General features: G+C 56.8%; 59 protein-coding genes (1 of these 59 running past the window's edge). 26 read left to right on the forward strand and 33 right to left on the reverse strand.

Going from position 1 to position 55,910, the window contains the following annotated elements:
- Positions 1-80: 80 nt before the first annotated feature.
- From rimM to DHN10_RS17845, 7 genes are all read right to left on the reverse strand, one after another.
- Positions 81-584, reverse strand: a complete 504-nt coding sequence (gene rimM / locus DHN10_RS17820) for a ribosome maturation factor RimM (protein ID WP_108813861.1) — start codon at positions 582-584, stop codon at positions 81-83.
- Entirely contained in the window at positions 581-730 is a 150-nt protein-coding gene (locus tag DHN10_RS19930) for a hypothetical protein (protein WP_199910718.1), read from the reverse strand. The genes rimM and DHN10_RS19930 overlap by 4 nt, the downstream gene beginning before the upstream one ends.
- A gap of 62 nt (positions 731-792) precedes the next feature.
- Positions 793-1,197, reverse strand: coding sequence for a 30S ribosomal protein S16 (rpsP, locus tag DHN10_RS17825; RefSeq protein WP_108816711.1), 405 nt, complete (start codon positions 1,195-1,197; stop codon positions 793-795).
- A gap of 39 nt (positions 1,198-1,236) precedes the next feature.
- A complete protein-coding gene (locus tag DHN10_RS17830; protein ID WP_108816712.1) occupies positions 1,237-1,533 on the reverse strand; it encodes a chorismate mutase in 297 nt (98 codons plus the stop codon).
- Positions 1,534-1,564: 31 nt separating this feature from the next.
- Positions 1,565-2,113 (reverse strand): GNAT family N-acetyltransferase, encoded by a 549-nt coding sequence (locus tag DHN10_RS17835; RefSeq protein WP_108816713.1) that lies wholly within the window; start codon positions 2,111-2,113, stop codon positions 1,565-1,567.
- 3 nt (positions 2,114-2,116) lie between these two features.
- Positions 2,117-3,616, reverse strand: coding sequence for a signal recognition particle protein (gene ffh, locus DHN10_RS17840; protein WP_108816714.1), 1,500 nt, complete (start codon positions 3,614-3,616; stop codon positions 2,117-2,119).
- 325 nt (positions 3,617-3,941) lie between these two features.
- Positions 3,942-4,481, reverse strand: a complete 540-nt coding sequence (locus DHN10_RS17845; RefSeq protein ID WP_108816715.1) for an FMN-dependent NADH-azoreductase — start codon at positions 4,479-4,481, stop codon at positions 3,942-3,944.
- A gap of 104 nt (positions 4,482-4,585) precedes the next feature.
- Here DHN10_RS17845 and DHN10_RS17850 point away from each other — a divergent pair, with 104 nt between their 5' ends.
- Together DHN10_RS17850 and DHN10_RS17855 are read left to right on the forward strand one after the other, a co-directional pair.
- On the forward strand, positions 4,586-5,464 hold the full coding sequence (locus DHN10_RS17850) for a LysR family transcriptional regulator (RefSeq protein WP_108816716.1): 879 nt from the start codon (positions 4,586-4,588) through the stop codon (positions 5,462-5,464).
- Positions 5,464-6,342: a DMT family transporter gene (locus tag DHN10_RS17855; RefSeq protein WP_108816717.1), complete on the forward strand. Its 879-nt coding sequence runs from the start codon at positions 5,464-5,466 to the stop codon at positions 6,340-6,342. Before DHN10_RS17850 ends, DHN10_RS17855 begins: the two co-directional genes overlap by 1 nt.
- 23 nt (positions 6,343-6,365) lie before the next feature.
- Here the strand turns inward: DHN10_RS17855 and DHN10_RS17860 are convergent, their stop codons facing one another.
- On the reverse strand, positions 6,366-6,689 hold the full coding sequence (locus DHN10_RS17860; protein WP_108816718.1) for an ArsR/SmtB family transcription factor: 324 nt from the start codon (positions 6,687-6,689) through the stop codon (positions 6,366-6,368).
- Positions 6,690-6,896: 207 nt separating this feature from the next.
- Here DHN10_RS17860 and DHN10_RS17865 point away from each other — a divergent pair, with 207 nt between their 5' ends.
- The 6 genes from DHN10_RS17865 to DHN10_RS17890 all read left to right on the forward strand — a co-directional run bounded on the left by DHN10_RS17865 (position 6,897) and on the right by DHN10_RS17890 (position 10,306).
- Positions 6,897-7,229 (forward strand): AtpZ/AtpI family protein, encoded by a 333-nt coding sequence (locus tag DHN10_RS17865; RefSeq protein WP_108816719.1) that lies wholly within the window; start codon positions 6,897-6,899, stop codon positions 7,227-7,229.
- A complete protein-coding gene (locus DHN10_RS17870) occupies positions 7,222-7,971 on the forward strand; it encodes a F0F1 ATP synthase subunit A (protein ID WP_108816720.1) in 750 nt (249 codons plus the stop codon). The genes DHN10_RS17865 and DHN10_RS17870 overlap by 8 nt, the downstream gene beginning before the upstream one ends.
- A gap of 55 nt (positions 7,972-8,026) precedes the next feature.
- Positions 8,027-8,251 carry a F0F1 ATP synthase subunit C gene (locus DHN10_RS17875; protein WP_008233394.1) on the forward strand — a complete coding sequence of 75 codons (225 nt, stop codon included), beginning with the start codon at positions 8,027-8,029 and terminating at the stop codon, positions 8,249-8,251.
- An 81-nt stretch (positions 8,252-8,332) separates the two neighbouring features.
- Positions 8,333-8,881: a F0F1 ATP synthase subunit B' gene (locus DHN10_RS17880; protein ID WP_108816721.1), complete on the forward strand. Its 549-nt coding sequence runs from the start codon at positions 8,333-8,335 to the stop codon at positions 8,879-8,881.
- Between the two features lie 3 nt (positions 8,882-8,884).
- Positions 8,885-9,445, forward strand: coding sequence for a F0F1 ATP synthase subunit B (locus DHN10_RS17885; RefSeq protein WP_108816722.1), 561 nt, complete (start codon positions 8,885-8,887; stop codon positions 9,443-9,445).
- A 120-nt stretch (positions 9,446-9,565) separates the two neighbouring features.
- Positions 9,566-10,306 (forward strand): CPBP family intramembrane glutamic endopeptidase, encoded by a 741-nt coding sequence (locus tag DHN10_RS17890; RefSeq protein WP_108816723.1) that lies wholly within the window; start codon positions 9,566-9,568, stop codon positions 10,304-10,306.
- Here the strand turns inward: DHN10_RS17890 and DHN10_RS17895 are convergent.
- The 3 genes from DHN10_RS17895 to DHN10_RS17905 form a co-directional block, all read right to left on the reverse strand.
- The gene (locus tag DHN10_RS17895) at positions 10,303-11,070 is read right to left on the reverse strand and encodes a FadR/GntR family transcriptional regulator (protein ID WP_108816724.1); all 768 of its coding nucleotides are present in this window, start codon (positions 11,068-11,070) and stop codon (positions 10,303-10,305) included. The two genes, DHN10_RS17890 and DHN10_RS17895, sit on opposite strands and share 4 nt — an antisense overlap.
- A gap of 109 nt (positions 11,071-11,179) precedes the next feature.
- The gene (locus DHN10_RS17900; RefSeq protein ID WP_199910719.1) at positions 11,180-11,836 is read right to left on the reverse strand and encodes an OmpA family protein; all 657 of its coding nucleotides are present in this window, start codon (positions 11,834-11,836) and stop codon (positions 11,180-11,182) included.
- 115 nt (positions 11,837-11,951) lie between these two features.
- Positions 11,952-12,800: a methylated-DNA--[protein]-cysteine S-methyltransferase gene (locus tag DHN10_RS17905; protein ID WP_108816726.1), complete on the reverse strand. Its 849-nt coding sequence runs from the start codon at positions 12,798-12,800 to the stop codon at positions 11,952-11,954.
- A gap of 95 nt (positions 12,801-12,895) precedes the next feature.
- Here DHN10_RS17905 and nth point away from each other — a divergent pair, with 95 nt between their 5' ends.
- Both nth and DHN10_RS17915 read left to right on the forward strand, forming a co-directional pair.
- The gene (gene nth, locus DHN10_RS17910) at positions 12,896-13,540 is read left to right on the forward strand and encodes an endonuclease III (RefSeq protein ID WP_108816727.1); all 645 of its coding nucleotides are present in this window, start codon (positions 12,896-12,898) and stop codon (positions 13,538-13,540) included.
- Positions 13,537-14,526 (forward strand): adenosine kinase, encoded by a 990-nt coding sequence (locus DHN10_RS17915; protein ID WP_108816728.1) that lies wholly within the window; start codon positions 13,537-13,539, stop codon positions 14,524-14,526. The genes nth and DHN10_RS17915 overlap by 4 nt, the downstream gene beginning before the upstream one ends.
- On the opposite strand, the gene DHN10_RS17920 is transcribed toward DHN10_RS17915, so the two are convergent.
- Both DHN10_RS17920 and DHN10_RS17925 read right to left on the reverse strand, forming a co-directional pair.
- Positions 14,492-15,211 (reverse strand): hypothetical protein, encoded by a 720-nt coding sequence (locus DHN10_RS17920; protein WP_108816729.1) that lies wholly within the window; start codon positions 15,209-15,211, stop codon positions 14,492-14,494. The genes DHN10_RS17915 and DHN10_RS17920 overlap by 35 nt on opposite strands.
- Positions 15,212-15,334: 123 nt before the next feature.
- On the reverse strand, positions 15,335-16,132 hold the full coding sequence (locus tag DHN10_RS17925; RefSeq protein ID WP_108816730.1) for a sulfotransferase family protein: 798 nt from the start codon (positions 16,130-16,132) through the stop codon (positions 15,335-15,337).
- A gap of 139 nt (positions 16,133-16,271) precedes the next feature.
- Here DHN10_RS17925 and DHN10_RS17930 point away from each other — a divergent pair, with 139 nt between their 5' ends.
- Complete coding sequence (locus tag DHN10_RS17930; RefSeq protein WP_108816731.1) at positions 16,272-17,849, forward strand: DUF5928 domain-containing protein; 1,578 nt, start codon at positions 16,272-16,274, stop codon at positions 17,847-17,849.
- Between the two features lie 8 nt (positions 17,850-17,857).
- A complete protein-coding gene (locus DHN10_RS17935; RefSeq protein ID WP_108816732.1) occupies positions 17,858-18,220 on the forward strand; it encodes an HIT domain-containing protein in 363 nt (120 codons plus the stop codon).
- Here the strand turns inward: DHN10_RS17935 and DHN10_RS17940 are convergent.
- Positions 18,217-19,146 (reverse strand): ABC transporter ATP-binding protein, encoded by a 930-nt coding sequence (locus DHN10_RS17940; protein ID WP_108816733.1) that lies wholly within the window; start codon positions 19,144-19,146, stop codon positions 18,217-18,219. The genes DHN10_RS17935 and DHN10_RS17940 overlap by 4 nt on opposite strands.
- Before the next feature lie 86 nt (positions 19,147-19,232).
- Between DHN10_RS17940 and DHN10_RS17945 the strand changes: the two genes are divergently transcribed.
- From DHN10_RS17945 to polA, 3 genes are all read left to right on the forward strand, one after another.
- Positions 19,233-19,412, forward strand: coding sequence for a zinc-finger domain-containing protein (locus DHN10_RS17945; RefSeq protein WP_108816814.1), 180 nt, complete (start codon positions 19,233-19,235; stop codon positions 19,410-19,412).
- A gap of 93 nt (positions 19,413-19,505) precedes the next feature.
- Positions 19,506-20,417 (forward strand): pirin family protein, encoded by a 912-nt coding sequence (locus DHN10_RS17950; protein WP_108816734.1) that lies wholly within the window; start codon positions 19,506-19,508, stop codon positions 20,415-20,417.
- 53 nt (positions 20,418-20,470) lie between these two features.
- Positions 20,471-23,266 carry a DNA polymerase I gene (polA, locus tag DHN10_RS17955; RefSeq protein ID WP_108816735.1) on the forward strand — a complete coding sequence of 932 codons (2,796 nt, stop codon included), beginning with the start codon at positions 20,471-20,473 and terminating at the stop codon, positions 23,264-23,266.
- 5 nt (positions 23,267-23,271) lie between these two features.
- Here polA and DHN10_RS17960 read toward each other — a convergent pair whose 3' ends face one another.
- From DHN10_RS17960 to DHN10_RS17975, 4 genes are read right to left on the reverse strand one after another with little or no spacing between them, the layout of a single operon-like run.
- Complete coding sequence (locus DHN10_RS17960; RefSeq protein ID WP_108816736.1) at positions 23,272-23,835, reverse strand: sarcosine oxidase subunit gamma; 564 nt, start codon at positions 23,833-23,835, stop codon at positions 23,272-23,274.
- A complete protein-coding gene (locus tag DHN10_RS17965; RefSeq protein WP_108816737.1) occupies positions 23,828-26,764 on the reverse strand; it encodes a sarcosine oxidase subunit alpha family protein in 2,937 nt (978 codons plus the stop codon). Before DHN10_RS17965 ends, DHN10_RS17960 begins: the two co-directional genes overlap by 8 nt.
- Positions 26,761-27,048 (reverse strand): sarcosine oxidase subunit delta, encoded by a 288-nt coding sequence (locus DHN10_RS17970; RefSeq protein WP_108816738.1) that lies wholly within the window; start codon positions 27,046-27,048, stop codon positions 26,761-26,763. Before DHN10_RS17970 ends, DHN10_RS17965 begins: the two co-directional genes overlap by 4 nt.
- Complete coding sequence (locus tag DHN10_RS17975) at positions 27,048-28,298, reverse strand: sarcosine oxidase subunit beta family protein (protein WP_108816739.1); 1,251 nt, start codon at positions 28,296-28,298, stop codon at positions 27,048-27,050. Before DHN10_RS17975 ends, DHN10_RS17970 begins: the two co-directional genes overlap by 1 nt.
- A gap of 255 nt (positions 28,299-28,553) precedes the next feature.
- Between DHN10_RS17975 and DHN10_RS17980 the strand changes: the two genes are divergently transcribed.
- The 3 genes from DHN10_RS17980 (at position 28,554) to DHN10_RS17990 (ending at position 32,563) form a co-directional block, all read left to right on the forward strand.
- Positions 28,554-29,495, forward strand: a complete 942-nt coding sequence (locus tag DHN10_RS17980) for an ABC transporter substrate-binding protein (RefSeq protein WP_108816740.1) — start codon at positions 28,554-28,556, stop codon at positions 29,493-29,495.
- Between the two features lie 75 nt (positions 29,496-29,570).
- Positions 29,571-30,593, forward strand: a complete 1,023-nt coding sequence (locus DHN10_RS17985) for a quaternary amine ABC transporter ATP-binding protein (RefSeq protein ID WP_108816741.1) — start codon at positions 29,571-29,573, stop codon at positions 30,591-30,593.
- Positions 30,590-32,563, forward strand: coding sequence for an ABC transporter permease (locus DHN10_RS17990; RefSeq protein WP_108816742.1), 1,974 nt, complete (start codon positions 30,590-30,592; stop codon positions 32,561-32,563). Before DHN10_RS17985 ends, DHN10_RS17990 begins: the two co-directional genes overlap by 4 nt.
- 1 nt (position 32,564) lies before the next feature.
- Here DHN10_RS17990 and DHN10_RS17995 read toward each other — a convergent pair whose 3' ends face one another.
- The 11 genes from DHN10_RS17995 to DHN10_RS19935 form a co-directional block, all read right to left on the reverse strand.
- Complete coding sequence (locus tag DHN10_RS17995) at positions 32,565-33,668, reverse strand: alpha-hydroxy acid oxidase (RefSeq protein WP_108816743.1); 1,104 nt, start codon at positions 33,666-33,668, stop codon at positions 32,565-32,567.
- A 1-nt stretch (position 33,669) separates the two neighbouring features.
- Positions 33,670-34,224, reverse strand: a complete 555-nt coding sequence (comE, locus tag DHN10_RS18000; protein ID WP_108816744.1) for a sulfopyruvate decarboxylase subunit beta — start codon at positions 34,222-34,224, stop codon at positions 33,670-33,672.
- Entirely contained in the window at positions 34,221-34,727 is a 507-nt protein-coding gene (locus DHN10_RS18005) for a sulfopyruvate decarboxylase subunit alpha (protein WP_108816745.1), read from the reverse strand. The genes comE and DHN10_RS18005 overlap by 4 nt, the downstream gene beginning before the upstream one ends.
- A 51-nt stretch (positions 34,728-34,778) precedes the next feature.
- Complete coding sequence (locus DHN10_RS18010) at positions 34,779-35,192, reverse strand: universal stress protein (RefSeq protein ID WP_108816746.1); 414 nt, start codon at positions 35,190-35,192, stop codon at positions 34,779-34,781.
- 30 nt (positions 35,193-35,222) lie between these two features.
- On the reverse strand, positions 35,223-36,203 hold the full coding sequence (locus DHN10_RS18015) for an alcohol dehydrogenase catalytic domain-containing protein (RefSeq protein WP_108816747.1): 981 nt from the start codon (positions 36,201-36,203) through the stop codon (positions 35,223-35,225).
- Positions 36,200-36,961 (reverse strand): SDR family NAD(P)-dependent oxidoreductase, encoded by a 762-nt coding sequence (locus DHN10_RS18020; protein WP_108816748.1) that lies wholly within the window; start codon positions 36,959-36,961, stop codon positions 36,200-36,202. The genes DHN10_RS18015 and DHN10_RS18020 overlap by 4 nt, the downstream gene beginning before the upstream one ends.
- Positions 36,954-38,261: a histidinol dehydrogenase gene (gene hisD, locus DHN10_RS18025; RefSeq protein WP_108816815.1), complete on the reverse strand. Its 1,308-nt coding sequence runs from the start codon at positions 38,259-38,261 to the stop codon at positions 36,954-36,956. The genes DHN10_RS18020 and hisD overlap by 8 nt, the downstream gene beginning before the upstream one ends.
- A 12-nt stretch (positions 38,262-38,273) precedes the next feature.
- Positions 38,274-39,602 (reverse strand): TRAP transporter large permease, encoded by a 1,329-nt coding sequence (locus DHN10_RS18030; protein ID WP_108816749.1) that lies wholly within the window; start codon positions 39,600-39,602, stop codon positions 38,274-38,276.
- 11 nt (positions 39,603-39,613) lie between these two features.
- Positions 39,614-40,126 (reverse strand): TRAP transporter small permease, encoded by a 513-nt coding sequence (locus DHN10_RS18035; protein ID WP_108816750.1) that lies wholly within the window; start codon positions 40,124-40,126, stop codon positions 39,614-39,616.
- 110 nt (positions 40,127-40,236) lie between these two features.
- The gene (locus DHN10_RS18040) at positions 40,237-41,385 is read right to left on the reverse strand and encodes a TRAP transporter substrate-binding protein (RefSeq protein ID WP_108816751.1); all 1,149 of its coding nucleotides are present in this window, start codon (positions 41,383-41,385) and stop codon (positions 40,237-40,239) included.
- 33 nt (positions 41,386-41,418) lie between these two features.
- A complete protein-coding gene (locus tag DHN10_RS19935) occupies positions 41,419-41,592 on the reverse strand; it encodes a hypothetical protein (RefSeq protein WP_199910720.1) in 174 nt (57 codons plus the stop codon).
- A 155-nt stretch (positions 41,593-41,747) separates the two neighbouring features.
- Between DHN10_RS19935 and DHN10_RS18045 the strand changes: the two genes are divergently transcribed.
- From DHN10_RS18045 to DHN10_RS18070, 6 genes are all read left to right on the forward strand, one after another.
- On the forward strand, positions 41,748-42,764 hold the full coding sequence (locus DHN10_RS18045; RefSeq protein ID WP_108816816.1) for a LacI family DNA-binding transcriptional regulator: 1,017 nt from the start codon (positions 41,748-41,750) through the stop codon (positions 42,762-42,764).
- 309 nt (positions 42,765-43,073) lie between these two features.
- Complete coding sequence (locus DHN10_RS18050; RefSeq protein ID WP_108816752.1) at positions 43,074-43,976, forward strand: LysR family transcriptional regulator; 903 nt, start codon at positions 43,074-43,076, stop codon at positions 43,974-43,976.
- Between the two features lie 65 nt (positions 43,977-44,041).
- On the forward strand, positions 44,042-44,932 hold the full coding sequence (locus DHN10_RS18055) for an NAD(P)-dependent oxidoreductase (protein ID WP_108816753.1): 891 nt from the start codon (positions 44,042-44,044) through the stop codon (positions 44,930-44,932).
- Positions 44,929-46,434: an aldehyde dehydrogenase family protein gene (locus DHN10_RS18060; RefSeq protein ID WP_108816754.1), complete on the forward strand. Its 1,506-nt coding sequence runs from the start codon at positions 44,929-44,931 to the stop codon at positions 46,432-46,434. Before DHN10_RS18055 ends, DHN10_RS18060 begins: the two co-directional genes overlap by 4 nt.
- Complete coding sequence (locus DHN10_RS18065; RefSeq protein ID WP_108816755.1) at positions 46,424-47,146, forward strand: serine O-acetyltransferase; 723 nt, start codon at positions 46,424-46,426, stop codon at positions 47,144-47,146. Before DHN10_RS18060 ends, DHN10_RS18065 begins: the two co-directional genes overlap by 11 nt.
- The gene (locus DHN10_RS18070) at positions 47,143-48,024 is read left to right on the forward strand and encodes a VOC family protein (RefSeq protein WP_108816756.1); all 882 of its coding nucleotides are present in this window, start codon (positions 47,143-47,145) and stop codon (positions 48,022-48,024) included. Before DHN10_RS18065 ends, DHN10_RS18070 begins: the two co-directional genes overlap by 4 nt.
- A gap of 175 nt (positions 48,025-48,199) precedes the next feature.
- On the opposite strand, the gene DHN10_RS18075 is transcribed toward DHN10_RS18070, so the two are convergent.
- Together DHN10_RS18075 and DHN10_RS18080 are read right to left on the reverse strand one after the other, a co-directional pair.
- Entirely contained in the window at positions 48,200-50,575 is a 2,376-nt protein-coding gene (locus DHN10_RS18075) for a 1-deoxy-D-xylulose-5-phosphate synthase N-terminal domain-containing protein (RefSeq protein ID WP_108816757.1), read from the reverse strand.
- 11 nt (positions 50,576-50,586) lie between these two features.
- Positions 50,587-51,792, reverse strand: a complete 1,206-nt coding sequence (locus DHN10_RS18080; RefSeq protein WP_108816758.1) for a methionine gamma-lyase — start codon at positions 51,790-51,792, stop codon at positions 50,587-50,589.
- Positions 51,793-51,905: 113 nt separating this feature from the next.
- Here DHN10_RS18080 and DHN10_RS18085 point away from each other — a divergent pair, with 113 nt between their 5' ends.
- Positions 51,906-52,364 carry an Lrp/AsnC family transcriptional regulator gene (locus DHN10_RS18085; protein ID WP_108816817.1) on the forward strand — a complete coding sequence of 153 codons (459 nt, stop codon included), beginning with the start codon at positions 51,906-51,908 and terminating at the stop codon, positions 52,362-52,364.
- A gap of 18 nt (positions 52,365-52,382) precedes the next feature.
- Here DHN10_RS18085 and DHN10_RS18090 read toward each other — a convergent pair whose 3' ends face one another.
- Complete coding sequence (locus DHN10_RS18090; RefSeq protein WP_108816759.1) at positions 52,383-53,945, reverse strand: ABC transporter transmembrane domain-containing protein; 1,563 nt, start codon at positions 53,943-53,945, stop codon at positions 52,383-52,385.
- A complete protein-coding gene (locus DHN10_RS18095) occupies positions 53,942-55,027 on the reverse strand; it encodes a hypothetical protein (protein WP_159087072.1) in 1,086 nt (361 codons plus the stop codon). Before DHN10_RS18095 ends, DHN10_RS18090 begins: the two co-directional genes overlap by 4 nt.
- 545 nt (positions 55,028-55,572) lie before the next feature.
- Here DHN10_RS18095 and DHN10_RS18100 point away from each other — a divergent pair.
- A protein-coding gene (locus tag DHN10_RS18100; protein ID WP_108816761.1) for a DUF4956 domain-containing protein crosses the window boundary here: on the forward strand, positions 55,573-55,910 show its 5' portion. Its footprint extends 238 nt past the window's final position; 338 of the gene's 576 nt are visible here — the first part of the coding sequence; it begins with the start codon at positions 55,573-55,575; the stop codon falls past the right edge of the window.

The raw sequence follows: 55,910 nt of genomic DNA on the forward strand, positions 1-55,910 counted from the left end.
CGGCAGCGTCAGATGTGGWTAAGAGACAGGTTTCAGCGTAGGGCGGACGGCGATGCGGCCTGCGGATCTTGGTGGCTTGCTCAAAACAACCCCTCTGGTGGGTCGGCAATAATGCGCCCGCTGGTCAGATCAACGGTGGGCACTGCGGCTTGGGTGAAGGGCAGCAGAACGGTGTCAGACGCGCCGGGCACGATAACTTCGAGCAGGTCACCCGCGCCATGGTCCATAACGTTCTTGACGGTGCCGAGCGTTGCGCCACCGGCATCCAGCACGGTGAGGCCGATCAGATCGTTGTAATAGTATTCGTCGTCGGGCAGCGAAGGCATAATACTGCGATCCGCATAGAGGTTCACATTGCGCAGGGCGTCAGCGTCCTCTTTGGTCACAACGCCATCAAAGCGCGCGGTAAAACCGTTCTTTAACTGACCTGTCAGAACCACCTGCGCAAAGGCCCGCCCATCTTCGGCATAAAGCGGGGTGTACTCTGCAATTGCTTGGGGGTCGGCACAATAGGACTTCAGGCGCACTTCGCCCTGAACGCCAAATGCGCCTGAAATAGCACCAACAATGACACGATCATTCATTCGCTCAAATCCACTCCGACGCAGATGTTTTCAACCCAGAGACCGCCACCATTCTGACAGGTATCCTTGCGGCCTTCACGTTCAAACAGCATGCCTGCAACAAAGGCAAACATCACCAGAATGAGGGTGCGCAGCAAGCGGAACATGGATTCAGTCCCAAAGGGAAGGGGGTGTTGCCCCAGCAGGTGCCGGGGCAACGATCAGAGGTTTACTCTTCTGCTGCAGCTTCTTCTGCAGGTGCTTCCTCAGCAGGTGCGTTTGCAGCTTCTTCAGCGGCAGCAGCCTTGGCAGCTTTTTCTTCAGCACGTGCCTGAGCAGCCTTGCCCGGTGTACCCTTCTTGGGGTTGCTGCGGTCTTTCTTGGGCAGTTCGCCTGCGGCTTCCAGCATGCGGGAGATACGATCAGTTGGCTGCGCGCCTTCGCCCAACCAGTATTTCACGCGCTCCATGTTCATTTTTACGCGCTCTTCGCTGTCTTTGGGCAGCATGGGGTTATATGTGCCCAGCTTTTCGATGAAGCGGCCATCGCGTGGCATGCGGCTGTCAGCAGCCACGATTGCATAAAATGGACGTTTCTTTGAGCCGCCACGGGCCAAACGGATTTTCATAGCCATCAGATTTTCTCCTTAAAGATGGGGTCGAGGGCAGCGCCCTCAGGATTGGTGTTGTTTGTGGTGTTGGATGACTTCCTGAATGATGAAATTCAGGAATTTCTTGGCAAATTCCGGGTCCAGATTGGCTCGGGTTGCAAGGTCGGTGAGCCGTGCGATCTGGCTTTCTTCACGCGCGGGGTCGGATGGGGGCAGATCGTGTTCGGCTTTCAGCCGTCCGACCGCCTGTGTGTGTTTGAACCGCTCGCCCAACGTATAGACGAGGATGGCATCAAGCCGGTCAATGCTTTCGCGGTGTCCTTTAAGGATCTCTGCGGCGCGAGTCGTTGTGTCGGTCATGAGACATTCCTTCGTGCGAAAGTTAGGGCGGTCATGTGATGGCCCCCGCGGCTTGTGCCACAGCGCGGCTGTCATCGTAGCTGAGATGCCGGAACACGATGCACTTTTCGCCGTCGATCACATCGCGATGTTCTTCAACAGCACCCAGACGCGTCGCAAGTGCGATTGAACGGGTGTTTTGTGGCGAAATAAGCGAAATGAGCGGTGGCAATCCCAATGTCCGCCCGGCCCAGTCCCGCACGGCGCAGGCGGCTTCAAACGCATAGGAACGTCCTTCGAAACCGTCAAACATATGCCACGCCATTTCCGGCTGCGGCCATTCGATGTGGTTGAGGATGCCAACGCGGCCTGTTGCGATCCCTGTCTTACGCTCTGTCACTGTGAAAAAACCGTAACCGTGCCACTGCCAATGTCCGATACCGGCAATGAACCCGCGCCATGCATCGCGCTCTGACGCGGGGCCACCCACGGCCTCCATCCGCTCAGACCGGGTGACCCATGCGGTAAAAGCCGCAAGGTCCCGTTTCTGAGGGCCACGCAGCTCGAGCCGCGCAGTGGTGAGGGTGGGTGCGGGTGTCATCGGTTACTTCTTCTTCCCAAAACCAGAGAGGCCGGGGGGAAGTTGTGCTCCGCCACCCAAACCGGGCAGGCCGGCGGGCATCTTGCCTTGCAACGCTTTGGCGGCTTCGGCCATCGCTTTGGGGTCGTTCATATCAGGCATGCCTTCGGGCATGCCGCCGCCTTTGCCAAACATGCCTTTCATGGCCTGTTTCAGCATTCCGCCTTTGCCCATCTTCTTCATCATATCGGCCATCTGGCGGTGCTGCTTGACCAGCTTATTCAGCTCAGACACTTCCAGCCCTGCACCTTTCGCGATCCGCTTCTTGCGGCTCGCTGCAAGCAGATCAGGATTGGCGCGTTCTTTCTTCGTCATCGAACTGATCAGCGCGATCTGGCGCTTGAGGATACTGTCATCCATCCCAGCCGCTGCCATCTGTTTTCCCATCTTGGCCGCACCAGGCATCATGCCCATCATGCCTTCCATGCCGCCCATCTTCATCATCTGCTCAAGCTGCATCTTTAGATCGTTCATATTGAAACGACCCTTCTGGAAGCGCTTCATCATGCGTTCGGCTTGTTCAGCCTCGATGGTTTCCTGCGCCTTTTCGACCAGTGCGACGATGTCGCCCATGCCAAGGATACGGCCTGCGATGCGTTCAGGTTCGAACGTCTCAATCGCGTCCATCTTTTCGCCAAGGCCCACAAAACGGATCGGCTTGCCAGTAACCGCGCGCATGGAAAGCGCCGCACCACCGCGCCCGTCACCGTCCATCCGGGTAAGCACCACGCCGGAAACGCCGATCTTGTCGTCGAATTCTTGGGCGACGTTCACCGCGTCCTGACCGGTCAGGCCGTCAACGACCAACAGTGTTTCGCGGGGGTTGGCCACGTCACGCACGGCAGCGGCCTGCGCGATCAGTTCCTGATCAATGTGCAAACGCCCGGCAGTATCAAGCATATATACATCATAGCCACCGAGGCTCGCCTGCGTCTTTGCGCGCTTGGCGATTTTTACAGGGTCTTCGCCCGGCACAATCGGCAACGTGTCCACGCCAATCTGCCCACCCAAAATTGCCAACTGCTCCATCGCGGCAGGGCGGTTGGTGTCAAGCGAGGCCATCAGGACGCGCTTGCCCTCTTTTTCCTTCAGGCGCTTGGCGAGTTTGGCTGTCGTTGTCGTTTTACCCGACCCCTGCAGACCCACCATCAGGATCGGGGCAGGCGGATTGTCGATTTTCAGTGCGCCGGGGTCTTCGTCACCGGTTAGCACATGTTGCAACTCATCATGGACAATTTTGACGACTTGCTGGCCGGGTTTCACCGATCTGGTGACAGCCTGACCTGTGGCCTTTTCCTGTACCGCCTTGATGAAATCGCGCGCGACGGGCAGTGAAACGTCAGCTTCAAGCAGAGCGACGCGGACCTCGCGCAGGGCGGTCTTAACATCGTCTTCAGACAGCGCACCCTGCTTGCTGAGCTTGTCAAAGACGCCTGACAGGCGTTCGGATAGATTTTCAAACATCGGCCAAGGCCCTCGTTTCGTTTCGGTTGCTTTGCATATAGTCATATGCGCCGCAAAAAGCAGTAGCGCCCCCGTGGGCGCGACGCGCTGACGGAGGGCGATCCCCTGATAAACGGGGACCGGAAAGCTGATGCTATCCGGGTGTTATGGGGCGTTTATGCTTATGGTGCGGGTGAGTCAACTCTGACACAGCCATTGAGCGCGGCATTCAGGCCAATGCTGAGAATAACAAGCAGAAGGCCTGATAAGTAGCGCCAGCACCCATGTCCTACGCTGCGGCCCGTCATTAGTACCAGCATGTGCCAGCAGGGCGGGCCGACCCAGATCAAGCCTCGTTTTCAGCCAGAACTTCCTTGGCCCCGTGCACCGTGATGTCATCGATCCCGATGAATCTCAGAACCTGTTCCAAATGCGGCGTGGCAAAATCCATGGGCGCGCCAACCGGCACGCCGCCTGAGGCCACAGCGACGATCGCGCGTTTACCCTCTAACAGGCCAACGGGCCCGTTTTCAGTGTAGGCAAACGTCACCTTTGGGCGGGCGATCAGATCAACCCAAGCCTTCAGCGCGGCAGGCATCCCGAAGTTATACATCGGCATCCCGACTAAAATAACGTCGGCGGCCCCAATCTCTGCTATCAACGCGTCTGAACGGGCCAGCACGGCACGGTTTTCATCTGTCAAAGCATCTTGTGGGATCAACCGGGTGGTAATCCACGCCTCATCCACATGGGGCAGGTCGGTTTCGGCAAGGTCGCGAGTGATCACGCGGGATGGCGCGAGCGTCTGAAGAAGTTTGGCTGTCGCCGCACGGCTGACAGAGCCGTTGCGCGTACCAGAGGCATTGATGTGAAGGACCGTTGTCATGTGAAAGCTTCGTTTGTTGCGTTGATTTTCAACTAAGGTCTTGCGCTGGCGAACGATATGGCCGAATTTCAACAGGATATGTTTACCAGCGCACAGGATTGCAGATGGATAACTGGGACGAGATCAGAACAGCCTTTCAAGTCGCACGAATGGGTACGGTCAGTGGGGCGGCAGAGCAGTTGGGCGTTCACCATGCAACCGTGATCCGCCATATTGATGCGCTGGAGCAGCGCCTCGGTGCAAAACTGTTTCAGCGCCACGCGCGCGGGTATACCGCTACCGAAGCGGGGACCGACCTGCTTCAGGTGGCGCAAGCGACGGATGATCAATTTACCCAATTGGCGGGTCGGATCAAAGGGCAGGGCGAAGGTGTCTCGGGTGATTTGGTGGTTACCTCGCTGGCGATGGCGTCGGGCCTGCTGACGCCAATCCTTGTGGCGTTTCAGGCCGAACACCCAGAGGTGCATGTACGCTACCGCACTGGTGACCGACTTTTCCGGTTGGAGTATGGCGAGGCGCATGTCGCGATCCGGGCAGGCACCATGCCGGAAGAACCAGACAATGTGGTGCAGCCATTCATGCAGCAGCAGATGGCCTTGGTGGCGTCGCAAGACTATCTGGCGCGGCACGGCCTGCCCAAAGATGAGGCGGATCTGAAGAACCATGTCTTTGTCACCCACGACAATGACAAAAGCCGCGCACCCTTTGCCCGCTGGCTACGCGAAACGGTGACAGATGACCGACTAGCCTATCGGGCGACGGATAATCGGAACATGCAGGATGCCATTGTGGCCGGTGCCGGGATCGGATTTGTGGCGGCGCAGGCACTGAAATCTCACCCCGAATTGCAAGAGGTGATTTCGCGTCGCGAGGAATGGGCCGCACCTTTGTGGATTGTGACCCATGTGGATTTGCATCGCACGACCAAGGTGCAGACCTTCCTGCGTTTCCTCAAGGACCGCATCAAGACATTGGAGTGCTAATGTCACCCCATCGCGCCGGGCATCTGGCGATGTTCGCCTTTTCGATGCTGGTTGCGGGGTCTTTCGCACTGGGATCATTGGCGGCGAATGAGATTGCCCCAACGGTGCTGAATGTGGTGCGGTTTTGGACGGCAACGGCGATCATGGGCGCTGTGGCGATGGCGACGGGTGGGCTGCCGCGCAGTGCAGCAGCGGCGCCTTGGCGGTACTTCGTACTAGCGGCCTTTTTTGTCACCTACTTTGTGCTGATGTTTGAAGGGCTCAAGACCGCGCCCCCCGTCAGTGCCGCTGCGGTCTTTACGCTCACACCGATCCTGTCTGGGATTTTTGGGTATCTCCTGCTGCGTCAGGTTATGACACCGCGTATTGCCTTGGCGTTGGTCATCGGAGCCATGGGTGCGATCTGGGTCATTTTCCGTGCTGACGTCGCGGCGATCCTGCGGTTCGAAATTGGCCGCGGTGAGTTGATCTATTTCTGGGGTTGTGCTGCCCATGCCGTCTATACCCCGTTGGTGCGCAAGCTGAACCGGGGCGAGGGCGCGATTGTGTTCAGTTTTGGCGTATTGCTGGCCGGGTCCATTCTACTGACGCTTTGGGGTGGGGCAGCGGCGATGGCGACAGATTGGGCCAATCTGCCAACAATTGTTTGGCTCACAATCCTGTACACTGCGGTCTTTGCCAGCGCGGCGACCTTTGCGCTGTTGCAGTTTGCGGCGTTGCGCCTGCCGAGTTCAAAGGTGATGGCCTACACTTACCTGACGCCGTCTTGGGTAATTGTGTGGGAGTTGGCCTTGGGTGGAACCGCACCGCCCGCATTGGTTCTGGCTGGGTTGGTCCTGACGGTGTTGGCTTTGGTTATGCTGCTGCGTGAAGAATAGGGTAAGGTGGATCTTGATCCACCTTACGTGCGCAACTCTTTGGACAAAAAACTTTCAAATGCGTCCAGATCAATCGCATCCATCTGGCCGAACCCTTGCATCCAGACTGATGCTTCGCGCAGTGCATCAGGCTCCAGCTTGCACCATTTCACCCGGCCCCGTTTTTCCTGAGAGATCAGACCAGCGCCCGTCAGCACGCCAAGGTGTTTGGAAATTGCCGCCAGCGATATAGCAAACGGTTCGGCCACATCAGTGACCGCCATATCATCCTCAAGCAGCATCGCGAGGATACGGCGGCGTGTGGGGTCGGCGAGGGCTGCAAAAACCTGATCTAGTTCTGTCGTCATATCCGCGATTAAGCGAGACGGGGCGTAAACGTCAACCAGTTGGTTGAATATCCTGAATGCGATTTTGTACGCAAACGAGGCGAGCTTCTCTCAATCAAGGTTGAGATAAGTAACTGAAATTAAATACATAATCTTGATCCAACGCTTGCTTGACTCTGTTGTGGTCCCACCATAGACCAACCGCAACTGACGGATGGGCCAAAACTGATGTCTGAACGCGATGATGCTGACCGCCTTAAGGCGCTTGAGGCAAAGATTGACGCGCTCAAAACACCGGCGGACGTGAAGGACCATTCCGAAGAACACTACTCTCAGGCGCAGCTTGCCTGGCGGATGGTGATAGAGCTTGTTGCCGGTCTTGGGATCGGCTTTGGCATTGGATACGGGCTGGATACCGCGTTTGGTACGATGCCGATTTTTCTGGTGCTGTTCATATTCTTCGGCCTCGCGGCGGGTGTGCTCACCATGATGCGGTCGGCCAAGGAAGTGCAAAGAAAGCAGCTTGAGGCTGCGAAAGAAGAGGGCGACACACGTGGCTGAAGAAAAAGCAGAAGGTGGTCTGGTATTTCACCCACTGGATCAGTTTATCGTCAAACCACTTTTCGGTGACGGCCCTATTCATTGGTACACGCCCACAAACGTGACGCTTTGGATGGGCATTGCCCTGTTGGCTATTCTGGCTGTTTTTGTTCTGGGCAGCCGCGGCCGCGCCATCATCCCTAGCCGCCTGCAATCCATTGGAGAGCTGATCTACGGCTTTATCTACAAGATGGTGGAAGATGTGACCGGCAAGGATGGGGTGAAATATTTCCCTTACATCATGACGCTGTTCCTGTTCATCCTGTTCGCCAACTATCTGGCGCTGCTCCCGATGTCCTACAGCCCGACATCGATGATTGCGGTCACTGCGGTTCTTGGTTTTGGCGTTTTCATTGTTGTGACTGTCCTCGGTTTTGTTCTGAACGGCCCGGCGTTCCTTGGTTTGTTCTGGATGAAGGACGCCCCGGCGGTTCTGCGCCCAATTATCGCGATTATCGAAGTGATCTCTTACTTCGTGCGCCCTGTAAGCCACTCTATTCGTTTGGCAGGGAACATCATGGCCGGTCACGCCGTGATCAAAGTGTTCGCAGGCTTTGCCGCGTTGACGCTTGTGAGCCCTGTAGCGATCCTTGGTATTACAGCCATCTACGGTCTCGAGGTCCTTGTGGCCGGTATTCAGGCCTATGTTTTCACTATTCTGACGTGTGTCTATCTGAAAGACGCGCTTCACCCCGCACACTAACGACGTGGGTTTCACCCACCCTACTATCTAACTTCCAATCGTAAGGAGAATTCACATGGAAGGCGAACTCGCACACATCGGCGCTGGTCTGGCTGCAATCGGTTCCGGCGCTGCCGCTATCGGTGTTGGTACAGTTGCAGGTAACTACCTGGCTGGCGCACTGCGCAACCCATCTGCTGCTGCTGGTCAGACAGCAACACTGTTCATTGGTCTGGCATTCGCCGAAGCTCTGGGGATCTTTGCATTCCTCGTGTCGCTTCTGCTGATGTTCGCAGTCTAAGAACGCGACCCATATCCTTACGGCTGACTGACGCGTATCATCGCGTCGGCCAGTAAAACTTCAAGGTATTCGGGGGCCATCATGGCAACAGAAACAACAGACGCCGTCGCAGGTGCTTGCGTAGATGCAGGGGGTTCTGCCCTTGGTATGCCGCAACTTTGCGCGGATTGGATGTCAAACCAGATTTTCTGGTTGGTCATTACACTGATCGCAATTTACTTTGTGATGTCACGGATTGCCTTGCCCCGCATTGGTGCGGTTCTGGCAGAGCGTTCCGGCACAATCACAAATGATATTGCTGCAGCAGAAGAGCTCAAGAACAAAGCAGCCGAAGCTGAAGCTGCTTATGATCAAGCGCTTCTGGATGCCCGTGCGGAGGCCCAAAAGATCGTGGCCGAAGCCAAAGCAGAAATTCAGGCCGAGCTTGACGTGGAACTGCAGAAAGCAGACGCAGAGATCGCGGCCAAGACAGCCGAAAGCGAAGCGGCCATCGCCGAAATTCGCGAGGGCGCTAAGAAAAGCGTCAACGCCGTTGCCAAGGACACAGCCAAGGCATTGGTCGCAGCCATGGGCGGCAGTGCTGATGCCAAGGCGATCACTGCGGCGATCACGGCACGGATGAAAGGGTAAAACATGAGACTGACACTCACCGCCCTTTTCGCCCTTGCCGCCAGCCCTGCGCTGGCCGCTGGTGGCAAACCGTTCTTTTCGCTGGCGAACACGGACTTTGTGGTCTGGATCGCATTTGTGATCTTCATCGGTATTCTGCTTTATTTCAAAGTGCCCGGCCTTGTTGGCGGCATGTTGGACAAGCGCGCTGATGGCATCAAATCCGAGCTGAATGAAGCAAAAGCGCTGCGCGAAGAAGCTCAGTCTTTGCTGGCCAGCTATGAGCGTAAGCAAAAAGAAGTTCAGGAGCAGTCAGCGCGTATCGTTGCTGCTGCCAAGGAAGAGGCGACAAATGCTGCCGCCGCTGCCAAGGACGATATTGCCAAATCGATCACCCGCCGTCTGGCCGCCGCTGAAGAGCAGATTGCCAGCGCAGAGGCGGGCGCCATCAAAGAGGTGCGCGACCAAGCTATCGCTGTTGCTGTTGGCGCTGCCAAAGACGTCATTGCCAAGCAGATGGACGCGAGATCTGCCGGTGCATTGATCGACGATTCAATCGCGACAGTGGCCGACAAGCTGCACTAATCAGTCGTCACAACAGAATAGAAAGCCCGGTGGTGCTATGCGCCGCCGGGCTTTTTCGTTGACAGAAGGCTGCTGCACTTGAACACTCAACCGCGGGGCGAGAGCGGGAGAAGACTGATAATGCCAACCCTTTGGCGAGGGGTAAGTGGTGCCGTGTGCTATGCGGCTGTCCTGACCCTTGGCACGTTCCTTGTTTTCCGCATTGGCGTACCTCCGGTCGATGTTCCCGACGTATTGGCAAAACTGATGCCGGTACAGTTTGTCGCTGTCGCGCTTTGCGTTGTCTTTGCCCTTCGAAGTGGCGGATGGCGAAGGGTGGGATTTGGCCGGATAAACCTGCCATCCCTGATCTGGTTTCTACCCGCATGGTGCGTGCTGGGCGTGTTGTTCTGGACGGTGTTCCTTGGCGGGACGGCACCGGAGTTGAATGACCTGAGTGCGACAGCTTGGGCTTTTCTTGTCGTCACCCCGCTGCTTGTCGCATTTGGGGAAGAGGTGATGTTCCGCGGCATCTTGCTACGGGGCGCGCTTGCAGGGCTGCCTGTTGTCTATGCGCTGCTCCTCAGCACGGCGGGCTTTGCCGCCCTTCATTTCGTTAATGGGATCGCCGGGCAGGCGGCCTTGGGGACGGTGCAGCAGGTCGGCTTTGCTCTGATTGTGGGCTTCGCACTGGCGCCGCTCGCCATCCGGCTAGGCAACCTCTGGCCGCTCGTTCTATGGCATTGGCTTTGGAATGTGGCAGTTTTTGCCAGCCAAATCGCCGATCTGATTCACCCCTTTGTCCTGATCGGGATGTCGTTTCAGGCGGTCGTTTCAATTTGGCTTTGGGCCGCGCTGATCCGTGGCGAAATCACGGCCTAACGCTTGGCCTCATGCTCTAGTCGCTTTAGCGCAAAAGCTTCGTTGCGGTCCGATTTTTGCTGATCTGACAGAGCAGTTTCAACAAAGCTAAGATGCGATTCCACTGCAGCACGTGCTGCCTGCGGATCACGGGATTGCAGCGCGGTATTGATCATTCGGTGCTGGTCCAACAACGCATCGCGCGTCATCCGCTGTTTGAACATGACAGTGCGGTTGTAGAACACGCCTTCACGCAGCAGCTCGTACATTGACCGCATCATGTGCAGCATGATGACGTTATGGCTTGCCTCAATGATCGACAGATGGAAATCGGCATCAAGCCGGGCCTCATCCGCCGGGTTCCGTTTTTGATGGGCCACTTCCATCTTTTCAAAGATCGCGTTGATGACCGTTAGATCCGTATCGCTAGCCAGCCGTGCCGCGCGTTCTGCTGCCAGCCCCTCCATGTCGCGGCGGAAACTGATGTAGTCAAAGACCGCCGTGTCATGGGTTGCAAAGAGCGTGACCAGTGCAGGCGAAAACGCAGATCCCAACACGTCCGCCACATAAACCCCGGCGCCCGCCTTTGACATCAGCAAACCACGGTCTTGCAAATCCGCCAGCGCTTCGCGCAGCGAGGGCCGTGAAACGCCCATCCGCTCGCTCAATTCGCGCTCAGACGGCAGGCGTTCGCCGGGGCGCAGGATGCCGCGCAGGATTAAACCTTCCACCTGACGGATCACACCATGAGAGAGTTTTTCTTGCTGAACAGGTTCAAATGGCATGGGATGTTGTCTCCGATTGGTCAAATGATATGACCAAAATTCGCCGCTCACAACGAAAAAGGGGCTGCTCAGCGGCAGCCCCTTTCAGGAAACCTTGAGGTTCGGCGCCTTAGTTTGGCGTGATCACAATCTCAACCCGGCGGTTGGCCTGCTTGCCGGCCGCATTAAGGTTGGACGCAACAGGCTGGTTCTCACCAGCACCGATGGAACGCACACGGGTCGCCGAAACACCACCGCTGAGCAACACACCGGATACGGCTTGCGCACGGCGCTCAGACAGGCCCTGGTTAAAGGACGCATCACCAACGTTGTCGGTATGGCCGATCACGTTGATTGTTGTGTCAGGGTACTGCTGCAGCGAGTTGGCAACGATGCGCAGCTCTCGCTGGGCGGTGCCGGACAGCTGTGTGCTGTTGGTTGCAAAAAGCAGATCCTGGCTCAGAACGACGCGCAGGTCACGGCCGTTGTTGGACACGCCAACATCATTGCGCAACTGGCGACGCAGGTCTTCGGCTTGACGGTCAAGCGAGTTACCAACGCCTGCACCAACACCCGCACCAAGGGCGGCGCCAATCAATGCCGCCTGATTACGTTCGCGCACAGAGCCGTCGTTGTTTGTCAGCGCGCCAAGCACCGCACCAGCGCCTGCACCGATCAAGGCGCCTTGCTGAGTGTTTTGCATCTGGTTCGGTCCGGTGGTGTCGCATGCGGCAACCAATGTCAGCGATGCGGCGGCAACGACGAGTGGAAATTTCGTTAGTTTCATGGTCATGGTTCCATTTAATATAAGTGCGCAAATCGCACCGTGGATGGGTCAGCTTATGCAGAATTTGCCCATGATATCCAATAGCGCCCCCGTGACCAGCATGGTTTCGCTTACTTTACGGCCTTCCCGTGTTTGCATCCACGCGCGCCGATTCCCATGCGAGCATGGCGCGTTTGACGGGAAGCCCCCAATGGTAACCGCCCAGCTCCCCTGATTTGCGCAATGCGCGGTGACAGGGAATCAACCAACTGACCGGGTTTCGTCCCACGGCCGTTCCGACGGCGCGCACAGCCTTGGGTTTGCCAATGGATTGCGCAATCTCCGAATAGGTCGTGACATGCCCCGATGGGATGGTCAGCAACGCCTCCCACACCTTCAGTTGAAAAGGCGCGCCGATCATATGCAGCTTGGTTTCGCCTGTCATGCCAAGGGCCGCCTCTGCCCAAGGGCGCAGGAAACTGGGGTCTTCGACGAAGCGGGCTTTGGGCCAGCGTGATTTCAGATCGGCCATGGCAGGTTCCGGCCCTGCCTCTGCTGCGAAAGCCAACCCGCAAATGCCGCGATCGGTACCCATGGCCAATGCCGGGCCAAAGTGGCTTTCGAACCAGCCCCAATGGATGGTCAATTCAGCCCCGTCACGCGCATAGTCTCCGGGGCTCATCGCCTCCCAGCGCACAAATAGATCATGCAAGCGCCCGCTGCCTGACAGACCTACGGCATGTGCGGTTTCAAGCGTCGTGAACCGGTCGCGCAAAAGCGTCTTGGCGTGCGCCAAAGTCAGATACTGCTGGTAGCGTTTGGGCGACACGCCCACCCAGGTGGAAAAGAGCCGTTGAAAATGCGCGGGGCTCATGTTCATCTCGGCCGCCAGATCGGCCAGGGTTTGCGGCTCGTCGCCAGCGGCATCAATCGCTTCGATGGCGCGGCGCATGATTTGGTAATGATATGTCTCTGTCTGTTCCATGCCTTTCAAATTAGGGGCAATGCGGCAGTGAAGCGACCCGGAAATTGCGCATCTGACGCTTGCTCCCTTTGGGCCAAGCAGTCATACCGGAGCGCATGGCAAAACAGCTTGATTATCATACCATTCGCGAGATTTTCACGCGCTTCCACACGGCAGAGGCCGAGCCCAAGGGCGAGTTGGAACACGTGAACGTCTACACGCTGGTTGTGGCGGTTGCTTTGTCGGCGCAAGCCACGGATGCGGGCGTGAACAAAGCGACCCGCGAATTGTTCAAAATTGCCGATACCCCGCAAAAGATGCTCGACCTCGGGCTGGACCGCGTGACCGAACATATCAAGACCATCGGCCTTTTTCGCAACAAGGCCAAAAACGTCATCAAGATGAGCCAGATTTTGGTCGATGATTATGGCGGGCAGGTGCCCAATTCCCGCGCTGCTCTGCAATCGCTGCCCGGTGTGGGCCGTAAGACGGCCAATGTGGTGCTTAATATGTGGTGGGGCCAACCAGCACAGGCTGTGGACACCCATATCTTTCGTTTCGGCAATCGCAGCGGTGTCGCGGTCGGCAAGGATGTCGATGCGGTTGAGCGCGCGATCGAGGATCACATCCCTGCCGATTTCCAACTGCACGCCCATCACTGGATGATCCTGCATGGTCGCTATACCTGTGTGGCGCGAAAACCAAAATGTGCGGCCTGTCTGGTCCGCGATCTCTGCCTGTTTGAGGATAAGAACCTATGAGTAATTTCGACGTAATCGGTATCGGCAACGCAATTGTCGATGTGATTGGCCATGCCAATGATACATTCCTTGATCACATGGGGATCGAGAAGGGCATCATGCAACTGATCGAACGGGATCGGGCAGAGGTGCTTTATGCCGCGATGCAGGATCGCACCGAAACGCCCGGTGGATCGGTGGCGAATACAATTGCAGGTTTGGGTAGCTTGGGCCTGTCCACCGCCTTTATCGGGAAGGTGAAAGATGACGCACTTGGCCGGTTCTACGCCAAAGGGATGGAAGACGCTGGCACAGCATTTCCCAACTTGCCATCCGCCAGCGCGGAGGCGCCGACGTCGCGCTCTATGATCTTTGTTTCACCGGATGGCGAGCGGTCGATGAACACCTATCTGGGTGCTGGGGCCGATCTGGGGCAGGGCGACGTGTCCGAGGCCTTGTTTGAAGGCGGCAAGATCCTGTTCCTCGAAGGGTATCTTTTTGACAAGGACGACGGGAAAACCGCTTTCAGTGCGGCAGCACAACTGATGCGTGCTGCGGGCGGGCGGGCAGGTATCACGCTGTCCGATCCATTCTGCGCAGACCGCCACCGCGCCGATTTCCAACGCCTTGTCGCCGAAGACATGGACTTCGTTCTGGGCAACGCGGCTGAGTGGACGACGCTGTATGAAACGGATGACCTTGATGCAGCACTGAAGCAGGCCAGTGCCGTTTGTGAGACGGTTGTTTGCACCTGTTCGGGTGACCCGGTCATTCTGATCCGAGGCGACGAGCGCATTGAAGTGCCGGTGCGCAAGGTCGTGCCGGTTGATGCGACAGGTGCGGGCGATCAGTTTGCCGCAGGTTTCCTTTACGGGTTTACCACCGGCCAACCGCTGGAAACCAGCGGGCGTATGGGTGTGGTGGCGGCGGCAGAGGTGATCGGACATATCGGCCCACGGCCGAAAGCGGATCTCAAGAGCCTCTTTGCGGCTGAAGGGCTGATCTAAGCCAAAGTGCGTCGAGCGCATCAACGGCTGTTACGTCGAAGCGCTCTTCTTCTTTCCAGTATCTGCCGGATGGCACGTAGTAGGCCAAACGTCGTTCTTCGGCGAGGGCTGCCTCAACTGCGGTTTTATCCATCGCAAGCGGCGTTGCCGTCGCTGCGGTTGCTGCGGTTGCGCGCGGAAAGATCAGACGGCTTTCGTCTTCAGACAGGTTCACCATGGCACATTTCTGACGCGCGGCCATTGCCATCAAACGCGCTGACTTTGCCTCTAGCGAGCGTAGTGTCACATCCTCACGCAGGGGATCAGCCGTCCCCTTGCCATAGAAATGCGTGTTGCCTGCCCCGGCATAGACCATGTCACAGCCCAAAACGGCAATCACACGCGGCTTGAGTGCGGCAAGCGCCCAGTATGACGCGGTAAAGGCCATCGTGCCCCCTGCATAAACGAACCCACCCAATGTGTTCTGCATCGGCACATAATCCGCAGCACGGATGACCCTCTGGTTCGGGCGAAGCCCTGACGGCATGCGTTCGGTCGGAAAATCATCGGGGTGGATCAGGTCATCCCAGTCAGGACGCACCGCCCAGGCGTTGTTGATCGCCACGATCCGATCAAAGGGTGCGCGCGACCAATCGCGGCAGTTCACAACGTTCGGCCCGCTGCCTAGGATAAGGACGACAGTCACGTTTGCTCGTTCCTAAAGGTTACCGAGACGTGACCTAGTGTTGCATTCGCCGGTGTCGAGCCACAGCCCATTCTTCCCTTGTTCGAAAATATCTCCGGGGGAAGCCCATAAGCAACGGTTCTGCTATTGGCCAAGTTTCGCGTGCACCTCATCAAGGTCGATCTCGCCAATGGGCATCTTGTTGGCGGGGTTTTCAAAGTCATATTTGAAAAGCCGGAAATCCCTTTTGTAGATTTCATAGATCAAATGCATCGACAGGTCGTCGAAGTAGTCCTCGACCGGGTGCGCGCGCTTGGGGCCGTGCCCTTCGCTTTCGTTGAAACGGGGGATTTGCGTCAGATCGACCGGATGCGCTGTTTCCATGCCGTTCAACACATCTTGCATGCCGTCGTTGAATTGTTCCGTCCAGAAAATCTTGTCATAGCGCCCCCCATTCACAATGAAGGTCGAGACATGACCGGACATGGCGGACCAGTGGATGTCAGGCTCCATCGGGCGACGCCACCGGATGGTGTCGCGGGCGAACAGCAGAAAGCGGCGGAAGCTCTTGATCTGATCGAACTCAAAGCCGTTGTCGGGGTCCCCGACTTCGATCCCGTATTTCTGGATCAGTAGGGGTACAAGATTGCCACGGTAGTATTTGCCATTGCGCTGCACGCCACAGATTTTGTCAAAGAACGATGACAGGATGCGGGTGTAGGGATTGCGCACGCAGGTGAAAGCATAGCTTTTGTGCTGGCGCACGTTCGTTTCGATCACGTCCTGGCTGTCATCCAGCGCCCATTTATGGATACCCGTTTTCGCATCATGGATGTCGCCATCAAAAAACGTGCCATGATCAGAATAATACATGATCTGACCAATGCTAGAGCACGCGCATTTGGGCACGACGCGATAGACCATGCTTTCGCTGCTTGTCATCCATGTGCCCGGAAAGTTGGCCACTTGTGCGTTCCTTCTTGTTCTGTCCCTTTAAGAGCAAAGAAACACTGTCACTTCAATGTCTGTTCGCGTTATGACAGCTCTCGACGCGTATCAACCAAAGGATAACTGCCGGTTCATGGCCCGCATCGCCTTCATTCTCTTGTGTCACAAGAACCCAGATGCCGTTGTGCAGCAGGCAACGCAGCTGACGGCGGCGGGTGACTATATTGCCATTCACTTCGATGGGTCTGCGGCGCAATCGGATTTTCGGGCCATCCAGGATGGGCTGGCGGGCAACCCCAATGTGGTTTTTGCCAAGCGGCGCATCAAATGCGGTTGGGGCGAGTGGAGCCTTGTGCAGGCGACACTGAACGCGGTTGCGGCTGCCGAAGAGGCATTCCCAAGGGCCACGCATTTCTACATGGTGTCTGGCGATTGCATGCCGATCAAATCGGCCAAATTCGCGCATCAGATGCTAGATGGAAATGATGTCGACTATATCGAAAGCTATGACTTCTTTGACAGCGACTGGATCAAGACAGGGTTTCGCGAAGAGCGACTGATCTACCGCCATTTCTTTAACGAACGCACCCAAAAGCGGCGTTTCTACGCGGCCCTTGCCTTGCAAGAGCGCTTCAAGATCACCCGAGACATCCCCAAGGACATGCAGATCATGATCGGATCGCAATGGTGGTGCCTGCGCCGCCGCACGGTTGAGGCGATCCTTGAATTCACCAAGACCCGCCGTGATGTGATGCGGTTCTTCCGCACAACGTGGATTCCCGATGAGACGTTTTTTCAGACCCTGGTTCGGCATCTTGTACCGGGGCGCGAGATTGAAAACCGCACGCTGACATTCCTGATGTTCACCGACTACGGCATGCCGGTGACCTTCTATAATGACCACTACGATCTGCTGCTTGGGCAGGACGGTATTTTTGCCCGCAAGATCAGCGCTGAGGCTGAAGGGCTACGCAACCGCCTCGGTGATCTTTATGCCGGAGAGAAGATGGATTTTGTGATCTCCGACGAGGGGCGCAACCTGTTTCGGTTCCTGACCGGGCGCGGCCGGATCGGTCGCCGTTTCGCGCCGCGTTTTTGGGAAAACGAAACAACCCTTGGCCGCAGTCGCGAGTTGATGATTATTGCCTGTAAGAAGTGGCATGTCGCCAAACGTCTTGTCGCCTCTGTTCGGCAGCACACAAATGTGCCCGCGATTGAGTATCTGTTTAATGAGGACGCGACCGAGATGCCTGATCTGGGTGGTATTGAAAGCAGTCTGCGCAAACGTGGCCGCCACCGCCGGGCGCTCATGCGGATGCTGTTTGATCACTACGACAGCGATCGTTTGGTTATTTGCCTTGATACATCCAACCTTGATCTGATGCGCGATTTCTTCACGGACCGTGCGACTGTGCGCCTGTTGGAGATCGAATGTCGGTTTGATGATGCCTACCTTGTGGGTCACGCCAAACGTGTCGGGTTGGCGGGTGAACAAACTAGCGCCGCAACGCTGGAACGCCTGTTGCCGACCATTCGCCATGACATGATCTATGAACGCAACGCGATCCGGGATGCTGAGTTTGCCAATGCAACCCGGATCAAGGAAACCGCGTCACTGGATGAAAACGCCGCAGCGATTGCCCAGTTTCTGAGCACTTCGCCGGACGTGGCCCGCGAACTTGCCGATACCCCCCACCTTTTTGTTGATTGAGGACCCTCATGGACTTTGCCTACGACGACCAGAACATCTTTGCCAAAATCCTGCGCGGAGAAATCCCCAACAAAACGGTCTATGAAAACGACCATGCCTTGGCCTTTGAAGATATAGCGCCACAAGCGCCAGTGCATGTTCTGATCATTCCCAAGGGCGCTTACGTGAGCCTTGATCACTTTGCCCGCGATGCGTCAGCCGAAGATCAGGCCGGTTTCATGCAGGCCGTTGCCGAGGTTTGCCGGATCACGGACGTCGGTGCAGGGTTCCGCGCGATTGCGAACACCCGCACCCATGGCGTGCAGGACGTGCCGCATTATCACATGCATATTCTGGGCGGCCGCCAGCTCGGGCGGATGTTGCAAGGTTAACGCGACGAGGTCAGCGACAGGAACACATCTTCCAGATGCGCCTCTTCGGTGCGCACGTCTTTGATGATGATGCCGGCATCTTTAACCAGTGACAGGATTTGATCTGCGGGGGTGACCCCGCTTTTGTAAGTGAATGCCAGTGTGCCATTGGGTTGTTTTTGCCCGATGATGGTGTCTGGCAACTGCGGCAGGTCGGCTGCGGTTTCCGGGGTGATCACAAGTGTCTTGCTGTCCAGCCTGCTAAGAAGATTGGCCGTGCTGTCTTTCACAATCACCTCACCATGGTTGATGATGGCGATGTCGTCGCACATCTCTTCGGCCTCTTCGAGGTAATGGGTGGTAAGAATGATAGTCATGCCCTCGTCGTTCAAACGGCGAACATTCTGCCACAGCATATTGCGCAGCGCGATATCCACCCCGGCGGTAGGTTCGTCCAGCACAAGGATTTGCGGGCTATGCACCAGTGCTTTGCCCAGCAATAGCCTGCGCCGCATTCCGCCTGAAAGCGAGCGGGCATAGGCGTCGGCCTTGTCGGTCAACCCAATCAGGTCAAGGATTTCAGCGGTTTTGCGTTGGCTTTTTGGCACACCGTATAGCCCCGCCTGCACGTCCAAAGATCCCGCTGGCGTAAAGAATGGGTCAAGATGCGGCTCTTGCGGCATGATGCCAATGGCCGCGCGCGATTGCCGGGGGTTTTCGTCTTGATCAAAGCCCCAAATTTTCACCGATCCGGCGGATTTCACGACCAAACCGGCCAGAATATTGATCAAGGTGGATTTGCCCGCGCCATTCGGCCCCAGTAGCCCAAAAATCGACCCGCGCGGGATTGTCAGATCAACGCCTTTTAGCGCCTCTTTCGCGGCTGAGTGCCCTGTTGCAGCATAGGTCTTTTTCAGACCGAGAATTTCTATGGCATTGTCGGTCATGCTGGTCTTTCCCCTGTGCCGCGCCTGCGGTATATCTTCATGATCTAAGGCGGGCAGCGGCCCGCGGCAACCAGATGAGATTGATCATGTCCACACCGGCACCCGAAACGAAGATTGTTCATGATTGGCGCGTGGCCTGTGATGGGGGCGAAGGCGCGCTGGGCCATCCACGTGTCTGGCTGCAAATCCCGCACGAGCATGGTTGGATCGAATGTCCTTATTGCGATGCCAAACTGGTGCATAAGGAATTCGAAGGCCGGGTCTAGGTTCAGGCCCTGCACAGTTTCTGTTCGTGGGTGCGTGTTTTGCGGTAGTTATCTGCGGGCTATATGCTGCTTGTGCAATGCAAGGAGCATGCAATGACATTCCGACCCGTCACCCAAACCACCCATGCCCAACCCACCATGGAGGGTGCTGGCGTCCATCTGCACCGCGTTTTCGGCTTTGGTGACCCAAGCGAGAGCGACCCGTTTCTGCTGTTGGATGATTTCCGCAATGATGATCCGGCCCATTACGAGCGCGGCTTTCCTTGGCATCCCCATCGCGGGATTGAGACGATCACCTACGTGTTGGAGGGCGAAGTTGCCCATGGCGACTCGCTTGGGAACAACGGTGTGCTGGGGGCAGGGTCCGTTCAATGGATGACGGCAGGATCGGGCATTCTGCATCAGGAAATGCCAAGCGGGAATGCGGCGGGCCAAATGCATGGCTTTCAGCTGTGGGCGAATCTGCCGTCATCCCTCAAAATGACTGCACCTCGCTATCAGGACATTTCTGGCTCTGATGTGCCCGAAATCATTGATGATGATGGCACAAGGGTAAAAATCATCACCGGCAATTTTTGGGGCAAGGCGGGTCCGGTGGATGGCATCGCCGCTGATCCGCTTTATCTTGATATCTCGATCCCGCCCAATACACGAAAGACTTTGCCCGTTGATACCCGTGCAAACGCATTTGCCTATGTCTTTGCAGGGGCAGGGCGGTTTGTGGATGCGGCTGATCCAGTTGGCGTGCGCGTCGAAAAGGAAGTGGCGGGGCAAGAGGTCAACATCCGCGACATGACTGGCAACCGGACGTTGGTACGTTTTGGGAACGGCGATGATGTCACCGTGCAGGCCGGGCCTGAGGGAATGCGCTTTTTGTTGATTGCCGGACGCCCTATTCAGGAACCCGTTGCATGGCACGGCCCCATTGTGATGAATACCCAGGCAGAGCTGCGTCAGGCCATGAAAGACCTGCAAAACGGGACCTTCATTCAGTCCGCGCACTAGACCCCCTGCGCCCCCCGAGTTAGGTGTTAAGCCAACACCAAAGGGGGTCCAACATGGCGTTTGGCAAAGGCTGTCACCTGCATCTGATCGACGGATCGGCGTTTATTTTCCGCGCTTATCACGCGCTGCCCCCACTGACGCGCAAGTCTGATGGTTTGCCTATCGGTGCGGTCAGTGGCTTTGTGAACATGCTGCAGCGCTATATTGAGGGCAACAATGGCGCAGATGCGGCCACCCATGTGGCTGTGATCTTTGACAAAGGCAGCCACACGTTTCGCAACGACATGTATGATCAGTACAAGGCCAACCGAGAAGCGATGCCCGAGGATTTGCGGCCGCAAATGCCGCTAACGCGCACGGCCACCAAAGCCTTCAACATCGCCTGCGAAGAAGTGGAAGGGTTTGAGGCTGACGATATCATCGCCACCCTGTCCCATCAGGCGCGCGATGCTGGTGGTCGGGTCACCATTGTGTCGTCAGACAAGGACCTGATGCAGTTGGTTGGTGACGGGGTCGAGATGCTTGATCCGATGAAGAACAAGCGCATTGATAGTGACGGTGTGGTAGAAAAATTTGGCGTCGGACCAGAGCGTGTTGTGGATGTGCAGGCGCTGGCCGGTGACAGCGTGGACAATGTACCAGGCGCGCCGGGGATCGGGATCAAGACCGCCGCTTTGCTGATCAACGAATATGGCGATCTGGAAAGCTTGCTGGACCGCGCAGGAGAGATCAAACAACCCAAGCGTCGTGAGACATTGATCGAAAACCGCGCGCAGATCGAGTTGTCCAAGAAACTTGTGCAGCTTGATTGTGGGATGACGCTGGAATTCACGCTGGATGATCTGGAAGTGCGCGAACCGGATGTGGAAACGCTTTTGGGGTTTCTGGCAGAGATGGAATTCCGCACCGTAACCAAACGGATTGCAGACAAACTGGGTGTTGAACCCCCGGTGATCGAGGAAAAAACCCCTGCCGCCGAAGAGGCTGCCGCGCCGGAGGCTGTGCCCTTTGATGCGGATGCCTACGAGTGCGTTCGTGATGCAGCGACGCTGGAAACATGGATCACCCGCATTCGCGCGCGTGGCTATGTTGCTGTTGATACCGAAACCACTGGCCTGAACGAAATGATTGCTGATTTGGTTGGTGTTTCCTTGTCGGTTGAGCCGGGCCAAGCCTGCTATATCCCGCTGGCACATAAATCTGCGGAATCAGATGATCTTTTTGGCTCTGACGATCTGGCCGAGGGGCAGATGGGTTTTGAGGATTGCCTTGCGCTGCTCAAACCCGTTTTGGAAGATCCGGCCATCCTGAAAATCGGCCAGAACATGAAGTATGACGCCAAGATATTTGCCCGTCTAGATATCGCCGTTGCTCCGATAGATGACACGATGCTGATGTCTTACGCCATGAACGCGGGGCTGCATAATCACGGCATGGATACGTTGTCCGAGCGCTATCTGGGACACACGCCGATCCCGATCAAGCCTCTGCTGGGCACGGGTAAATCTGCGATAACCTTTGACCGGGTGCCGGTTGATGATGCGGTGAAATACGCTGCAGAGGACGCCGACATCACTTTGCGCCTTTGGCAGCAGTTCAAACCACAATTGCATGTGAAACGGGTGACCTCCGTCTATGAGACGATGGAACGCCCGTTGGTGCCGGTGCTTGCCCAAATGGAACGCAACGGGATCAAGGTGGACCGCGACACTCTTAGCCGGATGTCGAATGGCTTTGCCCAGAAACTGGCAGGGCTTGAAGCGGAAATTCAAGAAATGGCGGGACGGCCCTTTAATGTGGGATCACCCAAGCAGTTGGGCGAAATCCTGTTCGATGAGATGGGAATGCCCGGCGGCAAGAAAGGCAAAACCGGCGCCTATGCCACGGGTGCCGATGTACTTGAAGATCTCGCAACCGAGCATGAATTGCCGGGCCGAGTGTTGGACTGGCGGCAATTGTCGAAGCTGAAATCGACATACACCGATGCGCTGCAAGAACACATCAACGCGGACACTGGCCGCGTACATACCTCTTATTCCATTGCAGGTGCTAACACCGGCCGCCTCGCGTCCACTGATCCAAACTTGCAGAATATCCCGGTCCGATCCGAGGAAGGGCGGCGCATCCGAGAGGCTTTTGTGGCCGATGAAGGCAAGGTCATTGTCAGTCTCGACTATTCCCAGATCGAGCTGCGCATTCTGGCCCATATCGCCGAGATTGATGCGCTCAAACAGGCATTCCTTGATGGGATCGACATTCACGCGATGACAGCGTCAGAGATGTTTGACGTGCCGCTGGATGAGATGACACCGGATGTGCGTCGTCAGGCCAAGGCGATCAACTTTGGCGTCATCTACGGCATCTCTGGCTTTGGTCTGGCGCGTAACCTGCGCATTCCCCGCAGCGAGGCGCAGGGGTTCATTGACCGCTATTTTGAACGCTTCCCCGGCATTCGCAAATACATGGATGACACCGTCGCCTTCGCCAAAGAGCACGCCTATGTGCAAACGCTCTTTGGTCGCAAGATCAATACGCCAGAGATCAACGCCAAGGGGCCACATGCGGGCTTTGCCAAACGCGCCGCGATTAATGCGCCTATTCAAGGCACGGCGGCAGATGTGATCCGCCGCGCCATGATCCGTATGCCCGCAGCGATTGAAGGTCTTCCAGCCAAGATGTTGCTACAGGTCCATGACGAATTGATCTTCGAGGTTGAAGAAGGTGCGACGGATGATCTGATCACCGCCGCGCGTGACGTCATGGAAAACGCAAGTGACCCGGCGGTGAAGCTTGATGTCAAACTGGCGGTGGACGCAGGGCAGGGTGCCAACTGGGCCGAAGCGCACTAGCGACGTTAACCCACCGAATGTGCCGCCGTGATCAACGCATGATGCAATGACCCGGCAGAGGCGCGCGGCCCGAGGATGCGGATATGCTCGGGGTTGTCGCGGCGGATCACAAAGCAGCCCAACTGGTGGATCATTGTGCGCTGGGCGTCGCCTGCCACCATCCGCCTGATGGGTACTGCGCAAAGCCTCTCACAAAGGTCCGGCATCGCGGGGCCGATCACGTCAAAGCAAACCCATGCACCAGATTGTTCGGTGACAGAGGCTGCATCGCCGAACTTGTTCTTCAATGCATCTGCCAGCAGTTCATGCGTTTCGCGGGGTGCGCCGATCATCCATTGATCCGGCCCCATCCAGAACCCGGCCTCGGGGTCATGCAACACGGCTTTGCCGGGTGCGGGCACAGTGCCCAACAGCTTTTTCAGGGCTGTATGACAGGCCTTTTCATGCCCCATTCGCGCGGCAACTGAGGCCAGCGCCAGACCGTTGTTCCCGGTGATGGTGATATGGTCGAATGTATCGATGTGCGGGTCGGCCCCGCCCAAAGCTGTCACTGGCTGAAGATCATGCACGCAGACGTTCCCCCTCTGGGTCAATGAAATGGGCGCTGGTGATTTCGACCTGCACGTCCACGCCAGTCAGCGGGCTGACAAGGCGCATGCGCTCGCCCATGCGATCCGTTCCGTTCTTGAGGAAACCAATCGCAATGGCATGGCCCAGATGGGGCGAATAGCAGGCCGAGGTGGCATACCCCTGATCATGTGCCGCATCGACAGGGCCGTCCGCGTCCATCAGATGCGCTCCGGCGGGCACGGGATCATTAGGATCAACAGGTTTGATCCCGACCTGAGAAAGTTGCCCGTCGCCGTTCAATCCGTCACGCTCCGAGAGCGTCGACCCGATGCTGTCCTTCTTCTTGGATACCATCCGCGCCATCCCAAGGTTCAGCGCGGTTGTGGTTCCGTTCAGTTCATTGCCCGCCGCATGCCCTTTTTCGATACGCATGACGCCCAGTGCTTCCGTGCCATAGGGTGTCACATCATATTGTGCGCCGACTTCCATGATCTTGCGCATCAGCGCATCGCCGTATTCGGTTGGTACCGCGATTTCATAGGCCAGCTCACCACTGAAAGAGATACGAAACAGCCGCGCACGCAGCCCGCCGCAGATGGTGATGTTGGCACAAGCCATGAAGGGGAATGCTTCGTTGCTGATGACCTGATCGACAATTGCCGACAACAGGTTGCGGCTGTTTGGCCCCGCAACAGCATATTGCGCCCATGCTTCGGTGGTTGAGATCAGTTGCACATCTATGTCGGGGAACAGACATTGGCGCACAAATTCCATATGCCGATAGACGGGCAGGGCGTTTGCTGTGGTTGTTGTTACCACGAAATGATCCTCGGCCAAGCGGGCCGCGGTGCCATCGTCCATCGCGATGCCGTCTTCGCGTAGCATCAGACCATAGCGGGTTTTGCCCACGGCCAGCTTTGCAAAGCCATTGCAGTAGATCTTGTTCAGGAAATCCGCCGCGTCTGTACCCTGCACATCGACCTTGCCCAGAGTTGTCACATCACAAACGCCGACCGATTTGCGCGTTGCCAGAACCTCGCGGTCGACGCTTTCGCGCCAGGTCGTCTCACCCTCACGGGGGAACCATTGCGCGCGTAGCCAATTGCCAACCTCTACAAAGACAGCGCCGTGTTCTTCGGCCCATTTGTGTGAAGGGGTCAGGCGTTTGGGGTGAAATTCCTGCCCACGATGTCGCCCACCCAGCGCGCCAATGGCCGTTGGCGTGTAAGGTGGGCGAAAGATCGTCGTGCCGACCTCGGGGATGGCCTTGCCCGCAAGCTCGGCCATAATCGCCAGACCGCCCATGTTCGATGTCTTGCCCTGATCGGTCGCCATGCCAAGTGTGGTGTAGCGCTTGAGGTGCTCGACGGAACGGAAGCCTTCTTGGTGGCTCAGCTTCACATCTTTGACGGTCACATCGTTTTGCTGATCCAGCCAGGCGCGCGAACACCCTTTGACGTACCAGAACGGTTTGAGGTTGATTGGGGCGTCCTCGGCCTTGGGTAGTTTTGGCAACCGCCCCTTCAGGCCCAACGCCAGTTTGGCCGCAGTAGCGCCGCCTTTCAATGCACCGGCGGTGGACATGTCACCATTGGCCGCACCGGCCACAATCATCCCGGTAGGCAGATCGGCACCGGGCACAAAGGCTGCGATACCGTCATTCCAAACCGGACGACCACGCTGATGGCATGTCATATGCACATTCGGGTTCCACCCACCCGACATGCCCAACGCCCCGCACTCCAGCGTGCGTATGCTGCCATCGGCCAGCTTTACCTCGGCAAAGGTCAGACCAAGCCGCCCTTTGGTGTCCACCACCTCACCCTGCAACACTTCGTAATCCATGCTGCGCGGCGCGTCGGGGCGCACATCGACGACAGCGCTGATTTTGACGCCCTTGGCATGCAGGTCAGCGGCGGTGCGGTGCCCGTCGTTATTATTGGTGAAGATTGCGACGCGTTTGTCTGCGGCAACAGCAAAGCGATTGGCATAGGTCCGCAGCGCTGATCCCAACATGATGCCTGGGCGGTCATTGTTTTCAAAGGCAATTGGGCGCTCTATCGCACCGGCTGCCAGAATGGTTTTTTGTGTGTAGATCCGCCAAAGCACCTGTCGCGGCTTGTTCGCGTCGGGCGTATGCAAGTGGTCGCCGACCCGTTCGACCGCGCCATAAATCCCATGATCAAACGCGCCAATCACCGTGGTGCGGGGCATGATCCGCACGTTGGGCAAGCTGCTAAGCTCGGCGATGGTCGCGGCCGCCCAATCGGCACCGGACTGATCGGCGATGCTCAGCGTTTCGCTGTTCAATCGGCCACCTAGTGCGAAATCCTCATCTGCGATGATGACGTCGGCACCAGCACGCCCGGCGATCAGCGCCGCCATAAGTCCCGCAGGGCCAGCCCCGATGATTAGCAGATCGCAATGCAGAAACCCCTTGTCATAGACATCCGGGTCATCTTTCAACGATAGCGATCCAAGGCCAGCGGCCTTGCGGATGATCGGCTCATAAAGTTTTTCCCAAAAGGCGGCGGGCCACATGAATGTCTTGTAGTAGAAACCGGCGGTCAGAAAGTTTGAAAGGCGGTCGTTGATCGCCAGTAAATCAAACCGCAACGACCCCATATGGTTCTGGCTTTTGGCAAGCAAACCATCATAAAGCTCGATGGTTGTTGCGCGTGTGTTGGGTTCCTGCCGCGCACCGCCGCGCAATTCGACCAACGCGTTGGGTTCTTCCGATCCTGCCGTCAAAACCCCGCGCGGGCGGTGGTATTTGAACGAGCGACCCATCAGCCGCACGCCATTGGCCAGCAAAGCCGAGGCGAGCGTATCGCCAGAATGTCCTGCGTAGGGATTCCCATCAAAGGTGAAATTGCAGGTCTTGGTGCGGTCGATCTGCCCGCCTGCCAATCGGTTCACTTGGGTCATTTGGACCGCCCCCTTGCACGGGCCACATCGCGGGCCAGTTCGACCTTGGAAATGTCGTGCGTGACCGTGTTACGGGTCACAACCAGCCAAGACCTGTCGCCCGCCTCGTGAAACCACAGCTCTTCATGCCAACCGGCGGGGTTGTCGCGCAGATAGCCGTATTCGTAGAATTCCTGTGCGGCCGTCTGCGACTGCCAATCGGGGCGGTCGATCAGCTTTGCGTCACCCATATAGGTGAATTCGGAGGCATCGCGGGGGCCCAGCAGCGGGTGGTCAATAATCATCAGTGCAAATTGGGCTGATTGCCCATCCCTTTTTCGTCGATCATCAAACCTTTTTCAAAGCGGTCAAACCGATAGGCAGTGGCGGTGGGGTGCGGCACGTCATTGGCCAGCAGATGCGCAAAGCAAAAGCCCGATGCAGGCGTGGCCTTGAACCCGCCGTAACACCAACCTCCGTTAAAATAGAGCCCGTCGATATGGGTGCGGTCGATGATGGGCGAGCCATCCATCGACATATCCATGATTCCACCCCACATCCGCAGCAACCTTGCGCGGCCAAAGGCCGGGAAGATGGCCATGCCACCTTCACAGACGTCCTCGACCGTGGGCAGATTGCCGCGCTGGGCATAAGAGTTGTAGCCATCTAGATCGCCACCAAAGACTAACCCGCCCTTGTCGGACTGGCTGACGTAAAAGTGGCCTGCTCCGAAAGTGACAACGCCGGGGAGGACAGGTTTCAAACCTTCGGACACAAAGGCCTGCAAGACATGGCTTTCCATCGGCAGGCGCATCTCGGCCTTGGACATCAGGCGGCTGGATGATCCGGCCACGGCGCAACCGACCTTCTTGGCACCGATGAACCCGCGCGAGGTTTCGACGCCCAGACATTTGCCATTCTCAATGCGGAAACCCGTCACTTCGCAATTCTGGATGATATCAACACCGCGACTGTCAGCACCCCGCGCATAACCCCAGGCCACCGCATCGTGACGCACCGTGCCACCGCGATGCTGGGCCAAGCCACCCTTGATGGGGAACCGGGCGTCTTCTGTATTCAGGAACGGATAGCGGGCCTTGATCTGCGCGGTCGTCAGCATCTCAGCATCGGCACCGTTCAGCAGCATCGCATTGCCGCGCCGGATAAATGCATCCCGCTGCGCATCCGAGTGGATCAGGTTCAGGATGCCACGCTGCGACACCATTGCGTTGTAATTGAAGTCCTGCTCCAACCCTTCCCAAAGCTTCAGTGAGAATTCGTAAAACGGTTCATTCCCATCCAGCAGATAGTTGGACCGGATGATCGTGGTATTGCGCCCGACGTTGCCGCCCCCGATCCACCCTTTTTCGAGCACTGCGATGCGTTTTTGCTCGTATTCCTTGGCTAGATAATAGGCTGTAGCCAGGCCATGCCCGCCACCACCGATGACGATGACATCGTATTCAGATTGCGGTTCGGGGTCGCGCCATGCGGGCGTCCACTCTTTGTGGCCGGTCAGAGCCTCTTTAATGACCTTCAATCCTGAATAGCGCATTCTCGACATCCTCTCTTGGGCAATGTGCTGCAACGAAAGGCAAACCGGAAACGAAGATCGGACAGGAACATCACCATTTGCGACAAGTGCTCGATTTTCAGCGATCACACTTTCACCCCTGATAAGAAAAAAACTTGATTGAGAGGAAAATAATGCGAGAGTGGATACGGATAAATGCAAGCCGGGGCAAAAAGAATCGCCGGCAAGGCGATCCAGCGCCACCAACAGGGCGCAAGACAATAGGGAGAAATAGAAATGAAAAAGATGACAACAGCGCTGACGGCTGGCGTGTTGTGCCTGACGCCAGTGCTTGCACTGGCACAGGACAGCAATGATCCAATCGTCATTCCGATCCACAACTGGTCAAGCCAGATCGTGATGTCCAACGTCGTTGGCCAGATCCTAGAAGAGAATGGCAACGCCGTTGAATACGTCACAACCGACAGTCAGGCCGTCTACGAGTCAGTCCGTTTGGGCGACGTCACGCTTGAGTTGGAAGTTTGGGAAGGCGCATTTGGCGCATCCTTCCGCGAAGCGCTCGGTAAGGGCGGTATCGTGGATGTTGGCGACCACAACGCCGTGACCCGCGAAGATTGGTGGTATCCCATGTGGACGAAAGAGGCTTGCCCCGGTCTGCCTGATTGGGAAGCACTGAATGATTGCGCAGAGCTTTTCGCCACCGCCGAGACCGGTGAAAAGGGCCGCTATCTTGATGGTCCGGTTGACTGGCTGAAGCACGGTCAGGAACGTGTCGCGGCATTGGGAATGGATTTTGTCGTTGTGAATGCAGGTTCTGCTGCAGCGCTTTGGGCTGAAATCGGTGCTGCGGAAGCAGATCAGCGTCCCATCGTGGTCTTCAACTGGACACCGAACTTTGCCGAAGCCGTCTGGCCCGGCGAATTTGTAGAATTCCCTGCATGGGAAGACGGCTGTGACACAGACCCAGCGGTTGGTCCAAACCCTGACGCGCTGTATGACTGCGGCAACCCTGCAACTGGCTACCTGAAAAAGGCGGCATGGGAAGGCATGGAAGAAAAATGGCCAAGTGCCTATGCTGTGCTTGAGCAGGTCAGCTTTACCAATCCGCAGATTGCTGAAATGGCCAAACTTGTCGACATCGACGAGATGGAGCCAGAAGAAGCTGCCGAGGCATGGTTGGAAGCAAACCCTGACGTTTGGCAAAGCTGGGTCAACTAAACCCTACCTTTGACAATTCTACATCTATTCCCCGTCCGGCCTGTCCGGGCGGGGGCTTTTATCACAAGGATCACCATGGCACCGCAAGCGCCCGTCATTTCCTGCAAGAACGCCTGGAAGATATTTGGAAACGACCCAAAGGGTTTTCTAAAAAACATGGATCCGGGCATGAGCTTTGATGACATCCGCGCCGCCGGCTATATCGCCGGCGTCAAAGACGTCTCAATTGATGTGCATAAGGGCGAGATGCTGGTGATCATGGGCCTGTCAGGCTCTGGCAAATCGACATTGGTGCGTTGTTTCTCGCGTTTGCATGACATCACCGGCGGCACGATTGAGGTTGAAGGGCAGGACATCATGTCACTGGCCGAAAAAGACCTGATTGAATTGCGTCGCTCCAAGATGGGCATGGTGTTTCAGTCGTTTGGCCTGCTGCCGCATCGATCCGTTCTGGAAAACGTGGCCTTTCCGCTGGAAATGCGCGGGCAAGACAAACACACACGGCGCGAACGCGCGTTAGAAGTGGTCAAACTGGTGGGGCTTGAGGGCCGCGAAGACTATTTCCCCCGCGAGTTGTCGGGTGGTCAACAGCAGCGCGTCGGCATCGCCCGCAGTCTGGCCATTGAACCGGATATCTGGTTCCTTGACGAACCCTTCAGCGCGCTGGACCCGCTTATTCGCCGCGAGATGCAGGATGAATTCCTGCGCCTGCAACAGATGCTCAACAAGACCATCGTCTTTATCACACATGATTTTGACGAGGCCCTGCGCCTTGCTGACCGGATCGCCATTATGAAAGACGGCGCGGTGGAACAATGCGACACCCCCGATCAGATCGTACTGGATCCGCAAACCGAATATGTGCGCAAGTTTACCGAAGACATCGACAAGGCCCGCGTAGTGCATGCCGGTGTGCTGGCTGACGCAGCAGCGACCGGCGAAGGCGAACCCGTTGACGCTGGCATGACCGTTCACGCGATGGCGCGCATGCTGGTCAATGACACACGCAGGATGATCCCGGTCATCAAAGATGGCAGCAGCGCCGGCGCGCTGTCGCGTCAGTCCGCACTTGATATCCTGCTTGGGTCCGACGCATGAGCGTCGAGACAACCTCTTTGCCAACGCAACGGGCCGCGTTGTCCAACAGCCAGATCGCCATGTGTTTCGTCGGTGCTGCCGTCGTCATGACACTTGTGCAGTATCTTGGCGGGTTGCCGGAATGGCTGCATCGCTTGCCAGAAAGGCTGGTGCCAAATTTCGCAGGATGGCTCGATGCGATCTTTAGTTTCGTCAAGGATGATCTTGGGTTGTTGGTGCTGACACGTACCCTGACCGAAGGGCTGGAATGGCTTTTGGATGCGTCGGGCAATATCTTCTTTGGCAAACGGCGTTGGCCGTTCATTGGCCCTATTCCGTGGACAGCGATGGCCGCGGTCGCTGCAATTGTCGGTTACTATCTGGGTGGTTGGCGTCTTGCCATCCTGGGTGGTGGCACGATGCTTTGGACCGCGTTGATCGGGCAATGGGAAATCGCCATGCAAACCATGTCGGTGCTGGCGATTGCCGCACCGCTGGCCTTTGTTATCGGTCTGTCGCTGGGGATTGCCGCGTGGAAATACGCATGGGTTGATTATGCGATCAAGCCGATCCTGTCAGTCCTGCAAACGCTGCCGTTCTTTACCTATCTTTTGCCCGCCGTGATCTTCTTCAAGGTTGGTCCTACGGCAGGTGCCGTCGCCACAACCATTTATGCCATTCCCCCGATGATCCTGATGACGACGCTGGGGTTGAAAAAGGTCTCTCCCGAAGTTGTCGAGGCGGGCCAGATGTCAGGTTGTACGAAATTCCAGATGCTGCGGCATGTCTATTTACCCTCTGCCCGGACCGAGATCCTTGTTGGTGTGAACCAGGTGATCATGCTTTGTCTGGCCATGGTTGTTCTGACGGCTTTCATTGGCATGCCCGGATTGGGTGCAAAGTTGCTTGCGATGATGGGCAGCTTCAAACTGGGCCGCTCGTTCGAGATCGGCGTTACCATCGTGTTGCTGGCCGTGATGCTGGACCGCATGTCAAAGGCTTGGGTGGTCAAACAGCCAGAGCATTTTGAGCGCGGCACGCCGTTCTGGAAACGCCATCAGATGCTGCTTCTGGCGGTGGTGGCATTTGTGGCCTTCACGCTGGTCTCGCTTGTGGTGCCCTTCTTTGCCGAAGTGGGGCGGGGGCAGGATTTCAGCCAAGGCAAGGAGCTCGACAACCTGATCAAGGCTTTCCTGAACATTGAATGGGTCAAGGCAACGACAGGGTTCCTGCGCGCTTTCCTCAATGTGCAGGTGCTGATCCCCTTCCGCAATTTCATGCTGTCAATCCCGACACCTGCGTTCATCCTGCTTATCGCGGCCTTTGCGTTGGCATTGGCTGGGCGCAAACAGGCCACCTATGCCGTCATCTTCTTTTCATTGGTGGCACTGTCGGGCTGGTGGGATCGGGCGGTCATCACGCTTTACTCGGTGATTTCAGCGGTGACACTTGCCGCACTCATCGGCCTGCCGATTGGTATCATTGCTGCGCGGTCGGAAAAATGGGCGGGGCGGGTGTTGCTGATCTGTGATACCGCCCAGACCTTCCCCAGTTTTGTCTACCTGATCCCTGCGATCATGCTATTTGGGATCACCGATATTGCGGTCATCTTCTCGATCCTGATCTTCGCCATGGTGCCGCTGACGCGGTACACTATTGAAGGGCTACGCACCGTACCACCCGAAATGACCGAAGCGGCGGATATGTCGGGTGCGACGCGGATGCAAAAGCTGTGGAAGGTGCAATTGCCGCTGGCGCTGCCAACAATGGCTGTGGGGTTCAATCAGGCGATCATGTTTGCATTCTTCATGGTGATTATTGCGGCCTTCATCGGAACGCAGGATCTGGGGCAGGAGTTGCAGCGCACATTGGCAGGCACCGATCTGGGCAAGAACTTTGTGCTGGGCATCTGCGTGTCACTGATGGCGTTGACCTTTGATCTGACGATCATGAAATGGGCCGAGGACAAAAAAAGCGCGCTGGGTTTGTAGGTTAGCCGTCTGCGCCGTCATCCAGCAACGACCGTTTGCCGATCTGCGCCAAAGTGATGCTCGTCTCTGCGCGCAGGACGCGCCAAAGTTCTTGCAGCCCTTCTTCGCCGCCTGCTGCGATGGCAAACTGCAGCACACGCCCTAAGAATGTGAAATTCGCACCTTGGGCATAGGCCTTCACGACGTCTTCGCCACTGCGCAATCCTGTATCGTAGAAGAGGGGGTAGTCGGGGCCCACCGCATCTCTGATCTTGGCCAGTTCAATGATCGGTGGTGGTGCGCTTTCAAGTTGCCGGGATCCGTGGCTTGAAACCTGTATGGCATCAACCCCGGCTGATTTCAGCGCAACGGCATCATCCGTATCCAGCACACCTTTGACGACCAGTTTGCCCGGCCACATGTCCCGCAGGCGGGTGAGCGTATCCCAATCCGCCCGCGCGCGGCTTTCGGTACGGTCAAATTCATAGCCGTCCATGTCAAAATTCGCCATCTGCGGTTTGCCCGCGAAAAGCGAGGTTAGCGACCAGCGCGGGTGCAGGGCGAAGTCGATGAACTGTTTGGGGCCAATCTTGAAAGGCATGGTGAAGCCATGCCGCAGCTCTCGTGGCCTGCGCCCGACCTCTGCCACATCGACGGTCAGGACGATTGTGTCATAGCCTGCCGCTTTGGCGCGTTCGACCAGTTTGAATGTGCCTGTGCCATCGCCGCTAAAGTAAAGCTGGAACCATGCGTTGCCTTCGGCCTCTTCGATCAGCGGTTCCATCGCGGTCGAAGCCACCGTTGAGACGCCCAGCGGTACGTTTTCGCGCGCGGCCAGTCGGGCGAGCATCATATCTGCGCCGGGGCCGGAAAGATTGCACATGCCCATCGGGCTGATCCCGAACGGGGCTTTGGTGGTTTTATCCCAAAGGGGAACCGACAGGGACCGGTCACTCACATCACGCAGAATGCGTGGGCGCAGTTCCAGATTGTCAAAGGCCGCACGGTTCCGCGCGGCCCCTGTTTCAGCGCCAGCAGCGCCATCAATATAGTCAAAGACCATCCAGGGAAGACGTTTGCGGGCCAGACGGCGGGCGTCTTCGCTGGAGTGGATCTTTGGTGCCATCTTAGCTTGCGACCGCTTCCATAAAGCGATGACGGATCACGACGGGGTCCAGCGTGATCACCGGCAGTTTGATGTTGCCGCTGTCACATTTGCACACGATGATTGTCATTTCATCGCTGTCGATGGCGGATTGCAAGACCGGGCCAAGGTCCTTGTCCTGCACTTCTATCACATTGTCGCACCCACAGGCGCGCGCCACATCTGTCAGGCTGGTTTTCTGACCTGCATATGTTGGTTGATCACCGGTAGAGCCATAAGAGCCGTTGTCGATGATCAGCAGCGTGTAGTTGCCCGTCGCATTGTTTGCGATGGTTGGCAGCGTGCCAAGGTTGGTCAGAACAGAGCCGTCACCATCAATTGAGATGACAGGCTTGTCTTGCGCCAGTGCCACGCCAAAACCGATGGAGGACGACAGCCCCATTGTGCCCAACATGTAAAAATTAGTGGGCTGATCATCGATCATATGCAGCTCTTGGCTGGGCAGACCGATGTTGCAGACGACAAGGTGATCACGGATGATCGGTGCGATTTCTTTCAGGATTTCAGAACGGATCATTGGTCGCCGTAGCCTCCCCAGAAGTTGGCATCCGTCAGGATCGCCACAGGTTTGTTGGACATGAATGTGTATTTGAGGATGTTGTCGAATTCTTCGACATCCTTTTGCCAGTGAAAGTGATAGGTCGGGATGTTCAACTGGTTCAACAGCGCTTTGGTGTGCACCGCCATTTCGACCTGACAGGCCACCGGCTCGCGCAACTCACCGCGGTAGCTGATCAACATCGGCAATGGCATGCGATAGAACTGGGTCAGCGTCGCCAGCGTGTTGATGGTCACACCAATGGCTGTGTTCTGCATGATGATTGCCGGGCGTTTGCCGCCCATAAAGGCACCCGCACATAGGCCCATGCCCTCGTCTTCCTTGTTGGATGGGATGTGGAAGATTTCTTCGCGTGCTTCGACTTCGTCGATCACACCCGCCAACTGCTTACACGGCACAGTGGTTATGAAGGATACATCGTTGGCGACAAAGTCATCCACGATCTTCTTGCTGATATCCAAGGTCTTAGGTCTCCTGATTGCGCCTGAGAAATGGCGTGAGTTGGAATGGAATTAGGATGGGTAACGGGCCACGTGAACCGCACAGGGCGCATGTTGCACAACGCGGGCAGCGGTCGAGCCGAGCAGGTAGTCGATCAGGCCGGGTTTATGTGACCCAAGCACAATACAGTCTGCCTTCAAGCTGGTTGCAGTGTCGATGATGGTGCGGCCACTGTGGCCCTTCACGATCACCGCGGTGACACCTGGCATAGACGCAACGCGGTCGTCCAGCTTGGCTTTGGCGCGATCAAAGGCGTTTTGAACAACCCCTTCATCGATATAGGCCCCAACCGATCCTTGCGGTGCTTCGTAAACGTGCAGCGCTGTGATCTGGCCGCCTTCGGAGAGAAGCGTGCGCGCAATTTCAATGGTTTTGTCGGCGATGCCGTGGTCGAGGGCCATTGGGACGATGATGTTCTTATACATAGCAAACCTCCTTGGGGGTTCCGTTCGCGCTCAGGGGCGCAGAATGATTTTGGGGGCGGCAACTACGCCAGCCCGGATATCGGCAAAGGCCTGCGCGCCATCGGACAGGGGCCGTTCTTCGGTCCAGTCCAGCGCACCGAGCCTGCCATCGAATATCGCAGCGGCGGTATCGCGGAAATCCTGCGCGGTATAGGTGTAGGTGCCGATGAAGGTGATCTCTTGCAAGGTCATGCGGCGGATATCAAGACCACCGGTGCCTTCGCCCAGGCCGATATGCATGATCACACCGCCGGGCCGTGTGATTGCCGTCGCATCGGCGCGAGTTGCAGCATAGCCGACGCCGTCGATCACAAGATCAGCTTCGGTTGCGGTGCCCGGCTCAACGGCTGTGAACCCACCAATGCGATCCAGCGTCGCGCGGCGCACGGCGTTGGGTTCGATCACCTGAATGTCGTTTGCCCCAAAAGCGCGCAGGCACAAGGCCGCGCCAACGCCAATTGCGCCGCCGCCAACAACAACGCAGCGCGCCTCAGAAAGAGGCACATCCAACGCATCGGCACCAAGGCGCACCGCGTGCCAACCGCAGGCCAACGGTTCGGCCAATGCAGCCTTGGCCAATGGCACATCTGCCGGCACTTCGACCAGATTATCGTTGGACATCGCGACCATTTCGCCAAAAGCGCCTTCGCGCGGCGGCATCGAGATGATCATGCGTTCAGGGCAAAGATTATCGCGCCCGGACAGGCAGGCACGGCAGATGCCACAGCTGACAAGCGGGTTGATGGTGACGCGCTTGCGGTCAAGGTCGCCCCCAACCACAACGCCCGCGGCCTCATGACCCAGAATGAGCGGGGCAGGGCGGCGTTCGTCGTGACCCAGATAGGCGTGCATATCAGAGCCGCAAATACCCGACGCCTCGATCTTGATCAGACTTTGCCCAAGCCCCGGTACCGGATCAGGCATATAGCGATAAACAAGTGTTTCCACATCGTCATAAACAAGTGCTTTCATTTGGCCGTGAACCCCCCATCAACCATCAGAACCTGACCTGTGACATATGCCGATGCATCCGAGCAGAGAAACAGCAAAGGGCCATCCAGATCGGACAATGCGCCATTGCGCCCCACGCAGGTTTGCGCCGCATTGCGTGCGGCGCGTACAGGATCGGCAAAGACCGGCCCGGTCAGTTCTGTCGGAAAGAACCCCGGACCAATTGCGTTGGCGGTGATGCCGTCCTTGGACCAGGCCTCGGCCATCGCGCGGGTAAGTTGGCCGACGCCAGCCTTGGACGCACCATAGCTAATCCCGTCCGGAAATGCCCGCGTGGTCTGTAATGATGCGAAATTGACGATCCGCCCCCAGCCGCGTTTCTTCATCGCCGGGGCGAATGCCTGACTAAGGAAGAACGGCGCGGCGAGGTTGAGGTTCATCGTGACGTCCCACCCCGCATCCGTGACGTCATCGGCATTTTCGCGGGTGTTGATACCCGCGGCATGTACAATGATATCAGGCGCACCAAACGGTGCCGCGATCTGGCCTGCGATATCCGTGATCTGGTCGCGTTGCGACAGATCAGCGGCAACAACAGCCGCCGCATCACCAACATCGTTGACCCAAGCGTCCAGCGCATCGGCGCGGCGCGCGACGCCAACAACCTTGGCTCCAGCGCGTGCCAAAACCGTTGCCGCACGCTGGCCTAAACCAGCGCTGGCCCCGGTCACGCAAGCGACGCGGCCCGTTAGATCGAAAAGGGCGGCGGGATTACTCATCAGGGGTCAGATCGAAATTCTCGCCGGGGAAGTATTTGGCAAGCCGAACATCAGCAGCGCGTGCGTGCCCTTCCATCCCTTCGAGGCGCGAAATCCGCGCGGTTGCTTCCGCGACACGTTTTGATCCGTCACGGGTGGCCTGCTGCCATGTCACGATCTTCATGTATTTATGAACCGACAGACCGCCAGTGTAGGACGCAGCACCAGAGGTGGGCAGCACGTGGTTCGTTCCCGACGCCTTGTCACCGTAAGACACCGTGGTTTCTTCGCCCAAGAACAGCGAGCCATAGCAGCTTAACCGTTCTTTCCACCAAGGCAGGTCTTCGGCCTGCACGGTCAGGTGCTCTGGCGCGTATTCATCAGAACAGGCGGCCATATCTTCGCGGTTGGCACATACGATTACTTCGGCATAGTCGCGCCACGCCGCGCGGGCATTGTCGCGGTTCACTTCGGGCAGGTCTTCGATCAAGTCGGGGACGCGGTTCATCACATCCTCTGCCAAAGCCTTGTCGTCAGTGACCAGCCAAACGGGCGAGTTATAGCCATGCTCGGCCTGGCTGACCAAATCAGTGGCCACGATATGTGGGTCCGCAGAATTATCGGCAAGGATAAGGCTGTCCGTGGGGCCCGCGATCATGTCGATCCCAACGCGACCAAAGAGGATGCGCTTGGCCTCGGCGACGAACTGGTTGCCGGGGCCCACAAGGATATTGGCTTTGGGCAAACCAAAAAGACCAAATGTCATTGCGGCAACACCCTGCACACCACCCATGGCCATGATGGTATCAGCACCGCAGATATGGGCGGCATAGATGATCGCGGGGGCGACCCCCACCTCTGGGCGTGGCGGTGATGCGACCGAGATATGGTTGCAACCCGCAACTTTCGCCGTTGTGACGGTCATGATGGCAGAGGCGATGTGGCTGTAGCGCCCGCCGGGCACATAACATCCTGCTGCATCCACAGGAATGGCCTTTTGACCGGCGATGAGGCCGGGAACAATCTCATACTCGATATCGCTGACCGTGGCCTTCTGGGCCTCGGCAAAGCGCTTGACGTTGTCATGCGCGAACTGGATGTCTTCCTTGAGCTTCTGCGGGACCAAATCTGCGGCTGCGGCAATCTCTTGGGCTGTCAGGATCACATTGCCTTCGTATTTGTCGAACTTGGCGGCATACTCCATCGCCTTGGCGTCGCCGCCTTCTTCGATGTCGTTGAGGATGCCTTGCACAAGTTCATGCACATCGGATGCACCTGACTGTGCGGTCAGTGTTGCTTTTTTGAGGTATTCACGGGTCATACGCATTGAGCCTTATTTGTAGATATCAGGAAGCATAGTGGTCGAAATCGCCGGAATATAGGCAATCATGAGCACCACGACGAGCATGCAAAGCACGAACGGAACGGCCCGTGCTGCGATTTTGAGGATGGATTCACCGGTGATCCCGGCCACCACAAAGAGGTTCAGTCCCAAGGGCGGGGTAATAAAGCCGACACCCAGTGCCGTAATCATCATGATGCAGAACTGGATTTCGTTCATGCCGATATTTTCGGCCAATGGCAGCAGGATCGGTGCAAGGATCACGATGTTCGGTGTCGTCTCCATGACACAGCCCGCAGCGATCAGGATGCCGATCATGATAAGGATCAAAACCCATGGCTCATCCGTCAGCGCTGTCATTGAGGCCACAAACCCTTGTGGGACACCCATGATGGCCAAAGCCTCGGCCAGCGGCGCAGAAAAGGCGATGATGGGAAGGATGATCCCGTTTACCTTGGCTGAGCTTATGAACATCGCTGGAAAGTCGGCCAGCCGCAGCGTGCCAAGGATAAAGCCCATCACGATGGTCACAACCACCGCCGTGGCGCCCGCTTCGGTTGGGGTCAGGCGACCTGAGAAGATGCCATAAAAGATGATGCCGGGTACGATGAACGCATACCAGCCTGATTTCAGCGACACGAACAAACGGCTGAAGTATTCGCCAACAGAGATATTGCCGCCGCCTTCATAGCCATAGATGCGGTTGACGATGACGTTGGTGATCAAGATCGCAGCAAGGATTGCCAGACCGGGGATCAGGGCCGCGAGGAACAGGGTAGAGGCCGATATGCCCAGCACCAGACCGATGATGATGTAGGCGATTGATGGTGGGATCAGGATACCGGTACAGGCGCCCGCTGCCACCAGCGCGCAGGCATAAGGGCGTGGGTAGCCGCTTTCGACCAAACGGTCGATTGTCATCCGGCCAACCGCCGCCGCACCTGCTGCGTCAGAGCCTGAGATGGCCGCGAACATGCCGCAGACCAGAACCGTGGCAGAGCCGAACCCGCCTTTGGCGAATTGCGTCAAGGCCTCGGCTACATCAAGGAACTTACGACTGAGCCCGGTGCGCACCAGCACGTCACCGGTCAGAATGAACAATGGCACAGCCGTCAGCGCAAAGGCATCAATGCCGGTAAACAAGCTTTCGCCCACAGCACTTAGTGGCAAGTCACCGGACATCACCAGCATGACGATTGCGGCGGCACCGATGGACGCCCAAACGGGCACGGCCAGGGCAATCAGGACGACAAAGAGGATGACAGGCAGGTAGAAATCCCAGCCCAGTTCAACCGTTTGATTAAGTGTATTGAAAAGCATCTAGGTGTTCCTTAATCAAACAGCTTGTCGCCTTCGTAGACGGGCTTGCCGTCTCGAAGATAACGCACGTCGCGGATGAAAGACTGCACAAGGCGCAGCATCATCAACGCAAAACCAGCGGGCACAGCCATCAGTGCCCAGACCTTGGACACCCGCAGGCCATCCGTAACCGATCCGAACTTGGCCGAGACGTGAACCGCCTCCCAGGACCAATAGAGCGCGATGATTGCGACTGCGAACATGACGATGTCGCCAAAGATGTAGAGCAGTGCTTTGGGCCGTGGCCCGAGGTAGTGCATGATGACGTCGATGCGGATGTGAGCGCGTTCCTTAACGGCCACGGCGGCACCAACCCAAGCAAGGTAAATGAACGAATAGCGGACGATCTCTTCGCCCCAAATGGACGAGTAGGAAAAGACTTCGCGTCGCAGCACTTCGACGGCCATCGTCATGACGAGCATGACGTAGAAGACCAAAAGCAGCCAGCGCTCGATGTTCTGATCAAGTTTACGCAGTAGGTTCATGATGCACCTCTCTTGCCGCCACACGCAGCAATCTGCGCGCCAGCAAAGATTTCGGTAAGTTTGAGAAGAGAGAGCAGGCGCCCCCACACGGGGGCGCCTGCAAATGCCTATCAGGCGTCGTGGACGTAGTAGCGGCCCATTGTGCCGGCTGCTTCTTCCAGTTTCGCAAACGTGTCCAAGGAGCCTGCAAGATCAACCTTGAAGCTGTCCCATTCGGTGTTCTGGTAGCCACCGACGGACTGCCATTCAGCCAGTTGATCTTCGCTCAACGAGTGGAACTCAACACCGGCCTTGCGCAGTTCGGCCATCGCGTAGTTACGCGCCGATGGGACCTTGGCAAGGTTCTGGTGGCGGGTGATTTCAGACGCTTCAACGATGCCGTCCTGCACGTCGGCAGGCATGGAGTTGAACCATTCAAGGTTGCAGGAATAGACCTGAGAGTCAGGCACGGCCTGTGTGAATGTCACATGGCTAAGGATGTCTTTGAAGCCAAAGACTTCGAGCGCGCCAACGGATGGGTCAAGTGCGTCCGCAACACCCTGCTTGATCGCCGAAGGTGTTTCACCCCATGCAACTGGTGTCGGGTTTGCGCCAACCATGCGGTAGTACTGCTGCAACATCGCAGAGCCGGGAACACGGAACTTGACGCCGTCCAGATCGCCAGGTGTCAGTACAGGACCGGAGCCGCCAGCGCGGACCGCCACAACACGTGGATCAATGTTGACATAGAACAGCGCCTTAAAGCCTGCGGCTTCTACCTTTGGATTCACTTCAGAGGCCCAAATATCGGAATGCACAAGGTTTGTGAAACGTTGGTTAGAGCCGCACAGGTAAGGCATGTTGATCAGGTCGACGACGGACGCGAACGGGGCAAAGTTTGACAGCGAGTGCTGTGCCGCCTGAATTGTGCCGCCCTGCACCTTCTGTGCCAACGCACCGCCCGCACCCAACTGACCACCGGGGGCCAGCTTGACGTAGACCTTGCCGTTGGTGGCGTTCTGGATGTTTTCTTTGAGGTCGAGCTGCATGATCGGGTAACCACGGGACGCACCCAGCACATAAGCAGTGGCGATGGTCATTACGTGATCGGCTGCGGCTTCACGCTCGCGCTCTTCGTTTGCTGTCTGGGCTGCGGCCTGTGTGGACCACAATGTGCCTGCCGCACCTGCAACTATCGCCGCGGTGAAACCGCCGGTCCCTGCAAGTTTGAGGAAGTTGCGGCGTGTGGCCGACTTCAGGCTATCTGTTTTCTTATCCAATGTATGTGTCCTCCCTGGACGCTACCTACTGCATCACTTTTTGGATGCAGCTTCCTTTTGAAGAATCGTCACAACGAACAAGACCGCGACAGCCAGCAACAGAAGCATTTCGCCGACATCGCCCAGAAACGATGCGTCCGCAAAAGAGCCAAGTCCCACATTCACGGCAAATACGACAAACAAGATGATTGCTCCCAAAAGCGGCATGACGCGACTCCCCCCCGTCGTTACTCTGATTCGAGCCGAGTGTAAGCGCTTACATAGACCTCATGCAAGCGCTTACATTGGGCGCGTCATCTTTTCGCTATCTCAGATAGTGAGACAACGATAAGAGTATGCCGGTATCCTTTTTTGGAGTTTTGATGACAACACAGCCTGCAATACCCACGCTTGAGGATGTGGCCACTCTTGCCGAGGTTTCGACCGCGACTGTGTCACGCGCGATCAACTCGCCTGATAAGGTGGCCCCCGAAACGCGCAGGCGGGTCAATGAAGCCGTTGCCACTTTGGGTTACTCACCAAACTTTGGCGCCCGCACGATGGCGGTGCGGCGCACCAAGACCATTGGTGCGATCATTCCGACCATGGAAAACGCTATCTTTGCGCGCGGCTTGCAGGCGTTTCAGGAAGAACTGCGATTGCACGGCTATACGATGTTGGTTGCCAGTTCCGCCTACCGCGCCGACACCGAGGAAGAGCAGATCAGATCACTGGTCGCACGTGGGGCCGACGCGCTTTTGCTGATCGGCCATCATCGCAACCCGGAAATCTACAAATTCCTTGATGCGCAGAATGTCCCTGTTCTGATCACCTGGGCCTACGATCCGCTTGCCGACCGCCCATCTATCGGTTTCGATAACAAGGCCGCGATGCAGGGCATGGCGGCAGAAGTGATCAAGATGGGGCATCGCAACCTTGCCTTGATCTCTGCTGAAACCGCATCAAACGACCGTGCATCGGCCCGCCATGAGGGGATCCTCGCGGCCATGCAGGACGGTGGGTTATCACCTGACGACCTCACCTATGTTGAGACGACTTATGGGATCGAAGAGGGCGCCATCGCCTTTGAGAAAGCAATGGCCATGCCAATCAGACCCACGGCCGTTTTCTGCGGCAATGACGTTCTGGCGGTCGGTGCGCTGCGTCGTGCGCGCGAACTTGGCATTGATGTGCCCAATGACGTGTCGATCATCGGTTTTGATGACATTGAACTGGCACAAGTGGCCCATCCGCCGCTGACAACGGTCCACGTCCCTCACCGCGAGATGGGGCGTCTGGCGGGGTTGGCGCTAGCGCAATTGCTCAATGAAGGTATCGCGCTGAAACCCGTGGAACTGCCCGCGCGCCCGATTTTCCGAGAGACGCTCGCGGCGCGTTAACATGATTGGCAGAGCACTTCGTTCCTTCTACTCAAGGAGCAGGCGCTGTTCACTGATATATGCGTATTCGTCATACATATTTATGCGCTAAAGGGGCGGGATAAAAAAATACACCAAACCAAACCTTAACTTTGCTCTAGTCCCTCTGCCTGTTGTTCTGGGCTGGGTCGTCGTTGGGCGGCACCCTGATAGCACACCCGCAAAGTTTTAGGTCAAGACGTTATCAATTACGCTTTCTACAGTGGTGAACTTTTTTAGTTGCATAGCTTGCAACAAATACGCATTTTTCGTTGCGAAATAGGAAGCGCAATGCAACCCGACCCGAAACATATCCTGAGTTTCAAGACGGCCCTCTCAGCCGGTACCATTCGCGCGGCAGCAGATCAGCTCGGGCTCGAACCATCCACGGTTAGCCGAAACATCACAGCGCTGGAAAAGCAGCTTGCCACGGCGTTGATCGAGCGTGGGCGCAAAGGCGTGATGCCCACAGAGGCCGGTGAGTTGTTGATGGGTTATGTCCACCGACAAAGCGGCGAGATGGAGGCTCTGCGATCGCAGCTGGATGCGCTGGCAAACATGGAGCGCGGCACGGTATCGGTTGCCTTGGGCGAAGGCTTCCTTGGCGACTTTTCGCAATCCGTGCTTCGCCCTTTTTCACAAGACCATCCAGGTGTTACCTATGCGTTGGACGTTGGAGCAACAGATCACGTGCGGGATGCCGTTATCGAAGACAAAGCGCATGTTGGGTTGGCGTTTAACGTAGCACCTGACCCTCGCTTGAAAATCATCGCCCAAACGGAACATCCGCTTGTGATGATCTGTGCGCGAGGTGGGAGATTTGACACAGGCAAGACTGTCGACATCCAAGATCTGTCACGTCTACCCTGCGGTTTTCTCAGCAAGGGGTATGGCGTTGGGGCGGTGATTGCAGCAATGGAGGCGTCTCATGGGTTTCGTGCGCGCGGGGTTTTGGAGACCGGCTCTATCGCGGCGCTCAAAGCCTTTGTCAAAAACGACCTTGGTGTGACCCTTCTGCCGGAGTTCGTGGTGGCCGAAGACATGCAGGCTGGTACCCTGTGCACAAAGCACGTGTCGATCCGTGATTTCGGACTGGGCACGGCGACATTGTTTGTGCGGCAAGGGCGCAGACTGCCCTTGGCGACGCAAAAATTGCTGGTGTTTATGTCGCGATCGCTGGCAGCTTTAGCCTGATATTTGTTGCGCTCAGCGCAACGTTATTTCCATTTCCAAGCATTCTTTCACAAATACCATACGCTATGATCCTGAAAACCAAACAGGAGAAAAGTGCTTTGAAAATCGGCATAATTGGTTGCGGCAACATGGGCGGCGGCATGGTCGCGCAACTCGCTGGGGCTGGAATGGACGTCAGCTGCTTCGATCCGGATATGGACACCCGCGCACGGATGCAGACCAATGGTGCAACGGTTTTTGACAACGTGCAGGACATGGTTGCGGGCCAACTGGTGATCATCCTGTCCTTGCCCAAAGCGCAGATTGTCGAAGCGGTTATGGTCGAGATAGCAGCCCGCATTGAAACCGGTGCGATCGTTCTGGACACCTCAACTTCTACGCCGGCCACGTCGCAGGCCATGGCCGCATTGGGCCAAAAACACGGGTTTGACTTTGTCGATGGCCCCGTGAGCGGCGGGCCTGCGGCGGCGAACAGCGGCACGATGACTATGTTGCTTGCCGGGCAGCCAAGCGCGATAGATCGGTTGCGTCCTGTCACAGATGTTCTGACCGCAAAAACCGTGATGGTCGGGGCGTCCGGCGCGGGGCACGCGGCCAAAATCGCGAACAATATGCTGTGTGCTGCCAACCTTGTGCTGGTCGCCGAGGCGGTCCGCATGTGCGAAGCCGCTGGCGTAGCCCCCGACGGATTACTGGAAGGCGTCAATGCCGGATCGGGCCGTAGCGGCGTCAGTGAAGTGAATTTTCCCAAATGGGTGCTGAACGGCGCGTTTGATTCCGGCTTTACCATGGGGCTGATGCGCAAAGATGTGGGCCTTGCATTGGAATTGGCCCAGCAGACCGGTGTGAACCTGGACGGGTTCGCAGGCATTGCGGATGTTTGGTTGAACCAATCAACACAGATCGACGATTCCGCTGACTTTAACGAAATCACAAGACATGGGGCTGAAACATGAGCATTCGCACCGATATCTTAGCGGCACAGATGGCTGCGCTTGGTCTTGGGGACAAACCGCAAAGCTTGATCAATGGCGCGTTGGTTGATGGGGCGGGCAACCCCGTCACGCTGATTGACCCTTACACCGAACAACCGCTCACCAGCTACGCTGACGCTGGTGCCGAAGTGGCAATGGCGGCCTGCATCGCAGCACAGGATGCGCAGCCCCGGTGGGCGGCCCTGTCAGGTGCGGCGCGCGGGCAAGTCATGCAAAACATCGCCCGCACTATCATCGACCACGCTGAACCCCTTGCGACCATTGAGGCGCTGGTGGCGGGCAAGCCGATCCGTGATTGTCGCATCGAAGTGGCCAAAGTTGCAGAGATGTTCGCCTATTACGGCGGATGGGCTGACAAAATTCATGGCGAAGTGATCCCCGTGCCCTCTGGTCATTTGAACTACACCAAGCGCGAGCCACTGGGTGTGGTGTTCCAGATCACGCCATGGAACGCGCCGATTTTCACCGCGGGCTGGCAGATCGCCCCCGCCATCGCCACAGGCAACGGCGTTGTGATCAAACCAAGCGAATTGACCCCCGTCACGACCGTGGCACTGGTTCATCTGGCCGAGCACGCAGGCTTGCCATCGGGCCTGGTCAATGTGTTGTGCGGGTTGGGGCCGACTGCGGGCCAAGCGGCGATTGAACACAGGGCCGTGCGCAAGGTGATCTTTGTCGGCTCGCCCGAAACGGGGCGTGTCGTGGCAACGGCGGCGGCGAAAGCACTGAAACCTGCTGTTCTGGAATTGGGCGGGAAATCGGCCAATATCGTTTTTGATGATGCCAACCTCAAACACGCCTGCCTTGGCGCGCAGGCGGCGATTTTTTCGGGCGCTGGGCAAAGCTGTGTTGCCGGGTCGCGTTTGCTTGCCCATCGGTCCGTCCACGCCGAACTGATTGATATGCTGGCATGCGGAATGAACGACATTCGGTTGGGAGATCCGCTTGACGATGCCACAGAGGTCGGCCCGATTAGCAACGCCCGCCAATTTGCGCATGTTGGCGATATGGTCGCACGGGCCAAGTCTGACGGTGCGCAGGTTCTCAGCCGTGAAACAAAGCCTGAGACGGGTTTTTTTGTACCGCCAACGGTCCTGAACGGCCTGCTCAACACCGATCACGCCGCGCAGACCGAGATTTTTGGCCCGGTTGTCGCGGCCATTCCTTTTGATACCGAAGAAGAAGCCATCGCACTCGCCAATGCGACCGAATTTGGTCTGGCAGGGGCTGTCTGGACGAACGATGTCGGTCGCGCCCATCGTGTCGCAGATCGCGTGCGTGCGGGGACGTTCTGGATCAACAGCTACAAGGCGATCCACGTATCATCCCCCTTTGGGGGTTCGTTGAATTCCGGCTTTGGTCGGTCCAGCGGGACGGATGCGCTGATGGAATATACATCCGCAAAAAGTGTTTGGCTCGACAGTGCTGTCACCCCTCGGATAGCGTTCGGTTATGTTAGTTGAAGACGTAAGAACGCTGCTTGCAGGGGATCGGCAGGCCGCTGATTTGTTGGGGCTGGGTCCGTTCGAAGACTTTCCCGACCTTGCAGGTGCTTTGTTCAGCGCGCTGTGCAACCAAAGGGCCGGACGCATCGTCGCGCAAACCTATCGTGAGACGCCCACACTTCTGGCGGACACTGAACGCGATATCCTTGAAACCGCCCGGCGCAACTTTGAACCCGGCGGTCCTGCGGCCGTTCTCCTGTTCTCGCGAGGGGTTCATGCCACGATCGGCCACCGGGTGGCCAATGCCCTTCGGCAAAGAGGCGAGGCAACCCTGTCGATGGCGCTCAAAGCGACTTTCGGGCGGGCTTTTGCAACTGATATTCACCCAGCAGTACAAATTGGACCCGGTTTTTGGCTGGACCATGGGCTTGGCTTTGTTGCTGGGGAAACCACTGTCATTGGCCAGAACGTGTCGATCTGGCACAACGTGACCCTTGGCAGCACCTTCAACAATTCAGGACCTGACCGGCGTCCAAAGATCGAAGACGGCGCGGTCATTGGCGCGGGTGCTTTGGTCTTGGGCAACATCACGGTAGGTGCCGGCGCAAATATCGGGGCGGGGGCCATCGTCATGGACGACGTGCCCGCAGGCCGCGTGGTTGTCGGCACAAAAGCGCGCGACATCGGACCGGCCCGCGTTTCATTCGTGCAAAAGGACCACACCCCATGAATGCATCATTTGGTATCGACCACCCCCTTGTCGCCACTCACGATATCGAGGCGTTGCGTGGCCTGCTCATATCGCTGGGCTTCAATATGACGGCGGTTGGGAAACACCCTTGGGGCACCAGCACAAGCCTTGCAATGTTTGATGGCTGCCTGCTTGAGATTATGGGTATCTATGATGAAAGCCTGATCGACGAAGTTCCCGCAGGCGAATTTCGGTTTGGCCGCCATGTGTTTGAACACCTTCAAGACCGTGAGGGTGTCGCCCTGAGCGCGTTGCACAGCACAAATTCCACTCGCGACGCTGAAACGGCAAAAATGGCTGGGCTTACTGTCGCGGGCCATCTCGCTTTCGGGCGAGATGTGACCCTGCCTGATGGCACAGAGGGGCGAACGAAAACTACGCTGGCGTTAATGCCCGACCCCGATTTTCCGCGACTGTCGTTCTTTTTGTGTCAGCAGCATCGTCCTGACCTGATTTACGTCCCTGAATGGCTAAAGCACCCCAATTCTGCAAATGGCATAGGCGGTATCACGATACTTGCCGATGCTCTGGTGCATGAAAACTTGGCACAAAAGCTCGGTGGTCTTTACGGCGCACCCGTTGCTGCGGATTTTGGATTTCAGATGCAAACGGCCAACGGATTGATATCTGTTCAAACTTTGCGCGGAGTCGAAGCCGAGTTTGGATCCTTGCCTTCCAGCGTTGCGAGCGGCAATCAGACCGGTATCGTCGCGATGGATATCACATATGAAAGCGGCAAAATGCTTGCGCATTGGATTGATAAAAGTGGTCTTGAATTACGGACCACAGCCTCTGGACATCACGCTACTCACCCAGAAGATACGGCCAACGTCATTCTTAGGTTTGTAAAGGCATAAGCATGCTTGATGAACTACGTGAAGGCTGCTGACGCCGGGGAAAAAAGCGGATAGTCGTGGCAAGTGCACCAAAGCGCGGTTTGTCCGCACTGCCAATACTATTCCGCCCCCATGCCGATGGCTGCATTGAGCCCCGATTGACCAATGCGGCACGGTGAAACAATGTCTGTTCTTGCTATCCTACAGCTGCAATCCGGGGAATTTTTCGGCCATGCGAAAGCTCACCGGCGGATTGTACCAATGCAGATGCGTCGATGCGGAAATGACGATACAGCTCAGCGATGGTTCCAGTTTGTCCAAAATGCTCGACGCCGTGCGGGATCGTTTGATGTCCGTTAACAGCGCCCAACCAAGACAGCGTGGCCGGGTGGCCATCAATCACCGTGATCAAGGTGCAATTGCGCGGCACATCTGCCAGCAGCGTTTCGATATGTGCCTCAGCGTCCTGAATGCCATTTGCGCGCGCCCGCTGCGCAGCCGTCCAGCCTGCGTTTAGCCGGTCAGCCGATGTCACAGCCAGAACGCCAACGTCCCGTCGCCCCTGAGCGATCTGCCCCGCAGCCGTGATAGCTTCCTGAGCAACTGCACCCTGATAGGCGATCACAATCTCACAATTGGGGCCCGGTTTGCGCAACCAATATGCGCCATCAATGGTCCCTTGACGAAAGTCGTCATCAACACGTTTGCCGGGTTGTTCAATCGGGTTGGTGGTCAGCCGCAAGTAAACCGACCCACCCGTTTCATCGCGCAGCCATGTACGCTCATCCGGGTCGCCTTCGCCGTCTTTTTGCAGGTAGGAAAAGGCCCATTCCATGATCACTGCCAATTCATCCGCAAAGGCAGGCTCAAAAGCCGCCAGCCCGTCCTGCGACATACCGATCAATGGCGACGCGATAGATTGATGCGCGCCACCTTCGGGGGCAAGTGTGACGCCGGACGGTGTGCCGACGATCATAAAACGGGCATCCTGATAGCAGGCATAGTTCAGCGCATCGAGACCGCGCGACACGAAAGGGTCATAGACGGTGCCGATGGGGATCAATCGTTTGCCAAAGATCGAATGCGACAGCCCGGCGGCGGCAAGCAACAAAAAGAGGTTCATTTCAGCAATGCCCAGTTCGATGTGCTGGCCTTCGGGCGTGAACTCCCATTTGGCGGTAGAGGGGATGTTTTCCGCCTTGAACGTGTCCTCTTGATGCGCGCGGGCAAATAATTTGCGACGGTTGACCCACGGGCCAAGGTTGGTTGTGCCCGTCACATCGGGCGATGTGGTAACAATACGCTGTGCCAACACACTGTCGCCCTTGGACAGATCATCCAGAATTTTACCAAACGCCATCTGGGTCGAGATTTCACGGTCTGAGGATAACGCAATCGCTGGGACATCAACCACCTCATCGCTATAGCGGCGGCGGCCTTTGGCAAAGAAGGGCGCCTTTCTTAGCGTGTCCTCAAATGCCGCAGGATCTGCGATTGTCGCAAACTTGTCCCATTCCTCGCCCTTGGCGACGCCCATGTGTTTCTGCCATTCGGCCATTTGGGTTTTATTCATCAACCCGCCGTGATTGTCCTTGTGGCCCGCAATTGGCGTGCCCCAGCCTTTGATAGTATAGGCCAGAAAACAAACAGGGCGATCGTGATCAATGGCGGCAAAGGTGTCCGCCATTGTGGACACGCAATTGCCGCCAAGATTTTCCATCAAAGCGGCCAGCTCTTCATCGCTGCGCGCATTGATCAGGGCCGTCACATCGCCCTGATCGCCCAAAGCATCCATCAAACGCTGCCGCCACACGGCCCCGCCCATATAGGTCAGCGCCGAATACAGCTGATTGGGACAGTCATCGATCCATTGGCGCAGTTTATCACCGCCAGGTTCCTCAAACGCCGCGCGTTGCAGCACGCCGTATTTGACGCGCACAACGTCCCAGCCGAAAGCATCAAAGATCTGCTCAACCCGTTGAAACAGCCCCTCGCGCACCACACCGTCAAGCGATTGGCGGTTATAGTCGATAATCCACCAGCAATTGCGCAGATCGTTCTTCCAGCCCTCTTGCAGGGCTTCGTAGATATTGCCTTCGTCCAGTTCGGCATCACCGACCAGTGCAATCATGCGCCCCTGTTCTTGATCGCCACCCCAAGTCTTGGCCTGAATGTAGTCCTGCACGATGGACGCAAAGGACGTGATCGCCACTCCAAGCCCAACCGAGCCAGTCGAAAAATCCACATCATCAATATCCTTGGTGCGGCTAGGATAGCTTTGCACGCCGCCAAAGCCGCGGAAATTCTCCATCTTTTCCTTGGTCTGATTGCCCATCAAATATTGAATGGCATGAAAGATTGGGGACGCGTGAGGCTTTACTGCTACCCGGTCTTCGGGGCGCAATATCCGAAAATAAAGCGCCGTCATGATCGACACCATCGAAGCCGAGGAAGCCTGATGCCCGCCAACTTTGATCCCATCCGCTTTGGGACGAATGTGGTTGGCATTGTGGATCATCCAATGGGACAGCCACAGCAAACGCTGTTCAATGGCTTTGAGGTCTTCGGACATGTCGAATTTCCTTATGCAGCGTTGCTGATTGGCGGTTTGGGCAAAGCTTGTTCCAAATCGTAAATCACGTCGTCAATCCCTTCGAGGCCGATAGACAGGCGCACCAACCCTTCGCTGATGCCATGCAGGGCGCGTTCTTCGGGCGTGTAGGTGGAATGCGTCATGCTAGCGGGGTGTTGCACCAGCGTTTCGGCATCGCCCAGCGAAACTGCGCGCGTGATCATCTGCAACCGGTTCATCATCGCGCGTCCAGCCTCAAGCCCGCCTTCCAGCTCAAATGCAATCATGCCGCCAAATTGTGCCATCTGCCGACGGGCCACGTCATGTTGTTCAAAGCTTTCCAGCCCCGGATACCAGACCTTTTGTACGCCCCAAGATTGCTCCAGCATCTCGGCAACGGTCCCGGCACTGGAACAATGGCGGTCCATCCGCAGCTCCAGTGTTTTCAAACCCCGAAGAATCAACATCGCATTGAACGGGGCCATCACAGCCCCCGTCATGTCCTTCATGCCATATAGGCGAATTTCTGATACCAGTTCGGCAGAACCAACCAGCAGCCCCGCAACCACATCACCGTGGCCACCCAGATATTTCGTGGCCGAGTGGAGCACGATATCTGCACCGTGCTTGATCGGCTGGGTCAAATAGGGCGTCGCATAGGTGTTATCGACGACAACCCTAGCCCCGTGCGCGTGCGCAATATCGGACACGGCCTGAATATCCACTAGCCGCATATTTGGGTTCGCGGGTGTTTCAAAATACACCACCTTGGTCTTGTCGCTAATCGCGGCAATCAGGTTTTCGGGTGTTGTCAGATCTACATGGGTTACCGTTACGCCATACTTGGCCAACCCGTGCTGCATGAACGAAAACGTGCAGCCATACAGGGTCTTGTCCAGGATCACTTCGTCTCCTGGGGCCAGAAGTGTCCACATGGTGGCGGTGATCGCCCCCATTCCCGATGCCAGCGCCAATCCGGCCTCGGCCCCTTCCAGTACCGCAATACGACGTTCCAACAGATCACATGTCGGGTTGGAGATTCGCGAATAGATGTGCCCTGCGCGATCGCCGGCAAACATCTCACCTCCTGCTTCTGCGGTCTCAAAGGCAAAGGTTGATGTCAGATGCAGTGGCGGCGTCAAAGCGCCTTCGTTCTCCATCGGATCATAGCCGTGGTGGATGGCACGTGTGGAAAAGCTGTCTGGACGATTGCGCATTGGATGGCTCCTTGGTTTCAAGCCTCATAATATTGCAACATGTCAATCAACTGATTTCAAAATATGCTTTGATTTGACTAATCTTTGGCAGTATATGCTAAAAAATGAGATCATTGGATAATAAAGATCAACAGATCATCCGAGCCTTGCAACGAAATGGCCGCATGACGAATCAAGACTTGGCGGCAGAGGTAAACCTGTCGCCTTCTCCTTGCCTTCGGCGGCTCAAACTGTTGGAACAAAACGGGGTTATCACTGGTTACAGTGCAAATATTGATGCCGAGGCCTATGGGCTACCGGTCACTGTATTTGTTCATGTCAAACTGGAGAGCCACACAGAGGCGACGGTCCAGCAATTCGAAGCAGACATTACGCGCGTTGATCAGGTGTTGGATTGTTTTGTCATGACTGGCACATCGGACTACCTGCTTCGCGTGGTTGTTGCCGACCTCTCAGATTACGAAAATTTCGTGCGTCGAAAGTTGCATTCTGTTGGCAGTATAGCCTCCATCGACAGCAGTTTTGTCTATGGCGTTGTTAAGAAAACAAATGTGTTTCCAACAATCGGGTAGAGCTGCTTGGCGGCTTACTTAAGCCGCTGACCTTCCCGGTGGTATTACTACAAAATGGATATCAGGGCGCTGTGTCGCGCGACGCCCAATGATGATGATCGTGCTTTCAACGACGGTGCGCAGTTGATCGATCAGCAACATGGCGTCAGGCTCGCCAGCTAACCTTGCGGTATCCACGACGATCAGGTCAGGTTTGGACAGGGCGACCCGTGTCAGGTCAATCCTTAGTCCTTGCGCGGTGTTTACGTTATGCGCGCCCTCAGAAATGCGCGTCATCAACGCATCAGCGTCGCGCGACAAAAGATCCGATAGGCCAAAGTGCTTTGCCATCCGCAGGATCGCGTCATCTTTGGGGCGCCGCGGGCTGCCCAGTGTCAATACGCGCCGCAGACTTCCCTGAATGGCAAGTGGGGTTTTGTCGACAAAGCCAATCCTTGGGATGTACTTGCATTGCCCATCATAGAGAATGGTCCAACCCTTCGGGTCATCCAATCCTGCGATTGCTCGGGCAAGTCTTGATCTTTCGCTCAGATCACCCCCGCTGAGTTCAACCGTTGTGCCAGCCGCAATACTGATGGCGGGTAACCGCGTGCTTTGCGCGTCCTCTATTTCTACCGAAACCGGGGCACCCCATCGCTTTGTGCGGCGCAGTTTGCTGTTGTTTGACAGTAACCTAAGCGCCTTATCCCGCGCGATACGCCACGCGCTGAACTGATCCCAAGCCTGCGCGAGATCGCGTAGCGGCAGCGCCAGAATGGCAAGCATGGACAAAGCCGCAGCAACAGTGCCTGTCGGAAGTTGCGACGTTGTCGCAATCCAAAGTGTGCCAACACCGGCAAGCGCTAGGCCAAGCTGCGGTATGGTGGTCAGCGTCCCTGCGCGCCAAGCACGGGCGGTCGCATCAACCCGCAGCTGTTGTCCCTGAGCATTCAGAGCATCGAGTTCTTTCGTGGTCCGCCCCATCAAATCCAACAGCGGCGCCACGGCGATACGTTCGATCATCGCAATCGAGATGTTGGCCCGCCTGCCGCGGAGGGTTTGGTGCAGAATATCAAATCCATACGCCGCCGCAGCCATGGCAAGCATTGTGATCACGAGGATGCTGACGCTGACCTTTGCAATTTGCGGATCCAGTAGCCACAGGGTGAAGCCAGCACCCGGTAGAATGAAAGCCGCCGCGATGACACGTGGCATCCCTTGGCCGAACCAGTTACGCGCCGCCGTCAGATCACCGACAAAGCGCAGCGACAGCGCCCCTAATCGGCGGCGTTGCAGCTCAGAGTACCGCATCCCGGCAAGATGCGCATAAAGCGTGATCCGCAGACTGTTGGCATAGCTCTGGCCGATCCTCTCGGATGTTGTCCTGATCAGGACCTCCAAGCAGGAAACAGCAATGCCGACTCCGATGAGTTTGATCATCGTCCAACCCGCAAGGTCTTCACCTACGTGAATTGCCGCAAAGGCCTCGCGCGTGGCAAAGACCCCAACCCCCAGAAAAAGCGCCTGCAGGATGCCCAGAAAAGGCAGAGTGACCGCATCAAAGACGCGGTCATCCTTTAGCAAGACTGGCAGCTGTTTCACGCGGCACCGCGCATGTTGGACTGACGCAGGTGAGCGGCCGTCAGTTCGGTGACAACAGTCTGATCCCAAAGCTCTTCGCGGGTCACGATAGGCAAGCCGCTGACGTCCGCTGCTTCTTTTGCGCCTAGCGGCGAGCAGCTGACTTTGCCTGAAATTGCGAACGGACGCAGACCGTAGCGTTCCAACACCATCACACCGCCCATCGCACTAAGCGCATCAGGTGCTGCGAACAGGATGCCATCGAGACGGTTCTTGATCCGCGAGCCTTCCAGAATGGCACGTGTTTCTTGTTGGAACACACCGTCCGCAATCTCAACGACAACCATGTTGGCGCCATTTGCAGCAGCGGTGGCGACAAGCGTATCAAATCCTTCTTCGATACGCTCAAGCGGCATCTTAAAGGTCGTGGCCATGCCGGCGTCAGTGAAATCTGTGACTGGCACACCCGCGTCATCGAATGCGTTAAAGTCACCAAATGCGCCTGTACCAGTAGCCTTAATACCAGCGACATCAAAACCAGCGCGCTGCAAACCGTGTGCTAGGCTGACCGCCGCAGTTGTCTTGCCAGAGTTCATTGACGCGCCGAACACACCAATGACCGTGACATCATTGTTTTTGGGTAATTTTGGCAAGGCGTAATCTGCCACGTTCATGACTTGATCAGTGGCGTTCTTCAAAAGGCCAATCGGAAGCAGCTTTGTTGGATCGTCCATGCGCATGTGCGCCGCTTCGACTACACCCACAATACCGCCACCTGCGGCAAGTTCGATTGGTGCATCGGTGATTTCTGCGCGGCAGAGAAACTGATCTGGCGCATAACGATCACCCAAGCACACAACGACAAGGTCGCCGGGATAGGTGATCGAACCACGACGGTCAGCAAGTTGGATACGTCTGTGATGGCCGATTTCAAGGATTTGGCAAAGTACGAGGTCGCCGGCGACCGCATCCTTGTAGTTCTTTGATAGGCCCGCCAAGTCGTCGCGGTCGACGCGACGGGTCGTGAAGGCCCACTTCGCGCCAGCGATCAGGCGGGCCGTTGCTGTTTTGTCGTGCATGGTAGGGGGTAGTTGAGCAGTCATTGGATTTTCCTTCGGTGCATATCTGTCATGAACCCAATCTGACGCATGAAGGTGACGGTGGTTTTTCTAGCGCGTGAACAAGTGATGAACAGTTGGATGAACAAACCATGACGCGGGCGGTTTTCTCTTCCCTGCCATACTTAGATGGCCTGCCGTTGTAAGATTTCCGCCTTTGGGTCAGCGTGTTCGCCGACAGAGGAGGGCAACAATTTGGGGGGTCCGGTATTACGCAGAACAGTCTATCGGGATAGGCGCCGCCCTTGTTCACGGATCGTTTGCCCCCTTGCTTTGTGACAACAAGGATGAGCGATTGTTGCGAAGCGTTCAAACACACTGCGGACACGGACGGCAGACCGGGTCTTCATCTGGGCTGAACCAGCGGTGGAGGAGAATTCTATCGCCAACCCCTGAAACCCGGCTTGTCATCGAATATTCACAAAACTTTTACATAGCGATAATTCCTCATTCAGCGCAGGTTCAGGCGCAAACATTAGGAATTGATCCAGCGGCTGGCCAATCAAGGACGGCGATCAAGGATCAATACAATGCTCGAAGAAATTCTCGCCTCAGAAACACCCATTCGGTTCGTCATCAACGCATTGGCGATGATGATATTGGTTTTTGGACTTTATTATCGTCGTTACCGCGACAAGGAACTGGTGACCGCTGCGTCACTCTTTAACGTATTCGCCTTTGGTGTGCTGACTGTATTGTCGTCCGTCGAATTCAGTCTCGCCGCAGGGTTTGGGCTTTTCGCCATCCTTGCGTTGTTCACGCTAAGATCAGAACAGATATCCAAAGTTGAGATCACATACTTCTTCGGCTCGATTGCGATAGCTGTCATTTGTTCGATTCAAGGCACAGAGCTCGCATTTGTCGGGGT

It is taken from the genome of Loktanella sp. Alg231-35 (assembly GCF_900143545.1).
In the GTDB taxonomy this organism is placed as follows: Bacteria; Pseudomonadota; Alphaproteobacteria; order Rhodobacterales; family Rhodobacteraceae; genus Yoonia.

Excerpts from the sequence above, each read along its gene's own strand:
- rimM (WP_108813861.1), bottom strand. The coding sequence starts at position 584 with ATGAATGATCGTGTCATTGTTGGTGCTATTTCAGGCGCATTTGGCGTT.
- DHN10_RS19930 (WP_199910718.1), bottom strand. The coding sequence starts at position 730 with ATGTTCCGCTTGCTGCGCACCCTCATTCTGGTGATGTTTGCCTTTGTT.
- rpsP (WP_108816711.1), bottom strand. The coding sequence starts at position 1,197 with ATGGCTATGAAAATCCGTTTGGCCCGTGGCGGCTCAAAGAAACGTCCA.
- DHN10_RS17830 (WP_108816712.1), bottom strand. The coding sequence starts at position 1,533 with ATGACCGACACAACGACTCGCGCCGCAGAGATCCTTAAAGGACACCGC.
- DHN10_RS17835 (WP_108816713.1), bottom strand. The coding sequence starts at position 2,113 with ATGACACCCGCACCCACCCTCACCACTGCGCGGCTCGAGCTGCGTGGC.
- ffh (WP_108816714.1), bottom strand. The coding sequence starts at position 3,616 with ATGTTTGAAAATCTATCCGAACGCCTGTCAGGCGTCTTTGACAAGCTC.
- DHN10_RS17845 (WP_108816715.1), bottom strand. The coding sequence starts at position 4,481 with ATGACAACGGTCCTTCACATCAATGCCTCTGGTACGCGCAACGGCTCT.
- DHN10_RS17850 (WP_108816716.1), top strand. The coding sequence starts at position 4,586 with ATGGATAACTGGGACGAGATCAGAACAGCCTTTCAAGTCGCACGAATG.
- DHN10_RS17855 (WP_108816717.1), top strand. The coding sequence starts at position 5,464 with ATGTCACCCCATCGCGCCGGGCATCTGGCGATGTTCGCCTTTTCGATG.
- DHN10_RS17860 (WP_108816718.1), bottom strand. The coding sequence starts at position 6,689 with ATGACGACAGAACTAGATCAGGTTTTTGCAGCCCTCGCCGACCCCACA.
- DHN10_RS17865 (WP_108816719.1), top strand. The coding sequence starts at position 6,897 with ATGTCTGAACGCGATGATGCTGACCGCCTTAAGGCGCTTGAGGCAAAG.
- DHN10_RS17875 (WP_008233394.1), top strand. The coding sequence starts at position 8,027 with ATGGAAGGCGAACTCGCACACATCGGCGCTGGTCTGGCTGCAATCGGT.
- DHN10_RS17880 (WP_108816721.1), top strand. The coding sequence starts at position 8,333 with ATGGCAACAGAAACAACAGACGCCGTCGCAGGTGCTTGCGTAGATGCA.
- DHN10_RS17885 (WP_108816722.1), top strand. The coding sequence starts at position 8,885 with ATGAGACTGACACTCACCGCCCTTTTCGCCCTTGCCGCCAGCCCTGCG.
- DHN10_RS17890 (WP_108816723.1), top strand. The coding sequence starts at position 9,566 with ATGCCAACCCTTTGGCGAGGGGTAAGTGGTGCCGTGTGCTATGCGGCT.
- DHN10_RS17895 (WP_108816724.1), bottom strand. The coding sequence starts at position 11,070 with ATGCCATTTGAACCTGTTCAGCAAGAAAAACTCTCTCATGGTGTGATC.
- DHN10_RS17900 (WP_199910719.1), bottom strand. The coding sequence starts at position 11,836 with ATGAAACTAACGAAATTTCCACTCGTCGTTGCCGCCGCATCGCTGACA.
- DHN10_RS17905 (WP_108816726.1), bottom strand. The coding sequence starts at position 12,800 with ATGGAACAGACAGAGACATATCATTACCAAATCATGCGCCGCGCCATC.
- nth (WP_108816727.1), top strand. The coding sequence starts at position 12,896 with ATGGCAAAACAGCTTGATTATCATACCATTCGCGAGATTTTCACGCGC.
- DHN10_RS17915 (WP_108816728.1), top strand. The coding sequence starts at position 13,537 with ATGAGTAATTTCGACGTAATCGGTATCGGCAACGCAATTGTCGATGTG.
- DHN10_RS17925 (WP_108816730.1), bottom strand. The coding sequence starts at position 16,132 with ATGACAAGCAGCGAAAGCATGGTCTATCGCGTCGTGCCCAAATGCGCG.
- DHN10_RS17930 (WP_108816731.1), top strand. The coding sequence starts at position 16,272 with ATGGCCCGCATCGCCTTCATTCTCTTGTGTCACAAGAACCCAGATGCC.
- DHN10_RS17935 (WP_108816732.1), top strand. The coding sequence starts at position 17,858 with ATGGACTTTGCCTACGACGACCAGAACATCTTTGCCAAAATCCTGCGC.
- DHN10_RS17940 (WP_108816733.1), bottom strand. The coding sequence starts at position 19,146 with ATGACCGACAATGCCATAGAAATTCTCGGTCTGAAAAAGACCTATGCT.
- DHN10_RS17945 (WP_108816814.1), top strand. The coding sequence starts at position 19,233 with ATGTCCACACCGGCACCCGAAACGAAGATTGTTCATGATTGGCGCGTG.
- DHN10_RS17950 (WP_108816734.1), top strand. The coding sequence starts at position 19,506 with ATGACATTCCGACCCGTCACCCAAACCACCCATGCCCAACCCACCATG.
- polA (WP_108816735.1), top strand. The coding sequence starts at position 20,471 with ATGGCGTTTGGCAAAGGCTGTCACCTGCATCTGATCGACGGATCGGCG.
- DHN10_RS17965 (WP_108816737.1), bottom strand. The coding sequence starts at position 26,764 with ATGACCCAAGTGAACCGATTGGCAGGCGGGCAGATCGACCGCACCAAG.
- DHN10_RS17970 (WP_108816738.1), bottom strand. The coding sequence starts at position 27,048 with ATGATTATTGACCACCCGCTGCTGGGCCCCCGCGATGCCTCCGAATTC.
- DHN10_RS17975 (WP_108816739.1), bottom strand. The coding sequence starts at position 28,298 with ATGCGCTATTCAGGATTGAAGGTCATTAAAGAGGCTCTGACCGGCCAC.
- DHN10_RS17980 (WP_108816740.1), top strand. The coding sequence starts at position 28,554 with ATGAAAAAGATGACAACAGCGCTGACGGCTGGCGTGTTGTGCCTGACG.
- DHN10_RS17985 (WP_108816741.1), top strand. The coding sequence starts at position 29,571 with ATGGCACCGCAAGCGCCCGTCATTTCCTGCAAGAACGCCTGGAAGATA.
- DHN10_RS17990 (WP_108816742.1), top strand. The coding sequence starts at position 30,590 with ATGAGCGTCGAGACAACCTCTTTGCCAACGCAACGGGCCGCGTTGTCC.
- DHN10_RS17995 (WP_108816743.1), bottom strand. The coding sequence starts at position 33,668 with ATGGCACCAAAGATCCACTCCAGCGAAGACGCCCGCCGTCTGGCCCGC.
- comE (WP_108816744.1), bottom strand. The coding sequence starts at position 34,224 with ATGATCCGTTCTGAAATCCTGAAAGAAATCGCACCGATCATCCGTGAT.
- DHN10_RS18010 (WP_108816746.1), bottom strand. The coding sequence starts at position 35,192 with ATGTATAAGAACATCATCGTCCCAATGGCCCTCGACCACGGCATCGCC.
- DHN10_RS18015 (WP_108816747.1), bottom strand. The coding sequence starts at position 36,203 with ATGAAAGCACTTGTTTATGACGATGTGGAAACACTTGTTTATCGCTAT.
- DHN10_RS18020 (WP_108816748.1), bottom strand. The coding sequence starts at position 36,961 with ATGAGTAATCCCGCCGCCCTTTTCGATCTAACGGGCCGCGTCGCTTGC.
- hisD (WP_108816815.1), bottom strand. The coding sequence starts at position 38,261 with ATGACCCGTGAATACCTCAAAAAAGCAACACTGACCGCACAGTCAGGT.
- DHN10_RS18030 (WP_108816749.1), bottom strand. The coding sequence starts at position 39,602 with ATGCTTTTCAATACACTTAATCAAACGGTTGAACTGGGCTGGGATTTC.
- DHN10_RS18035 (WP_108816750.1), bottom strand. The coding sequence starts at position 40,126 with ATGAACCTACTGCGTAAACTTGATCAGAACATCGAGCGCTGGCTGCTT.
- DHN10_RS19935 (WP_199910720.1), bottom strand. The coding sequence starts at position 41,592 with ATGCCGCTTTTGGGAGCAATCATCTTGTTTGTCGTATTTGCCGTGAAT.
- DHN10_RS18045 (WP_108816816.1), top strand. The coding sequence starts at position 41,748 with ATGACAACACAGCCTGCAATACCCACGCTTGAGGATGTGGCCACTCTT.
- DHN10_RS18050 (WP_108816752.1), top strand. The coding sequence starts at position 43,074 with ATGCAACCCGACCCGAAACATATCCTGAGTTTCAAGACGGCCCTCTCA.
- DHN10_RS18055 (WP_108816753.1), top strand. The coding sequence starts at position 44,042 with ATGATCCTGAAAACCAAACAGGAGAAAAGTGCTTTGAAAATCGGCATA.
- DHN10_RS18060 (WP_108816754.1), top strand. The coding sequence starts at position 44,929 with ATGAGCATTCGCACCGATATCTTAGCGGCACAGATGGCTGCGCTTGGT.
- DHN10_RS18065 (WP_108816755.1), top strand. The coding sequence starts at position 46,424 with ATGTTAGTTGAAGACGTAAGAACGCTGCTTGCAGGGGATCGGCAGGCC.
- DHN10_RS18070 (WP_108816756.1), top strand. The coding sequence starts at position 47,143 with ATGAATGCATCATTTGGTATCGACCACCCCCTTGTCGCCACTCACGAT.
- DHN10_RS18075 (WP_108816757.1), bottom strand. The coding sequence starts at position 50,575 with ATGTCCGAAGACCTCAAAGCCATTGAACAGCGTTTGCTGTGGCTGTCC.
- DHN10_RS18080 (WP_108816758.1), bottom strand. The coding sequence starts at position 51,792 with ATGCGCAATCGTCCAGACAGCTTTTCCACACGTGCCATCCACCACGGC.
- DHN10_RS18095 (WP_159087072.1), bottom strand. The coding sequence starts at position 55,027 with ATGACTGCTCAACTACCCCCTACCATGCACGACAAAACAGCAACGGCC.